Here is a 56,038-nt window from a genome sequence, read left to right on the forward strand (position 1 = left end):
ATGGGGATAGACCTCTTTGACTCAGCCAGCTACGCCCTCTACGCAAAGGACGACCGCTATCTAACACCCGAGGGGACGAAACGCCTGGAGGAGCTCGACTACTTCCCCTGTTCCTGTCCCGTTTGCAGCCGCTACACCCCGCAGGAACTCCATGAAATGCCGAAGGAGGAGCGGGCGAGGCTTTTAGCTCTCCACAACCTCTGGGTCATTCGCGAGGAGCTCAACCGTGTCAAGCAGGCGATAAAGGAGGGGACCCTCTGGGAGCTCGTCGATGAGAGGGCTCGCTCCCACCCGAAGATGTTCGCCGCCTACAAGAGGTTGCTGGAGTACAGGGAGTACCTTGAGAAGAACGAGCCCGTAACCAAGGCGAGCGCCTTCTTCAAGGTCAGCGAGGAAGCGATGAGCTGGCCGATCGTTCAGCGTGCTAAGGAGAGGGCCGAGCGCGTTAAGAGCAAGTTTTCCGAGACGGTAGAACACCCTATATTCGGCGAGATTCCGAAGTACCTCAGCCTGAGCTATCCATTCGCCCAGAGCGAAGGCGAGGAGGACTTCTCTATAACCAGGCCTGCCAGGAGGGAGGCGAGGAACTACATCATGGCCATAGCGGAGTACCAGTTCGGTGAAGGTGCGGGTGATGCCTTTAGAGACGCATTCGTCGAGCTCTCCAGGAAGACCGGCATGCCGCGGCAGATAAAGGCGAAGGGCAGGCACCTCGCGACCTTCAGGGCCGAAGACGGCCTCCTAACGCTCGGGATAGAGGGGGCAAAGAGGCTCCACAAGGTTCTGCCGTTCCCGAGGATGCGCGTGGTGGTCAACGAGGATGCCGAGCCCTTCGCGAAGCGCGGAAAGAACGTCTTTGCCAAGTTCGTGGTCGATGCCGACCCGGAGATAAGACCCTACGACGAGGTTCTGGTCGTGAACGAGAGGGACGAGCTGCTGGCTACCGGCCAGACCCTGCTCAACGGCGAGGAACTCAGGGTCTTCCAAAATGGCCTGGCCGTGAAGGTCAGGAGGGGCGTTGGGAAGTAGAAAATTTTATAACTCCCCTCCCTTCTCCTATTTCGGGCGGGCCCGTGGTCTAGATGGTTATGACGCCACCCTTACAAGGTGGAGGTCCGGGGTTCGAACCCCCGCGGGCCCACCATAAGAAACTTTGCCTTCGCAAAGTTTCATCAAAGTCCGTACGTGCTTTTCATGTGCTTTACTTCCGGTGGTTTCACACTCAAACTGACGTTTTTAGAGAGGGTTTTACTTTTAACAGCGCCCGGAGGGCGCAGGGAGAGAAACCCAGCAGATATCAGCCCCCTACCCCGGAAAGCCACTAAAAGCCTCCCCCATTACAAAGCACGTACGAACTGCTCCAAGGCGATTAAAGGGAGTCAGAACCATTTGGTCAAGCTTTGCGAAAGCAAAGGTTGCTGGGGGCTACCGCCCCCACACCCCCAGTAACTTTTGCTTGAGCGACGTTGGAGCTTTGCTCCAACGCACGGCCGGTAGTCCCGTTGAGTTTGATCGACTCTCCTTAACCAGCAAACTCATCAAGAACCACAAACTTTGATGGACTTTACACTGCAAAGCTTCCCGTACTCTCAAACCCCTTGGAGTGGCTCTTCCTTAACTCTGCCAGTGATGTTAAAAAGCCCGAAAACCTTTCATCTTTAGGTGGTGAGCATGAAGATACACTACGAGTGCTTTGCCTGTGCCGCCAACCAGTGTCAAAAAATCGTCGAGATGGGCACGGACGACTTAGGGCTTAGAAAGAGGGGCGTCATCGAGGCGGCAAAGTTCATGGCAAGGATAAACGAGGATTCAATCCCCGCTGTTTTCGGTAGCGAGGTTTTCCTAGGCGTTTACAGAGTCATAGGCAACGACGACCCGTTCAGGAAATACAAGGAGCTCTCAAACAGGCTCGCCGAAAAGATAGTCTCCGACCTTGTGGAGGAGGAGATAGACCTGAAGACTGCACTAAAGCTCGCCATAATCGGCAACGTGATAGACTTTGCCGTCGGATACTCCCCGGAGAGGATCGAGGAGGACGTTAAGGCGATGCTCGGCGAGGAGCTCTACGTTGACCACTCCGATGAGCTCTTCGATAGGCTGGGGAAAGCTAAGACCCTCCTCTACCTCACGGACAACTGCGGCGAGATTTACTTTGACAGGCTCTTCATAAGAAAGCTGAAAGATGCCTTCCCGCACATAGAAGTCTACGTTGCGGCTAAAGACGGCCCAATAATCAACGACGCAACGGTTAAAGACCTTGAGAGGGCTGGCTTCGGCGAATTCGCCAGAATAATCTCGACGGGGACAAGGATAGTCGGCGTTCCCCTCGATCGGGTCTCGGAGGAGTTTAAGGAAGTTTTCGAGAGGGTCGACGTGATAATAGCAAAGGGACAGGGCAACTTCGAGACTCTCAGTTTTCAGTTTAATGACATTCTAAAAAAGGAGATAAGATAACATTAACTATTCTGGGAGGATAACTTGGCAATGGCTATTGTGGATAATAGTATTCCAAAGAGTGTTAATACAAATGCTGTCCATGCTCCTAGTTTTAATGAAAGAGGGAATACTTGAGCAAATATCCCAATTGCTCCGGAACTTAATAATAAACCCACAGCAAACATTGTCAATAAAAGTTCTTCTCTATTGAACAATTTTGGTTGTAAATGCAAGAAGATATCATCTATATATGCCGTGACGATATTATCTCCCTTTATGATTATCTGAGCCAGATTGTATTTAGCACAAGTACGGATCTTAAGTAATATATTCTTTTCATCTGCAATGAGCCAGATTGGTATCTTGGATGGCATGATTATTATATTTGAAGTCGTGCTTTCTACTATTAGCTTACTGTCAGATTTTATGGTCGTGTTAGCATTCTCCCGTATATATATTTTCAGAATATACTCCTCTGAACAAGAAACTTTATACTCACTTTTGAGGGATATACGATCATGGATAGTAGGTTTGATGATTTGAGTCTCTTGGTTATGAGTAGATAATATCTCGAACCTATAGAATAAAACCTCTCTGAAATCGGGGTCATTGGAAAGTATGTCTACAAGCTGGTCCCATTGCTCTTCCAAGGGTTTCTCTTCAAGATTGGTACTAATAATATTTTGGACGACTTTGCTAAGAGACGTAAAATATGTTGCATAGCTTGAAAAAGATGACCTGAGATTACTTGTGAGATTGATCTGAGTGTTAATATCATAACCCACTAGCTTGTCAGACAATTGGAAATACACATGGACTACGCCATTTTTCTCGTAAATATCTACTATACTCCCTTTTCGTATGGGATAAAACTGCCAAGAGTTCCTATTGGATGATGGCATACTATTCCCGATAGTGATTATCAGAACGTCTTTTCCCCTCAATCCCTTTCTCTTGTCCTCATTTTCTAGGTCACTGAGTAGAGCTTTATCTACCCATTTAGTTCTGTACCTATAGTGCATAATGTGTCCTGATGGATAAGCAAGTATTCTCAAGTTATCCTGCATATATTCAGGGCGATAGTTCGAAGAGAATAGTACTATGTCCACATTCATGGATCTCACCAGTTTTTATTATCTCAGAAAACTTTATTAATTTTGTGTTGTTAGATAAAATGTAATGGCGGTAAATAATGAGAGTCCCTTAGATTTCCTTCCCGAAGCTATGGTTGATGATATGATTAGTCAATATAGCACTACAGTTTTTCCAGCAGTAGACTCGTATTTGAAACATCTTCAGAAATTAAAAGGAAAGATGAGGCACGCTCTTGAACAGAAAGAGTTACTAAAGAGCAGTGGGGACATTTTGGAGTATAGAGGAATTGATCCTACTGTATGTGGAGTTGACGGAGCATACGCTATTAGCCGGCAGATTGCTGTAGACGTTGTAGGCATTGCAGCAGTTGCTGTGGAAGGTCTTCCCCCATACGAAAAAAGATTATGGAAGCAACCACATCATATTTCAAAGATAGTTCCTGTGGAACACAAAGCAGACACTCCTACTATTGCGGGAGGATTGATGTTCTCTTATGAATTGGAACTCGCATCCAACGCTCCGCACAATGTTGTTTTAATTGATGGTTCACTTACTACACATCTAATTAAAATTGGCATGACATTCTCAAAACTCGATAGCGAGGAGGTTCCTATCTCGTTAAACGATGAATTCAAAAGACGAGCAGAACAAACTCTGAGAAATTATCTCAAAGTAATCACCTCTCCTAAGGGAGATCAAGTGTTTGCAGGAGTACCTAAATACAGTAGTCGTGACGAAATTATAACTTTCCTTTCCAGTGAACACGAAGAATTATTTAAAGACATCCAAGGAAAGTACAATGATAAAGCCCTTCTTTCAGTTATAATGAAGTCCGAAGAAATTGTTGGTCCTATCCCCCTTGTAAAACGACAGGAAGAGGGTAAATGGCACATTAGTGGGAAAGGGAAAATTAAAGAGATAGTTGGTGCAAATATTGCTGAAGAGTATTATCGCAAGATTATCTCGGCACTAGACAACTTGTATGTGGTATACTATAAACCCTCTTCTTCCCAACCTGCGCTTAGGGTTGAAATACCTAAATCCGTGGCTAGAAATCCTGCAAGATTAGCCATGGCAATCAAGGCATTACAAGATCAGGCAAAGTTTCCGGGAATTATAGAACCATACCCTCTCTACCTTGCAGATTTGTTTGTTAAACATTTGGGTGGAGCTTTATCTCAAGTGAAAGATATTGTTCTCTCTGATCTCGCAGTTATGGAAGATGTTGATCCGATAAGTGTCCTTCTCTCAATGCATGAATATCGGAGTGTGGGTGGTTATGACTGAGGGGATAAGAGTAAAAATTGAAGAGGGTATTGCTTCCTCTGAGCGAATTGGGATAGTAGTGTCTCCTTCCACCAATTTGACACTGAACGTGGAACTATTAGAGACTGCATATGATAAAGGAATTGTTGGGTATCCTTGTTTGGTATCCTTTCTTCAGGATAATCTGCAGACGTATGCCATAGGGCAGATAACCTCAATACAGCTTAGAAATCCCCACATAGAGAGACATCCAATTAAAAAGATTATAAGCGTAAGAGGTGAAGCTAATCCTCTAACAGCCAAACAGGATACAAGGCAAATAGAAATTGGGATAAGTGCTGTATATTCCATTAATGATGACGAGTTAGTAATTCCCAGTAGGATGGCTTCAGTCCCTCCTACTGGCACTCCAGTATATCTTCTAACTCAAACAGTATTGGACTCGCTTATGGAACCCCACAAGAGCGAGGTCTTCTATATCGGGAGGATATATAATACCAATATCCTGCTTCCAATGATTTTCAAGCACTTTGGGAAGAGTGAGGATGGTAGAGGATTAGGCGAGGCGTATCATATCGGGATCTTTGGTAAAACTGGTTCTGGAAAATCATATCTTGCCCGCATGGTGATTGTTGCATACGCTAGACATCCAGAAATGTCTATTGTAGTCCTTGACCCACAAGGAGAATTTTCGCGGGAAATATCCAATAACGGGATTCTAAAGAAAGTTCTTCAAGAGAAACTGGGAAGAAACATATACCTACATTCAATAACGGGGATCTCACTGACCAACTCAGAAACCCTTAAGAAAATGCTGGTTCTATCTGGATTTCTTGATAAAATGGGTGTAAGAGCTACAGAAAACCAAGAAATCGCTGCTGATCTAATTGTGAGTTTTCTGTTGAATCCTACAAAATGGAGGCATGGAAGATACCAAAGAACACTTCCAGAGTTCCGAGAAAGAAGGATCCCCTCGTTGGATGTTGCATATCTTAAAGACGTCTTTGATCAAGTCATGGAGTTTGTTCAGAGAGACGACATAATCCGTAGAATCTATGTCGGGGAGTCATATCAAGAGCGTGTTAGGACAGCCATTGAGACCAGATATGATGAACTATACCAAGAATGGAAAAAGATAGCATTACTATTTTCAAAAGAATCAGGTAGGGTTTCCATTGATGAATTGATACAAAAGACTCTCGAAGAAAAGGCAATTGTATTTATTGATCTTTCCGAACAAGGTGCAGAGGACATCTTTTGGAATGAGAAAGTCCAAGCTCTAATATTGAATGATATTATCTCTGAATTACAACACCAAGGTAATATGCAATTCAAGCAGGGCAAGCATATCAACACGTTGGTAGTTGTAGATGAGGCCCATAGATTTGCACCTAGGGAAAAGCAGGAAGATGAAGAAATGGAAGCATTAAGAATGAATTTTGTTGATGCAGTTAGAACAACAAGAAAATATGGTCTTGGATGGATGTTTATAAGTCAAACTATAGCAAGTTTGCACCCAGAACTCATAAATCAAATGAGAGTGTATTTCTTTGGATATGGGTTATCTTGGGGCTCTGAGTTAAGAACTCTCAAAGAGCTGGTTGGTGGAGGGATGGGCAATAATTACCTCGCATTATATCAGGCATTTAAAGATCCACAGAGCTCAGCGGTTTTAGGCGAAAGAGAGTACCCATTTATGGTCTTTGGCCCAGTATCTCCACTTTCGGTCTCAGGATCCCCACTTTTCATAACTGCTTTAGACTATACTAGGGAGTTCCTAGAAGTAAATAATTTAAACACACACACTTAGTACACAGAGCCATTATTGAACTGATGCGGAACTGGGATTTTGTTTTTAATACGGGGATTAGGTGATAAAATGAATACTGAAGACATCGAAGTCGTTAGACAACGGCTATTACAATACTTTCAAGACATAGGATTCTCAGTAAATCCCCATCTAAAACCCTCAAAAAGCTCAAAGGAATTCTTAAGAGCATTACATAGTAAAAGGCGATTAGAACAACTTCAAGCAAATAGAAAGTTCTTAGAACATAACTTTCCTCTAATTAGGGAGTATTATAAAGAAGTCGAGATCAGCATTGAGGATATTAAATTAGAACTGCGCTTTGTGGATGCAAGTAAGCAAGATGATAACTACATTTTGTTCAAGTGGTGGAATTTAGTGTGGTGGAGTCTTCCATATGAGAGATCTATTGGACGAAAGATTAGCTACTTAGTATTCGATAAATATCATAACTTGCCTTTTGGATTAGTTGTTCTACAAAGTCCAGTCATGTATTGTCGGGCTAGAGATGAGTATCTTGGGATAACAAAGGAAAAAAGGGATTACTGGATTAATCAATCACTATATGGTCAAAGAGTAGGTGCTCTACCCCCCTATAATCGAATATTCGGTGGGAAGCTAGTCTCAATGTCTCTTGTTTCGGCAGAGATACGAGAGGAATACCACAGAAAGTACCATGGGAGAAAAACATTAAAACAAAAACGTGTGCTGCCATCGAATCTTCTTTTCACATATACACTCAGTGCTTACGGCCGTAGTAAGATTTATGAGGACTTGTACTTCAAGGGGGAGCCTCTCAGCGTTTTTGCAGGGTATAGCAGGGGAGCTGGAACTTTTCATATTAGTGATAGTATGTACCAAGAATTACTTCGCTTACTGGGAGAAAACGTAAAAAAATCAGTTTTTGTTAGTCCCTCTCGTAAAATGAAGTTGCTGGCGAAGGCGTTTAGGATAATCGGATTACCCGGTTTTGAATATCATAACATCAAAAGAGGGGTCTATATCTTTCCTCATGTATATAACCTGAGGGAGATTATCTCCAGTAATGAAGCACCAAGATGGAAGTCTATTAAATTCAAGGAATTGTATCAGGAATGGATGGAGAATTACTTGTCACCCAAAATAAAGACCCATGTGATAAAAGACAATCTAAATGACATTCTCAAACGTGCAGATTATCCATTCATGTAACTGGTTACGTCGCCCTCTTCTCCCCCTCCGGGAACTTCCAGTTCTTCGTTATCTTAGTGACGTTCCTCACAAGGGCCTTTTCCTCAGGGTGCTTTGATACGAGCTCCTCAAGGAAGGAAATCAGTTCGTCGTAGGCGGGCTTGTCTATCGGGAAGGGAACCCTGTCTTTACCGCCGACGGCGTAGGTGAACTTGAAAGGGTCAGGCGAGTGCGTTACCGGGTCCCTCCAGCTCGGATGGACGTCGTAAACCAGCTCCAGGACGAGCGAGAGAGCACGCAGAGTGCTCGGCCCGAGGCCTTTAAGGAGCAGAAATTCCTCGTAGTTCGAAATGCTGAGCTCCTTCGCAAATTCCAGAGCTTTCCTGTTCAGCTCGAACCTCCCGAGGCTCTCGTAGCGCTTCAGCAGGTCCTTCTCCCAGGGCTCGCGGGGCCTGTAATAGACCAGCGGGCGGTAACCCCTCGCCATCGCCTTCAAACTCTCAAGCTCGCGCTCTATCTTCGCCGGCTTTTCCTGGACGATGTCGAGGAGCGTCTTCTGGTATTCTCTCGCGTCCTTCGAGACGGTGTTGAGGGCGAACTCCCTCCTCAGTCCTGCAATGGCCTTGTGGGGGTCGAGGGTAAAGGTTTCAGCATCAAACCAGTGGAAGCGCCTCGCCATCCTTTCCCTCTCGTTCATGCCCTGCTGTATTACCGCCCAGTTGCCCTCCTCATCAAGGAAAAAGACGTGGTGGTAGAGCTGGTAGCCGGTCTGGAGGGCAACGGTATCAACCTTGGCAACGAGCCGGGAGGTTCTGACGTATGGCTCAGGGTCGAGCTCGTAGAGCTCCGCTATGGTTTTCAGCTCCTCTGGAGTCATTCGGCTCTTCTTTCCTTTCCCACCGGCCGCTTTTACTCCGAGTTCCTCCCTCCAGAGGGCGTCCTTTATTATGCCAGCCGTCACCGTCGTCGAGCCGGAAGAGTCCCAGTCCATCCCGATGAGGTTGTTGAAGGCCTGAAACCAGACCGGGTCTGAGAGCCTTTCGAGGAGACCCTTTGTCCCATACTCCTCAACTGCCAGAATAAGCACTAACCGGGTGAGCTTCCTCATCCTCTGGGCGAGCCAGGGTGGGACGTGCCCACCGTGGAGGGGCAGATCAGCGACGTTCCTCATCATCGTCCACTTCATATTAAAACGATTTAACCTTTGCCACAAGCTTTTTATCCCCCGGCACGTTTACCCCATCGTAAACCCACGGGAGGTATGCTCATGGGAGTTGAAAAGGTTCCGAAGTATGACATTCCGACGGTTAAGGTCGACTACGTTTTTATCGAGCTCGACAAGATGAAGCCCCACGAGCAGCTCGTCCAGAAGGAGCTTGAGGCCTTCATCGAGAGCGTTACCGGTAGTGGAATCTTCTGGAAGCCCATGCTCCTCGCCAAGGTTCCCGGTGAGGACATGTACCTGATAGTTGACGGTCACCACCGCTGGGCGGGTTTACAGAAGCTCGGCGCGAAGAGAGCTCCATCGGTTATCCTTGACTACTTCAGCGACGATGTCAAGGTTTACACCTGGTACCCGGCCTTCAAGGGGAACCTTGAGGAGGTTCTTGAGAGGCTCAAAGCCGAGGGACTTGAGGTGATTGAAGACCCCGAGGCCGAGGAGAAGGCCGAGAGGGGCGAGATAGCCTTTGCCCTCGTCGGCGAGAAGAGCTTCTCCATCCCCGGAGGCCTTGAGGAGCAGAAGAAGGTCAGCAAGGTTCTGGACGAGATGAGCGTTGAAGGTAAAATCGAGCTCATCTACTACGGCCTCAAGGAAGATGCGAGGGAGGACATGGGCAAGGGCGAGATCGACTACGTCTTCATCAGGAAGGCACCGAGCAAGGAGGAGGTTATGGAGCTCGTCAAGCGCGGCGAGGTGTATTCGCCAAAGACCACCAGGCACGTCCTGCCCTTTAACCCGGACAAGATCGACGTCAAGCTTGAGGAGCTGTTCTGAAGGTTTTTAACTCCTTTTTCCTACTTTCTACGCCGATGACGAAGGATCAACCGGCTGAAGGGTGATGACCAGTCCAGGAGGCCGAGGCATGCTCAAAGGATTGATATTCGACGTCGACGAGACCCTGGTCTATTACGAGGGCTACGACCACAGGAAATGGTACGAGGGATGGGTTCTTCCGGAGCTGAAAAAGCACGGCATCGAGCTGGACTACGAGACCTACAGGAAGACGGTGAGGGGGGATCTGCCCCGGAGCTACGTCGAGCGCTTTGGGATAGACCACGTGGAGTTCTGGAAAATCGTCGACCGCGTGAATCTCCAGTACCGCCGGTGGATGGCCGAACGGGGAAGGATACGGCCCTTCCCTGACGTTGATGCCCTTGAAGAGCTGAAAGCGATGGGCTTGAAGCTCGCCGCGGTGAGCAACGCCTCTCAGGAGTGCACGGAGTTCGTTTTGAGCCTCTTTGATCTGGGGAAATACTTCGAGGTTGTCTATGGGAAGGACTACTCAAACCTCGACGGCGTCAAGCCAAGCCCATACCTCGTTGAAAAGGCCCTGAAGGCGCTCGGTCTTAAATCCCGGGAGGCCATGATGGTAGGCGACAGCCACCACGACGTGCTGGCAGGAAAGCGTGCGGGCATGAAGGTGGTCAACGTTACGCGCTTCGGGAAAATCGATGGTGCTGACTACTACGTGGATAACCTCTGGGAGCTTGTCGAACTGGTAAGAAAAATGCTGGAGAGATGATTACTCCCCGTAAAACTCATTCTCAAAGACATCTATGCCGACCTCAAGGCCCTCCAGCCAGTTTAGGAACCTGCCAACGTTTTCATCCCGGAATATTGCCCCGTGCTGTGGGGCTATGACCCTGGGACTCAGCCTCCGAACGGAGCGAACCCATGCCCTAAGTGCCTTCGTTGAGCTCATGTACCTCCTGTGGAAACCTTCCATATGTTTGACGTGCTCTTCAAAATCCTCAACGAAGAGGTACCATTCACCCTCGGGAAACGCCGCGGCACCTATGTCAGTGCTGAAGAGTATCCCGCTCTTCTCGTCGTAGAAGGAGAAGTTGCCCGGACTGTGGAGGTAGTGAGAGGGAATCGCCCTTATTGTTGAGCCCCCAAGCTGGAACTCCATTCCTCTGTCAGGTATTCCCACCGTCCTGCCAGCACTTAGAACCGCCATGTGGGGTATGAACCTGACCCAGAGCTCGGAGATAACGAGCTTTGCAAGCGGGGCGTATTCAAACCAGAGGTTTAAGCCCGCAACCACATCCGGATCCTGGTGGGAGTACATGAGGTATTTTATCTGCGTGGGGGAGATGACGGAGGAGACGTTCCTCAGAACCCTTGAAAACACAAAGAATCCCCCGGGTTCTATCAAAGCCGCCTCGTTTCTGTCTATGACGAGATACTGGTTTGTAAGAATACCCTTCTCGTCTTCGGCCTCCTCGATTCCGAGCCAGTAAACTTTGTGATCCCCGTCGTCATAGAGGGGGTATATGTTCATGTTTCTTATCATGTCAAACACCTCCAACCGGAACCCAGACATTGACCATGTAAGTGCCCTCAACTCTGGAAACAAGCTCCAGAGCTTCCTTCATCCTGGACTCAGTATCTGCCTTGACCGTCTTGGTTCCTTCAGAATCCCTGTACTCAACGGCAAGAAGCTGAGTTCTCCTGAGCAGAAGCTTGAAGGATTTTGTGCCGTCCTGTGTAATACCGGAGACGTAAAGCACTTCGTCCCTGATGTTTCCTCTGAGCTCCATCACGAGCTCCAAAAGTTTCCCTGCCCCTATTATGTGAAGACCGCTGTGCACCATCTTTGCCTTGGCCAGGAAACTTGCCACGCTCATTGGGTCAGAAAAGTCCACACTGAGGGCCGCTTCAACCGTTGGGACATCGACGGCCGGGGGATGCATGCTCTCCGCGAGATCCTTAAGGGCCTTTGAAATACCCTCTGCCAGTATCTCCAGCGTTTTGCCGAGGAGGAATTCCCCCCTTCCGCTGTAGGACAGCTCGATTTCAGCGCTAACGTTTTTCTGCCATTCCTTGAGACTCACAACCGCGGTGAGATGGCTCTTCCTTCCAACACCCTCGTATATGTGGCTGTTGTAGTCCTCATGGAATGTGAATCTGTAGGTGTCCCTGAACTTGAAGACGAACCTTGGGAGCATTATCTCCGCCTCAATGCCTTCCCGGGTGTTTACCTTCACAACATACGGCCAGTTTGTGATGAACTGGGCAGGATCGTTTAGGATCTCCTTTATGGTCCTGACGTCTGCGTTTATCTCCACCCGGGTGGATTTTCGCTTCATAATACTCCCTCCAGGATTTCGAGAATTTTTATGTAGGCTCCTTCGACCCCGTCCCCAACGTTTATCGGCAGGATGAACAGGACTTCATTCCCATCCCGGAACAAAAGTCTGGTGGGTTTTTCGTGGGCGACTGCACTAACCTCAAAATCAACGATTCCTCCTGATGAGAGCCTGAGATTACCTACCAGGTGGGGAACGGCATCCTCATTGTCAATCCTGGCCATATCTGGCCATATTTTATAGAGCGGTTCGAAGGGATTAACGGCCCAGGAAACGTAAAGGCCTGAACCGTTAGACGCGGCTCTTGTATTCATATCTATCACCCTTGTTAAATATCCAACATTCTGGATACCACTACCAATAGGCACATTTGAGTTTTAAACTTTCTGTTCTAATTTCGAAACCTGATTTGTTTTGGGAAGATATTCCACAGATTTTTGTCTCGAACATCAACATTCAGACTCTGAATTTCGAATGCGTCAGTCTTAAATACTAAGAGGACGCCTAAGTATAAGAGTGGTGTCTATGGAAGCCGGTTTTAAATGTGAACGATGTGGAGCCCCCCTTGAGGTTTCTCCCGAGACAATAGTCGCTATCTGTCCTTACTGCGGTTTTCCGAACCATGTAAGCGGCAACCTAAAGACGGAGAACATCTACATCGTCCCGACCATTGATAAAAACGCCATAGCCAAGGCTTTCTGGAACAGGGTAGAGAGGGACTTCGACCTCAAGCGCATGAAGGAGAGGATTGAGATAGTCGATATCGAAGGCCACTACGCCCCCTACTGGGTTGGCAGCGTTCACGTCGGGGGTGACGTCGAGTACATGGTGCGCGAGGAGGAGTGCCACACCGACTCGGAGGGCGAAACCCACTGCCACACCGTTGAGAGGCACTACCACGACTACGTTGACGAGGTTTTGAACCTCATCGGCTCCGCAAGGAGGCAGGTGAAAAGCTTCGGCGTCGATGACATCATACACCACTACTCTAAGGCCCGGCCGGAAGGAAAGAGGCTCCTTGACCTTGACGAGGACCAGTGGGGGAAGGTAAAGCTTGAGATACTCAACACGGAAATGGACGAGACACAGGCGAAGATGGTGATGCGCGAGGATGCTGTAGACGTGGTAAGGAGCCGCTACTCGGCCAAAGCAGACAGAATAGACCGCTTTGACGTGACGGCGGACGAGCCTCAAAACGTCGCCCTCGTCCTCCTCCCGATGTGGACGGTCTACTACAAGGTCGAGAACTCGATATTCCACACGGTCTTTGCCGGCTGGGACGGAAGGGACGTTGCTGCCACGGAACCCATGCCCATCTGGAGACGCGCCCAGTACATGGCCGGCGTTGTCCTCGGTCCGATAATAGGTGCAGCCGGTGCCGCCTACGGAGCCGTCAACGGTTCTCTACTTGTTTCACTGCTTGCGGTAATCCTTGGTGGCGGAATGAGCGGCTACTTCGGGGCGATGGTGCTGGAGGGCCAGAGGCTCGAGCGGAGCGGCTCATTCCTTGCTGCGTTGAGGAGGTGAGAGCATGGAAGTTCAGTGTCCCACCTGCTCGGCGAAGTTTAAAGTCCCCGATACGGTTAGTGTTGCCACCTGTCCCTACTGCGGGACGACCTTCCACGTTCACACCGGTGAGGAAGCCGGGGAAGAACACTACTTCTTCCCGTCGATGAGGAAAGATGCCGGCGGTGTTCTGCTCAAGTTCCTGTCAAGGCAGTACGGTGCCCCGGCGGACATAACAGGGGCAAAGGTTACCAAGAAGCAGCTCCACTGGGTTCCGGTGTACTTCTTCTATCTCCACGGCAGGAGCAAGAGGTGGTCCACCATAGAGGAGATACGCTTCGTCGGAATCCCAGCAGGATCCCCCTTCAGCGGGCTTCTTGAAGGCTACCCGTTCCCGATAAGGGGCAAACGCTTCTTCGATGAGGCCATAGTCGGGAAGGGGAAGTACTACGAGCCCGAGCTTTCGAAGGAGGAAGCGGAAGCGATGGCCAGGAGCATGATGGAGAGTGCCCTGAGGAGCGAGGCGATGGAGGAGGATAAGTCCCTCGGGGACTACGAGATTGAGGTCAAGTACCAGGGGCTCGTCCACTACCCGCTCTGGGAGGTCCACTACGAGTACGGAGGGGAGTCCTTCGAGGGATACGTTGACGGGACCGACGGAAGGGTCATCCAGGGCGAATACCCCCTGATGAGCAGCGCGAGGAAGAAAGCCACCGCCCTCGGAATTGGCGTCATCGTGGCAGGGCTCGTCTTTGGCATCATCGCCACCGGGGTCTACGGGAGCGCCTGGGGCCTCATAGGTGGGCTTATCCCTGCCGGTGCCGGAGCGTTCGGGATATTCCGGAAGGGCTCCGTTAAGAGGAGGAAGGTCAGCGAGGTTATGAGGGTCAACAAGGGTAACACGTACTTCAGACCGATGTGAGGTGTTGTTTATGGGGAAGGAAACTTCGATAGTTGAAAAGCTTGAGCTCGTGATTCCGGGCTTCCATGGCTACAAAAAGAAGGAACTCCTGAGGGAGGACGACAGACTCATCCGCGGAAAGGTCGCCGACACTCTCGCCCAGGCCAGGCGCGAGATGGAGAGGGCAATCCAGAGGTGTGCCATGGTGAGCTGCCAGCAGCTCATGGCCCTCGACACGATGAGGAAGAAGCTGATGGCCCTTGAGAGCAGGGTGAGACACGCTGAAGCAGGCTACCGCGGCTACTTCGACAGGGTGAAGTTCAAGGAGAAGGAGCTCAACAGGCTCATAGAGTACGATGCGAAGATGATAGAGCTGGCAGAGGAGATACTCAACGCCGTCAAGGCTATAAACGGCCAGATAGCGAACCCACAGGCCTTGGGCATGGCGGTTCTCGACCTCGACGACAAGCTCAACTCCTTCGAGGAGGTTTTGAAGGAAAGAATGAGCTTCGCGGCTGGTGAGTGAGATGGTGCAGGTAATCGAGTGGGTGAACCCGGGTGAAGACGAGATAATCTGGAGGTACCCGAACGAGGTCATAAAGTGGGGTGCCCAGCTCATAGTGCATGAGTATGAAGTTGCCGTCTTCATGCGCGACGGCAAAATCTACGACGTCCTGGGACCGGGGAGGCACACGTTAACAACGCAGAACCTTCCCCTCCTCTACAAGCTCGTTGGCGGAAGCAACAGCCCCTTCAAGGCAACGGTGATCTTCGTCAGCATGAAGCAGTTCCAGGGGCGCTACGGGGGAGAGACGCAGACGAGGGAACTGGCCCCTGTTAAGTACTACGGTGTCTACTGGTTCAAGGTTGCCGACCCTGTGCTCTTCATCACTGAGGTGGTCGGAGGCCAGAGCCTCTACGATACCAGCGACGTCACCAAGTTCATTCGCGCCTACTTCAACGAGGGCATGATGAAGCACCTATCCGCTTACTCAATCGTCGACCTCTTCCAGAACCTCGACATGGTGAGCACTCAGGTGAAGGTCAAGCTGATGGAGGACTTCAGGCGGCTCGGCCTTGAGCTGGTGGACGTGAAAATCGAGGGCGTAAACACGACCGACGAGTGGCGCCAGAGGCTCTTCTGGATAATGCAGACCGGCAACGCTCAGGCCGTGATGCAGATGGACACGGCAAAGCAGGTGGCGGCTGAACTTGGAAAGAGTGAAGGAGCGGCCGTTGGAACTGGAATGGTGATAATGCCCCAGCTCCTCCAGCAGCCTGCTCAACCGACACAGCCGGCGCAGCCGTACTCTGGTGGCGGCGTTCCACCTGCGGGCTACCCGAACCCACAGCAGCCAGCCCAACCGGCCGCTCCGGCGGCACAGCAGGAAATCTGTCCCTACTGCGGCAAGCCGATTCCGCCCGGAGCCAGGTTCTGCCCCTACTGCGGTCACGAGATAAAACGCTGTCCCAACGGCCACATAGTTCCCGAAGGGGCGAAGTTCTGCCCGGTGTGCGGGGCAAAGATAGAGTGATTACCCCCCTTCTATATTTTTGAGACTCTCCCTAGCCAGCTCTAGAAGCTTTTCGGGAGTTAGAACTTCGACTCCTTGGGGTGTTTTTTCGAGAACATCCTCGGACGGTACAACCAAAACCCTCCTGCAGTCGAATTTTCCGAGCTTGTCCTCTATCTTTCTGACCTCTTCCCTTCTAACGCGGTTCTTCCACTTGACCTCCCCAACGAGCTCCAGCCTCTTAAAGCCCTGGAGGGCGATATCGAGCTCAAGTTTGGGCATTTCTATCCTGATCTGCCTCAGCCCGTAAACTTTCGAGAGCAGGGACTCAACGAAACCCTCTACGGCCTTTGGAACCTTCTCGCTAACGGCCCGCTCTATGAACTCCTTCGGCGTTTCGAGCTCGGTGTAGGCGTACTTCGCCTCGAGATAGAAGTGCAGGTCAAGGAGAGGAGATAGATGCATGTAGGAGAACTTCTTTCTCCTCTTACCCGTCACCGGGAGCTTCCTGAGTATTCCCATGTCCGTCAGGATCGAGAGGTACCTCTGGAGAACGCCCGGGTTGTCCTTTTCTATGAGGCCCCTTGAGTAGAGGAGCGATGAAAGCTCTGTGCTCGTCCTCTTACCACTTGCAATCCCTTTCATAACGGCCTCATAGACCGCCGTTAGCTCTTTTTCCTCCTCAGTAAAGGCCTCACCTATCAGCTCCTTTATCATCGGGGCCGCGGAGAATAGGTAGTCGGTTAAGAACTCCCGCAGGGGAGGCCTGTAGGGCTGGACTAGCAGTGGCTCGCGAAGGTAGGTAGACGCCTCAACCAGTTCCTTCCCTTCAAGTTCCCTAGAAAGCTCCACTAAGATTTCTCTCTCGTCTATCAGGCCGATCTTAGCTGGTGTAACAATCCCAAGCAGGGGACTCCCCTTTCCGAGCAGGGTTCTCTTTGCGAGCCACAGGGTCGAGGTTATGAGGGTAACCTCCCCGCTCCCGGAGTACGCGTGCAGGAGGTCAAGGAAGTTGCTTGGGAGGCGGTGGAACTCATCAACCACGATTCTCCCGTCCTTCAAGAGTCTGGGAAACAGGTTGATGAACTCGGCACTGGTCATCGTTCCCGCGTTTATCCTGTCGTAAACCACGCCGTCCCTCCCCACAAAGAAAAACTCGTCATAATCGAGGAATTTCTGAACGAGGAAGGTTTTTCCGGTCTTTCTCCTGCCGTAGAGCATCTTCCAGCCAGACCCGTCTAGGGCCTTCAGCTCGATTTTCCTACGAATTATTCTCATGGAAATAATTTTCACGAGAATATATTTAAGGTTTGCGTGGTGGATGAAGCTAAGGCTAATTGGGTCACACCCTATCTTTTTCCCATCCGTAGTAAAGCTTATATAATGCCGCGAGATACATATCTCCAGGTGTTCTAATCAGCCATTGGGTGTTGAAATGCCTGGTGCAAACAACGTCCCGGGTGTCCATGTATGAAAAGGCTCTTCCTCACTCTGCTCCTCGCCTTCCTCTTAGTGATGCCCTCAGTATGGGCTGTTAATCCAGGAGTCTCCGTCATCGAGTTCCAGGGCGTCCAGAATCCCGAGGCGGTTATTCGCCAGATCGCCAATGGTCAGTACGACATCGGACTCTTCTCACTGCCGATGGAGGACTATCTGCGTCTCAGCGACGACGTTCTCAAAAGCCTCGATCTGTACAGCCGGACAGTTTCATACAACGAGCTGACCTTCAACACCTACCATGACCCGGACAAGGACGCTCCGTTGGTTACCGTCGACGACAGGGTCTACTTCAACCCCTTCGCGGTTCGGGAAGTCCGCTTCGCGCTGAACTACCTTGTGGACAGGGAGTACATCGCCCGGGAGATATACAAAGGCGGCGCCACCCCGATGTTTGGGTGTATCGGGCCCAGCCACCCGGCCAACAAGTACTTCGGGCCGGTCTATAACACCCTCAACCTCACGGATTCCGGAAACCTCAGCTTGGCGATGCGGCTTTTCAGTGAGGGCATGGAGAAGGCCGCCCAGAAAGTCGCGGTGTACAACCACAGCCTCGAAAGGGTAAACGGCACGTGGTACTTCGACGGCGAGCCGGTTACCGTTAAGTTCGTCATCCGCATCGAGGACGAGAGGAGGCAAATCGGCCGCTACGTTGCAGATTTGATCGAGGAGTACTTTGGGTTTAAGGTCGAGCGCCTTGAGTGGGACAGGCAGAAGGCCGGCCAAGTCGTCTTCGCCACCCCACCAAGCGAATACGAGTGGAACATCTACACCGGCGGCTGGAAAGTCGAGAACGATGTTCCAAGCCTCTGGATCGACGACTACACCGCCTGGTTCTATGCAGCATGGTACGGCTACCTGCCGGGCAAGGACGAACCCAAGCACAGGAACACTGTCACGGTTGGGGAGTTCCTTATGTACTTGGGCAACGGCGACGCCGATGCGGGGCTTCAGGCAATAGGGGCGGAGTACTACAAAAGCGCCTCCGAGCTTGGAGGGATTCTCAGCTGGACGGAGGAGGAGCTGACGAAACTGCTCGTCCACTCCAGCCTTGAGGCTGATAGCGAGAACTACACCATCGGAAGCGCCGAGCAGTACTGGGACCTCCAGAAGATATCGATGGGCATCGGGATAATGGAGAGCGCGAGGGTTTTCCTCACGAAGGTCTGGGAGTTCTCCCCGGTCAACAGAGAGAGGGTTTCTGGAATAAAGGCGGACCCAAGCCTTGGCCTCTTCAACAGGTGGAGCCTCCTGAGCGCGGAAACACCCGACGGCGTCCTGAGGGTGGCCTACTTTGTCCCGACCTGCGGTGGCTTCTGCCTTCCGTTCAACCCTGTGGTGGAGTCTAGATACCCTCTTTTTCCAGTCAACCTCTGGGATCTCCTCCACGATCCTGCAGGATACACCAATCAAAGCGGCCTGTACACGCCCTACCGGTGCAGGTGGAGCGTTGAACGGGGGAACTTTACTGTTCCAGGTGATGCCGTCATCTACAACCAGACCCGGGGCTGGATAAACCCCCACGCCGGCGAGAAGGCTGCCATCAGGGTCAGGGTAAGCTGCAACCTCGGCGAGTGGCAGAATGGCGTTAGGATGAGAGAGACAGACATCAAGTACTACATAGCCTTCCTCTACACCTGGGCCTACAAGGACGGCGCTGACGACCCGTACTACGAGGACGACCTCTCAGGGGTTGCGGGCTTGCTCGGAAACGTCCTGGGCTTCGAGTTTACAGACGACGGTTACGTTGTCTACGGTAGCTATGCCCACCCAATCGCCGACGACCTGACAGCAAAGGACTACCTCTTCTACCCGAAGTCCCCGTGGGAGCTCTACTACGCGATGGGCGAGCTCGTGGCGAATGGGAGTGCCTACGGAATCTATCAGAACTACTCCCTTGGCGAGGCCGAAGGAAAGATCGAGTGCCTCAACCTCCTGACCAAGGAACACGTTGCCGACCTGAGGAAGGTACTGGTACATCTAATGGAGAAGAAAGCGGTACCATCTGCGATAGCAGACGACGTGAGCGATCCGGAGGAGGGCTACGCAAGGCTCATCGAGTGGATAGACACCTTCGGTAACGCCGTCATAAGCGACGGCCCCTTCTACATCGAGAAGAACGTCCCGGAGAATTTGTTCATGGAGCTGAAGGCCTTCAACGGCTCAAGCCCCATCGCTCCCCCAATCTCTACCACTCCCTCTCCGACTCCGACATCCTGGGCCGATTCCCCGACCCACTCGGAATTGGTGGTAGTAGCCAGATTTTCCCATGCTTGGCTCCCCTACGCCCTCGGCCTTGGCGCCCTGCTGATACTGGCGCTAGTGTTCCTTAAGGTCAAAAAGAAGTAATTTCCGGGCAGTACTCTTCAACCTTCCAGTTTTCATTTTTGCTCCACAAAAATGGAAAAAGCTCAAACCCCGAACTTCTCCTCGATGTATGCCTTTATCAGCTCTTTCGTCGCTAAGAGGCCTTTGACGTGCGTCCTCTCCATGCCGTGGCTCGCGTGGACACCGGGGCCTATCAATGCAACTCTAACGTCCCAGCCTGCCCTTAATGCGGCGCTCCCGTCGGAGCCGTAGTAGGGGAAGACGTCCACGACGTGGGGAATCTCGTGCTTCTCGGCAAGTTCGATGAGTTTCGTCGTCATCTCGTAGTCGTACGGACCGCTTGAGTCCTTCGCCGCTATCGAAACCGCCGTCTCCTTTCCGGCGACGCCGTCCCCAACGACGCCCATGTCGACGACCAGGAGTTCCTTCATGCCCGTCGGATAGCCGGCCGAGCCGCCGTGCCCCACCTCCTCGTAGGGCGAGAAGAAGAACGCCACAGGGAGACTCTCCAGGTTCTCGGCCCCCAAGTCGAGTAGCAAGTCGATCATAACTGCAACACTCGCCTTGTCGTCAAGGAAGTGCGCCTTGACGAACCCATTCACATATTCAAACTTTGGGTCGAAGGCTATGAAGTCGCCCGGCTTTATCCCGAGCTTCTCGGTATCTTCCTTCTTCTCGACTTCGGCATCAAGCCTTATGTACATGTTTTCCTCCTTTCTTTCCTTCTTCCCGGCCTCCTTGTTGACGTGGACGCTGGGGTTCTTGAGGAGGAGCGTGCCCCTAAACCTCTTCCCCGACCGGGTTATTATCGTGCAGTACTCTCCCTCGAACGTCGGGAGGAGAAGGCCTCCGATACGGGTGAAGCTTAAATGTCCGTCCGGCAGGATCCCTTTGACCATGGCCCCGAGTGTGTCCACGTGACCGGCTATTACGAGTTCCGGCTGAGGATGGTTCCCTGCTATGAGTGCCCCCTTGTTGGTGTAGTAGGTCTTTATTCCGGCATTGTTGAGCCTCTTCTCGATGTGTGTGAGAACTTCCTTTGTGTAGCCTGTTGGCGAAGGTATCTCAAGAACTTCGCGGAGAATCTCAACAACACGCTCCATGTTATCACCGTTTAAAAAATGTTCGAAGGGTTAAAAAGGGCATCGCTTTGAGGGTTGAGGGCAAATTTCCGTTACTCCCCACCCAGGCTGAAGGTGTGCTCTCCCTCAAGCTCGGAGACAGGGACAACTATGTAGGCGAAGCCGTTCTCCCACGAGATCCCGATTTCTAGGGTGTCCTCCTCCGGCTGAACGATCTTAACGTCCAAGATTGGCTCCGGGAACGTAATCGTTCCGACGTAGTGGTACGCACTGTCCCTGCCGAGTTCGTAGACCTCGACCCTATTTTCTTGGGCAAGTGCAAGGTAAAACCAGCTTGCTGAGGCTGATGAGGGCTTTTCGTCCACCTCCAGGGGCTCGCTAACGTAAACAACCCCGTCGTTCCAGTCGTAGTAGGCAGTAACCACCTCGTCGGAGTCGCTTGAGTAGATAACGACGCTTCCCACTTCATCCTGGTCATTTGAGATTATTTCCCAGACCCCTTCAAGGCCCGAGTCATAAACGTTTAAGTTCTGATCGACATAGTAGAACCCGCAGGTGGTCCCCATATAGAAACCGGCCACACTTCCGTCTCCAAAGGCCGGGTGCATTGAGAGAATGGAGCAGTCGAAGGTGTACTCCTCACTTTCGGCTTCGCCGTTCACAAAGGTCGTGACGGTGAGGTTTTTCATAAGGGACGTCACTATCGCGGGTTTGCCGTCTATGGTCGTCATCGCGTAGGCCAGAACTCCTTTTTTCTCTCTGTACTTGTTGAGGGAGCGCGTGTAAACACGAACGGCCCCGTTCTCCCAGCCGAGGTATTTGTCGTCGTCAAGTCTCAGAAAGTCGAAGAGGTCTCCGATTACTTTTCCGCTCTCCATATAGACGGTGCTGTCTCTGATCTCGAAGTAGTAGACGTTCTTTCCGACTTGGAAGACGACGTTATTAGCAGAAATCTCGTGGGAGGAAGGTTCCCAGTTGGCGCTCGTTTTGGCGAAGTCGGCGGGCCCGTCTATTACTACAGCCCAAACCTCAGCGTTCACGCCAGACAGCGAGCCAGTCTGAAAGGAATAACCGAGTCCTTCCGTTGGTTTAATGTCCAGGTCGTGGTACGCCCAGGGTTCGGCATTTGAAACTATCACCCCCAGACAGTGCTCAACATGGAGTTTGGGTGTTTCCTCCAAGTCAGAAAAGAAAAGACCGGAGGTCATTCAAACTGGTAGCCGTAGCCCGAAACGGTAAAGGCGTAAACCTCGCAGTAGTACTCGTTGCAGGCCTTCACAGTCACGTGGTATGTGGTTTTTTCCCTCCTCGCTTCCATTTCTGCCTCGTTGGCGTACTGGACGGCCTTTTCAGTAACGTAGTCGAAGGTCTTGTCAACAAGCTGTTCCTTCACCCAGTCGAGAAGGCCCTCCTTGAAGGCCTCCTTGTCAAAGCGCAGGGAATCCGGAACCTCAACCCCCTCCGTCTTAGGTGCATTCTCTTCCTCAGGAATAAAGGCCTCGACGCCACCAACTACCGTCTTCACGCCTTTAGCTAACGCCACCATCCCGTAGGTTATCTTTGCTCCAACGCTCCTAGCCTCCACCATCTTGGCGGTTAGAACCCCTATGTCCTTTCCAGTCTTGAGGACTTCAACGCTATCCTCATATCTGGTGTAGATAACGCCGACATCATTCTCTCCGGGCAGTTCGTAGCGCTTCGGGACGAGTCTTGCATAGAAGTACTTCAGCGGTCTCGTCGAGCCGAAGTCAATGGTTCTCTTGGGTTTTCCGTTGATTAAAGCTCCCGGCGCGCTTATCGTGACGTTCTTACAGTGGTGGCACTCGAAGTAGAGAAGCCCCACATCGGTGCTGTTGAGCCATTGGGAACTCACGAGCTTGACCTCGGGTTTTGCTTTATACTTCGCCTCGATGTTGAACTCGTAGGTATAAGCTTTCTCGTCATCCCCGCTGGAGAAGCGAAGCTCCACCATGAATGAGACGAAGTCAGAGCCTATCTTTGTAACATTGGGAAGGTTCAGCGTGTATGCCGTATCGCTCATTTTTTCCAGCCTGTCCTTGTCGTCTCCCCATACTGACACCCGCGTAAGCTCGTACTCCGTTTCATTTCCGTTCGGGAGGGTTATAACTAGAGGGTCGACCTTTATCTCAAAGCTGGCCGAGTCACTATCAACGACCACGGTGATGAAGGCATCGGGTTCAATCTTCTTTCCATCAAGGAGGAACTCGATGTGCCTGTGGACCTTTGGTCTTGGAGTTTCTTTGATTGCTGTGTCCACCTTTTTATACTCGGGCTTCTCCACCGATGGCGGTGCCGGAGGCTTGGAGTTAGGCTTGTTGGGGTCGCTTCCCGCTTTGACCTCCTCAAAATCCGTAAAGCCGTCTCCGTCGGTGTCCTGCACGAGGGGGTTCGTGCTGTACCAGAACTGTTCTTCCCAGTCGGTAAGGCCATCTCCATCTGTGTCGGGATTGGCAGGGTCGGTCTTCGAAAGATTTTCCGTTCTATCTGTAACGCCATCTTTGTCGCAGTCTAAAGCAAAGGCGCAGGCATTGTCCTCTATCAGGCCGTCTCCGTCAAAGTCGTAATGGGCCGGAACGGGATCGATTCCGTCTCTCAGACCGTCGCCATCCGTGTCGGGATTGGTCGGGTCGAGGATTATTGGGTTTCCCTCAACGATGGAAGTGGAGTTGTCGTTTCTGTTGTAGGTGGTGTAAACGTACTCGAAGTGAAGCTCATCGTAGTCACTCAGCCCGTCACCATCGGTATCGGGATTTGTCGGGTCCGTGCTGGGGAGAAGGAAACAGGTTTCTCCCTCGTGCTCAAAGGTCTTTCCCCTGAAAACGTCCACAGGAAGGCCGTGCTGGACGGTTAGGCTTTTCTCATCTAATGAGCAGAGGAGGTATTTCCACTCAGCCGAGTTAACGAGGTAGTATTCAATGTACCTCGACAGGCTTATCTCAGCTTCACTTGCTCCGTCCCAAACATCCACTTCGTCGGGATTCTGTGGGAGCCAGGATGGAACCTGACCTGTTAGCTTCATATTCACCAGCTGGGGCATAACCTCCCCCAGGTCGCTCAGCCCATCGCCGTCGGTATCTTCGTTGAAGGGGTCTGTGCCGAGCTTGACCTCCCAGCCGTCCCAGAGGCCGTCTCCGTCGGTGTCCTTCTTGTAAACGATGGTTCCAAGTTTCAGTTCTTCCCTATCGCTTAAGCTATCACCGTCGCAGTCTTCGCTGAGGAAGCAGAGGTAGTATGCTGTATTGAAGAGCAGACTCGGTGGGGGAGACATCACGGCGTTGTAGAAGGGGGCATCTACTGGATACCTACCGTCGAAGAGGTAAAGCTCCTCTCCGTCGGGAATTCCATCCCCGTCCCAGTCAGGGTTGGTGTAGAACGGCTTATCCTTGCCGTAGAGATACGTGAGGACGCGGGCTTCGTAGTAGTCATCCAATCCGTCTCCGTCGGTGTCGGGCGTAGTCGGGTTGCTGGGAACCCCTTTCTCAACGCCCGGAACCAGATACCTTCCCCTCAGCTCATCGTAGTCGGAAAGGCCGTCTCCATCCGTGTCATGGTTTGTGGGACTCGTTCCATACTTGAGAACCTCTTCACCGTCCGTTAAGCGGTCAACATCGCTGTCCGGCCTCATCGGGTCGCTTCCATAGAGGAACTCAAGCTTATCGCTCAAACCGTCGCCGTCGCTGTCCGGGTTGTTGGGCAAACTCCCGTGGGAGAGTTCGAAGGCGTCACTTAAACCGTCGCCGTCGGAGTCGAGGTTCTCCGGGTCAGTTCCGCCGCTGTTTGAGTAGGCCATGGGTGCCGAGATTATTGAGAGCACTAAAAGTCCCATGAGCAGAAGTGGAGCGAGCCTCATCCTTCTGCCTCCGTCCAGATTATTCCGCAGTTGTCCCCCGAGAGGAACGTGACGTAGTTTCTTTCAATGTCCTTTTGCTGACCGTCCTTGGCGATAACGGCTGAGTAGTGGTACTTGCACGCCACGAGCTTCGTGCTCACCGGGAAGCATTCTACGTTCTCAACCTTCAGGTCCCCGAAGTCAACCGCCTCGTAGAGCACCTCATGGAGTTCAGTTAAGGAGTCCTCGTCAACGACAGAGAGGTCAAAGAAGCCGGAAACGTTTTCCTCTTTTTTGACAGCACTGTAATAGCCTTCAATGATTGCCGGCGCCTTATCGGAGCATTCCCATACAGAATCCGGGACGAGTGAGGCGTTTATCGCGACCGTTCGGTTGAGCAATTTGTGCGTCTGGACTCCCGTTGGATGTCTGGCAGTGGTTGGAGTCTCACCCGTCCCTGTGGAAGTCGTCTCTATTCCCGAGGAATGAGAACTCTCAATTGCTGAACCTGAGTGTGTTGAAGTCCCCGTGTTCGGGCTGGTGCATCCGCTGGCCAGAACGAGGAGGGCTATTAACCCAGTGAGAAAAAGCCTTCCCCACCTCAAGATTACTGCCCCCAGGGTAGATTAAGTCACCCTAAACCGGCGGAGGAAGTCCCCATGCTTTTCAATCAGCTTTTCATACTGAGCCTCACTCATGTGGATCCAGACCTCATGTTTGGGTTCCAGCTTCTTCCTCTGGCTTTCATAGACAGGATTCGACACCTCTTCTTCCTCATCCTCGTACTCTTCGACTTCCTCCAGATACCATATCTCAACTATCTCCTTGCCCCTTTCATTGGTCCTGTAAACGCTCTCAAGCTCGTAGCGTTCAGACTTCTCCTTGAAGCTGATGTATACACTCCCAACGGAGTGGAGTTTTCCCCAGTTCTCGGCAAGTTCTCCTGCACTCATTCTAAAATGGACGGTCTTTAGGTGTTTGGCGGCAGAACTTAATCCGGACTTTAACTTCCCAAAAAGTCCCATATAGCTCACCCCTACTTTTGAATGGAACGTGGGGTTCTGTGTGTTCCAGATATTTAAATGGGGGTCTCCCATATCCCAACACCCTAGGGAGACGTAATAACAAGGTTTTTCTGGAATAGCTTATTACTTTTTCCCTCCAATAATTTGACGTTTTTCAATAATTACTTCAAGACTGCTGCCAAAATGACAAAGAGTACAAGCACTAGCAGGGTCAGAACGACCGTCACCCCGATTCCCTCCTCCGCCTTCAGACGGTAGTGAGCCAGAATCACGTTCGCCATTATCGCCGGAGGCATAGAGGCCTCTACAAGGACGGCGTAATAGGTATCGCCCGCCCCCCTGAGCGTCAGGAAGACGAAGATGAAGGGGATGACGCTCCTGAAGAGGCCCACCTCAACGAGGTGCCTCACCCTGAACTCGCGGAGGTTTATTATCGAACCGAAGTATATGAGGAGGAGGGGTATGCTCCACCACCCTATGGACTTGGCCGGTTCGAGGAGCCACGCCGGGAGCTTAATCCCGGCCAGAACCAGCGCCAGGGCGAGTAAATTGGCCGCCGTTGGAGGGAATTTCAGCGCCTTAACGAGGCTGTTTTTCACCGAGGCCTTTCCGCTGGAGTAGTGGGCGGCTATGAATGTCGCAAGGGGCAGGACGATGAGGCTGTTGGTCGTCGAGTAGAGTATCGCCGGGGTTATGTCGTCGAGAAAGAGGCTCGCTATCGGAAAGCCCATCGCTGCGGTGTTCGGATAGGTAGAGAGAATCATGAGCGCCCCTGCCCAGTTCTCGTCCCCAACAAAGCGGCGGGCATAGAGATAGGAGAGACCGAGGCTCAGGGCTATTACGAGGAGCACGTAAAGGAAGACGAGTTTTATGCTCAGGAGGTAATTCAAATCCTTACTCGCCACGTTGCCGAACACGAACAGCGTGAGAAGAACTCGGGTTGAAAAGAGGTTAAGCCATTTGAAGAGTCTGTCATCTTTGATCAGCCTTTTGAGGATGTAGCCGACCGCTATGAGCGCGAGCATCTGGTAGACGTCCATGCTAAAAGCTTGGACTTAGCGTTTAAAAGTATGTCGAATTCTGCTTGGTGTCCCTGCGCCCCCACCGATAAACTTATATATACCTACAGTGCCAGTTAGGTACAGAAAAGTGTACTACAAAAATATGTACCTGGTGGTAGCATGGAGGATCTCAGAGTTCAGCTCGAAGAGCTGAAGAAAAGGCTGGAGGTGCTGGAGGAGAGCATCGACCCGGTGGATGAGGTAATGCTCTCCATCAAGATGCGCCTCCGGCGAAAGCTTGAGGGGGGAGCCCTGCCGGAGATTGATGAGGAGAAGGCCGCGAAGACTCTCAAGGCCCTCGCCAATCCCGACAGGATACGGATACTCAAGATGCTCTCCGAGAAGCCCATGGGCTTCAAGGAGATAAAGGATGCCCTCGGGGTTGAGAGCCCCACAGTTTCCCACCACCTGAAACTCCTCGTGAGAACTCGGATGGTGAGACGGGCGGACAAGTATGAGATCTCGCCTGACGGACGTCTCTTTTTGCGCTTGCTTGAGATAATAACTGCCCTTGAGGAGGTGGAAGAATGAGTTTTGGATGGAAGTACAGGGCCGTCTCGCACGAAGGCCCGAGATTTAGGGTGGCCGAGTACCTCAAGGCCCTCACGGCGATACTGCTCATTGCATGGCTGTTCAAAGGGCCGCTGAGACTTGATGCGTACAACGACCAGCTGGTATACGCCATAGTGGCTCTCCTGTTCGCCTTCGAGCTGCTCTCGGTCGGCAAGTGGTTCGGCGTGACGATAAGCGGAGTGGTCTTTGCCCTGGCCAAGGGCTTCTTCTGGACGAGTGTTTTCCTGTTCTTCGGTCAGTGGCTGGGAATGTCTGAGACGCTCCACAACTACGCGGGAACGGCCTTTGCATACGCGGTGGTTCTGGTGATAGCTGGAGTGCTCCTGGCGAAGTTTGACGAAAGGAGGCTCGACATCAAGGTGGAGGGCAAGGCCTACGAGTTCGGCGGCGCGGATTTTGGAGAGGTGAAGCTGGAAGGAAGCGGCAAGGCCTATCCCGTGAAGTTTGGACGGAGGAAAGTCGGGTGGGTCATAGACGGTGAGGTCACGGTAAAGGCGGAGACACCGCTTGGAAAGATAACGAAGAAACTCCTGAGCCCTGTGATAGTATGGACCGAGGAGAATATAGCCGGACGAAAAGTTCCCGCCGATCCAGGCTTCGTGAAGAACGTGGAAACTCTCGTGAATCCCGAGAGGCTCTACCGGAAGGGCAAGAGGGATAGCGTGGTTGATCTGGGCTTCGTCAAAGTTTACGAGGGGGAGGGCTTCGAGTACGTCAAGCTGCCCTTCATCGAGGTCATAGAGACGCCGGGCGGTGAGGAGGTCAAGATAGGCCCAATGAGGTTCCGCGAGGGAAATCCGGAGATGCCCCCGGCGGACATGCTGACCATCAGAGAGCTCCGCAACGGCTTCCAGCTGACCAGAGTTGGGGACAGGCTGAAGATTCAGACGGACGAGTACTCCATCGAAGTTGACGGTGAGAGGGTGACCTACAGGAGCGGAAACGAGAGCCTCAGCCTCGGTGAGACCGTATCCCTGCGCTCGGGCGATGTCTCTGTCAGCGTTGGCAGGGGAAGGGCCAAGATACGCATCGAGGACGTCGTCATCTCCGCCAGAGAAGGTAGGGTCAGGATAAGGGCTGGCGGGAGAGCCTACACCGTGGAGGACCCCGCGGCGTACAGACTCGTCATGAGGAAGGCGAAGGATATAGTCGAAGAGCAGAGCGCCGAGCTGATAGAGGGCCTCGGCATAGACAGAACCCTGCTCAACAGGCGCGTGAAGGAGCTCCTCGACCAGCTGATGGGATACTTAGGGTGAGCGAGATGGAAGCCACCGCCGTTCAGAGGCCCTCGCAGGAAGATTCAGTGAATGGAAACGGGAATGAAGGGCTCAAAAGAGCATCGGGGCACGAAAGGCCCCTTTTTGATTTCCTCCCGGAGGGATGGGTGTGAGGTTTGAAGGCATCGAGGAGGTCTGGATGAAGCTCGTGGACGTTGACCTCAAAATAGCGGCCTGGGACAGGGACTATGTGGAGCTGAACCCCCGCTCGGAGAATGGGATCAAAATCCACGTCAAAGAAGGCAGGCTTTCTGTTGACTACAAGGCCCTATGGAAGCTCGGGAAGACCATAAAGAGGGACAGAAGCCTGGAACCCCTTGAACTCCGCGTCCCTTTCGGTGTTCCGGTTTCGGTGGGAATTAAGAGGGGAGAGGTCAAGGCAGAGGGCGTGCGCTTTGAGAGCCTTTCGGTCGACGAGTGCAAGACCTCGCTAAAAGGATGCATCATTGGAGACCTAATCTCTGTCGTCTCCACCCTCAGCGGCTCAGTTATGGTGAGAGAGAAGGCCTCCGTAATGGCAATAGCCGGTACAGTCGCCCTAAAGGTTGAGGAACTCGATGGAGACATCAGAGCTGTCAGCAACATGGGGATACTAAAGCTGGCCATCCCAATCGACTCCGATGCCTCGATAAAGGTCGAGGAGAACGGAGGGGTCGTCAAGCTGGAAGGCATCAAACCGAAAGACTCCGTCCTTGGTGATGGAAGGAACACGGTAACGCTCAGGGCGGATATTGGAGGAATACTGAAGTTGTCCATCTGGGAAGGTGATGAGGATGATGTTTGAAAACGTCCGGGAAGTTGAACTGAACACCGTTGGTGCTCAGGTGAAGATTGAGGGGTGGGAAAACGAGCACGTGGAGGTGAACTACGTCCTCCACGGCGAGGTCAACGTGAGCATTGAGCAGAGGGGAAGCAGGCTCATCATAAAGGAGGAGCAGAAAAAGAAGTTCTTCAACCTTCTCAGGGATTCGGGATGGGCCGAAATAGAGGTCAAAGTTCCAAGGGGCACCGTGGTAAAGGTCAGAAACGTGAATGGTGAACTAACCGCCCGTGATGTGAAGCTGACAGAGGCCACGACCGTCAACGGGACGATCGAGCTCAAAGAATGCGAGGCAGGACTACTGAAGTCCGTAAACGGTGGGATAAATGCCCACCTGGTGGTGGCCGGCCCGCTCAAGGCCTCAACGGTTAACGGGAAAATATCCCTGACCATCGAGGAGCTTGAGGATGACGTCGAGGTCAGCACTGTCAACGGGGACGTGGTGGTTCGGCTCTCGGACTTCTGCGATGCGAGGATAGTGGCCAGCAGGGTCAACGGAGAAGTGAGGCTCGTTGGGATTGATCCGGAGGATCCGGTCATCGGCGCCGGGACCTACAAGGTAAAGGCGAGCACCGTAAACGGTGGGGTGAGAGTCGAGCTCCTTTGATTTAATTCTTTGATTATTCAATTCTGCAACCAAATAACGGGGTCTGAATGTGGAAGCTAGGGGGTTAGATGATATGTTCGATAATTTCCGGGGAATGGGCCGGAGCTTCTGGCTCTATACCACAGGCAGGTGGATATCCCAGGCTGGCTGGGTTATCCAAGATGTCGCCGTTCCACTTTACGTACTCGATAAGACCGGCAGCGGAGCGATGATGAGCCTCTTCGTGATGGCGGAGCTGATTCCAAGGCTGCTCGTGAATCCCATAGCCGGGGTGATAGGCGACCGCTACGACAGGAAGAAGCTCATGTATGGCCTTGACATAGCGAGGGGAGTCCTGCTCTTTGGTGTTATAGCCTTCAACCTCCTCGGGATATACCAGCTCCTGGCCGTTCAGATGGCGATGAGCATCATCGGGGCGTTCTTCTCGGCCGGGATAGTGGGAATGTTTCCGGATCTGGTGGAGAAGGAGCAACTGGCAAGGGCGAACTCAATACTCCAGAGCGGGGGGCAGGTACTCAGGATACTCGGTCCAATCCTCGGGGGTTTAATCTATGCGCTTGGGGGTTTGAGGCTCGCCATCCTCATAAACGCTGTCAGCTTCTTCGGCTCGGGACTGTTTGAAATCCTGATCGAATATCACCGGGAAACACGCGAGCTTTCAGGTCTTGCGGAGATATGGGAAGACATGGTTGAGGGCTTCCGCTTCATGAGGAGCTCCCGGAGCGTTTTGATCCTCGTCAGCTTCGGAATACTGCTGAACACCCTCCTCAACCCCATATTTGCCGTCGTCCTTCCGTACCTCACGAGGATTGAGCTCGGCCTCTCCGCGATCCAGTTTGGAAGCATCGGGACGGCGGCAACGTTGGGGGCCCTGGCCGGAAACCTTCTCATAGCACTCAAGCTTGGGGAGAGGTCGGAGGACTTTCTGTTCCGGGCGATCTTTGTGCAGCTCTTCAGCATCATGTGCTTGGCTTTCGTGACGCACCCCGCACTTGGTGGATTTGCCTATCCCTTCCTGCTGGCGGTAATGGTCGTGGGGGGCTTTTTTAACACCCTGGTAAACGTGCCCCTCTTCACAAAGCTTCAGAAAGCGGTTCCGGACGAGGTCCGTTCCAGATTCTTCACGGCAATGGAGACCATAATGCTCGCCACCACGCCCCTCGGCATGGCCCTCGTCGGGCCACTCCTGGACGCCCTCGGGACGTCGGTTATAGTCCTGGCCCTCACGATCCCAAGCACCCTGATAACGCTGTACTACTACCTCCGCTTTAGGGAGGCGGTTATAGCCGTTGGGTCTGAGCTCGTGGGGGTGGTGCCGTGAGCCTCAGCAGGAACTTCTGGCTCTTCGCGGTCGGGCGCTTTATCAGCCAGCTCGGATGGGCGGTGCAGGAGGTTGCGCTGCCCCTCTACGTCCTCGACAAGACGCACAGCGGTTCCATGATGACGCTCTTCGTCCTGGCGGACATAATCCCTTCCCTCATAATCATGCCCTTTGCAGGGGTTATTGGCGACCGCTACAACAGGAAGAGGCTGATGGTCTGGTTCGACATCCTCAGGGGCGTTCTGCTCTTCGGCGTGATAGCTTTTAATTTCCTCGGGATCTACCAGCTCCTCGTTGTTCAGGTCATAATGGCGGTTATGGGGACGTTTTTCGGCGCGGCCACGAGCGCGATGTTTCCCGACCTCGTTGAACCTGAGGAGCTGGAGAGGGCAAACTCCACCGTCAGCTCGTTCTCCATAATAGCCCGGCTTGTAGGTCCGGCCCTTGGCGGCGTCATCTACGCCCTCGGTGGGATAAGGCTGGCAATCCTTATCAACGCGGTCAGCTTCTTCGGTTCAGGCCTCTTTGAGGCGCTGATTAGATACGAATGGAAGACCCGCGAGATAGAGAACATTGGAGATGTGATAACAGATATCCGGGAGGGGCTCGCGTTTCTGAGGTCGAGCAGATACCTCATGGTTCTCATGGGCTTTGCGCTCTTTATGAACGCTGTTGGACAGCCGTTTGGAGCGGTAATAATGCCGTACGCCTTCAGGGAGGTTTTGAAGTTCACGAGTCAGCAGTTTGGACTTCTTGAGAGCTTCTTCATGGGGGGAATGCTCCTCGGAAACGTCATAATAGCCGTAAAGCTGGGCAAAAAGGCCGGACGGTTCTTCTTTAAGGCGCTGGCGTTCAACGGGATAATGGTACTCGCCTTTGTCTGGGTGGTTTCCCCCTTTGCAGGTCTGTCGAGGGACTCGGCCTTCCTGACCCTGGCCGCCGTTGGAGTACTCTGGGGCATCAGCAACGCGATAATAAACGTCCCGCTCAACGCCAAAATCCAGCGCGCCATTCCGACGGAGCTGCGGGGCAGGGTCTTCTCGGCTCTTGCCCTCCTTGTGAACATCTCAGCACCCCTCGGTCTCGTTGCAGTTGGGCCGCTGATTGATCGCTACGCCGCCTGGTCGGTGGCCTTTGCGATATGGGTGGTGCAGGCCGCGGTTGTGGTCCATTACTGGCTCAGGTACAGGGAAATTTTGCTCGGTGATGTAGGGGAGGGAATAAACGGGGAGGCTACCTGACCTCCCTCAGTTTGCCCTCCCTCTTCTCTATTGCCCTTGCCATTATGAATAGCAGGTCGCTGAGCCTGTTGAGGTATACCAGCACGTTATCTCCGAATCCATAGTCGAGGACGAGCTTTGCGACCTTTCTCTCGGCCCTCCTTGCTATTGTCCTGCAGATGTCCAGCTTGGCGCTGGCGATGGTGGAGCCCGGAAGGACGAAAACCTTCAGCTGAACTTCGTTTTCATACTTATGAATAAGGCCTTCGAGCCACTCGACATCATCCTCACCGACCTTTGAGTACTTCCCCTTGCTGGCGAGCTCGGCCATGAGGTCGTAGAGCTGAACCTGGATTTTTTCGAGAATCTCCACCATCTCCCCGGGGACGTAGTGCTTGGCCTCGCCAAGGAAGCTGTCCAGCTCGTCTATCGTGCCGTTGGCATCCATTATGGGCGAATACTTTGCCACACGGTCGCCCGTAAAGAGACCGGTCAAACCCTTATCGCCCGTTTTTGTTGTTATCGACATGGCATCACCGGAAACGTTTCGAGGCCCGAGGTTTTATTCTTTTTGGGCAATATGATACACTATCAGTGATAAATGGCCGAGATAAAACACGGGGAAACTTATTTATACATCGGAAGCCTTCTTTTTTGGGTGGTGCCTATGAGGAAATCAGCGCTGATAATAGCCTTTATTTTGGTTTTGAGTTTGACACCTGCATGGACTCTAAAGCCAGCGGCGGCGGCAACTTATATCCCGCTGGTCGAACTCAACCAGAACTTCGACAGTTACGCATACGCGGGTGACGTTCCAACCACGGGAGTGGTGACCTATATAGACAGCAATGGCTTTATGATCCAGAACGGAAGCGGCGCGTACACCGGAATCTACGTGTATACCGGATACAAATCATACCCCTCCGTCCAGAAGGGGGATGTGGTGGAGGTCTACGGATATCCCAAATACTACAACGGTCTCCGAGAGCTCTCGGTAAATCCCCAGTACGGCGAATACTATTCAGTCATTGGAAGTGCCCCCCTGCCCGAGCCGGTCCTAATACCCACCGCCGACTACAGCAAGCCCGAATATCAGAGCGTCCTCGTCAAGTTCGTGGATGCAAAGATAACTGACAGGTACGACAGCTGGTACACCAAGCTGTGGATAGACGACGGAAGCGGTGAAGCGTACATATTCTCCAGTTCAAGCCTTCCCGGCACACTGGAACCTGGAGCAAAGTTCAAGTACTTCGTCGGGGTTGTTTATGTCTATAGGTACTCCTATGAGGTCCTTCCCGTGGAGTACCAGCTCTACAACCCCGCAGTCAAGGTAACGGACGTTGAATACTACGCATTCATGGAGGAGGTTCCCACAAGGGTTCGTGCGACCGTGTTCAACAGCGGCAACACTACCAGTAACGTAAGTTTTTCCGCCACCTTTGATGGAGTTACTGTGTACTCCACGGACTTCACCCTGTCCCCCGGAGAGAGCAAAGTTGTTGAGTTCTACGTAATCCCCCGCTCCACCGGAAGCCACACGCTGACAGTCATCGCTGAGGAGAGTGAAAAAATAGTTCCGGTCAATGTCATTCCCAACCCGTACCAGCTCTCCTACGGCCTCACACCCTACTACGAGAGACTCTACAACAAGGAGATGGCCAACATAACACCGCTTTACGACAATATGACCTGGCTCGTCGGCGAGCTCACATCCTGTGGGGTCAGCCTCGGAGACCTCGAGTCCAGAATCAAGTGGATCAACGGCACCATGGAAGAGATACAGAGGGAGTATTCCCTTTACAACACGCTCAAGGGACTCCTCATCCAGCAGAACCCCTACAGGAACGCCTACTATTACCCTGTCATGGTTCACATAAGAAAGGCGGCAATGATGGGCAGAGACGTCATGAAGGAGCTTGAGTTCGTGCTTCCGATACTCCACAGCACGTATGAGCAGGTGAAGCCGATATGCCACCCGCCCGCACCGGCACCGGGCAACGAGACCATGCCCGGAAATGAGACCCCCGCGAACCAGACCAACGTCACCCCCTCGACCAACGTGACGATCAAGATAATCAAGGTTCTCATCGATGCGTCCCACGGCCAGTACTACAACCCGACCAAGACCGACCAGAACGGCATGGCAACCCTCATAGAGAACATCAAGAATGAGCTCGGCTGGATAGTCGATATAAACACGGAGCCGATAACCTATGAGAAGCTCAAGGACTATGACGTGCTCATAATCACCAACCCGAGTCAGGACATAACCGACGAAGAGGCGCAGGCAATACAGGAGTTCATGGAGAACGGAGGCGGCCTTTTCATACTCGGTGAGAGCTACTACGGGCACGTCTATTACAAGAGCCTCAACAAGGTCGTTAGTAAATACGGAATAGAGTTCAACAACGACGAACTCATGGACGACGAGATGAACACCGGTAGGAAGTGGTTCCCGCTCGTTGGGATCTACAACCTGGACCATCCTGCCATGAAGTTCCTCACAGCCGACCACCAGATGTACTACAACGGTGACACCCTTACCGTGAGCGGAAGCGTAACCTGGCTTGTGAGGGGCTATGAGACAGCGTATTCCGAGGACAGGGACGGCAACGTAATCTACGAGAAGGGCTCCAGGCCAGTTATAGCCGCCGCCGTGGAGGTTGGCCAGGGCAGGATAGTTGCCTACGGTTCGAGCAAGGCCATAAGTGACGCCTACTACGGCAACTACATCAACACCAACTGGCCGTTCGTCAAGGGAGTCCTCCTATGGCTTGCCCACCAGGATTGAGGCCCTTCTTTTCCCCTTTTTCGGTTTGTATTGTCGGCTAGATCTCTTTTGGAGGTACAAGGATTCCGAACTCGGTTATGACCCCCCTGACGTACCGCCAAGGGGTGATATCAAAGAGGAAATTTCTGACCCGGTAGCCCTGCCTCGCATAGGGCCTCTCGACTATCTCAACCTCCTCCGAGCTCAGCTCCGGGTGGAGCTTGAAGCTCTCCGCGGCAACATAGAAGGGAACGCGGTTATCGTGGCAGGCGAGGGCAAGGAGGTACGTCCCGGCCTTGTTGACCACCGCCCCGTCCCTCGTCACGTTGTCGGCACCGACCAAAGCGAGGGTGGCCTTCTCCGCAAAGAGGCCCATCTGGGCATCGGTTATGATCTCAAAGGGGACACCGAGGGAATCGAGCTCCCTCGCGAGGGCTATGCCCTCAAAGTCCGGCGCGCTCTCCGCCAGTATGACCCGGAAGTGCTTGCCCTTCCGTTTGGCTGCCCTGAAGATTTCAAGAACCGCCGAGGAAAAGGAGTGCGTGATTACAACCTCATTTTCGTCTATCAGCTCGCTTCCGATGTTGCCTATCTCGCGCTTCGCCTCCTCCCCGAGCCGGATGAACTCCTCAGCCTTCGACCTCACCAGGTCAGGGTTGCCTGTTATGGGTACGAACCTCGCGAGGTTGTAGAGGGACGCCATCGTCCTGTTGACGGCCGGGATCTCTCTCCTCATGTCCTCAAGAGCCCTCTTGAGTTCTTCTCCCTCAAGCAGTTCGGAGAGGAGTATGTACGCCTCGGCACCCCTCCTGGCGAGCCAGCTTGCACCCCTGATCCTCTCCGCCCTCATCTCCTCGATGACCGACCGAACCTCCTCCGGGAGCATTGGGGACACCACTCAGCCGGTTAACATCCAACGCCGTTAATTCGGCCCTTCCCTTATCAGCGTTTCGCTACCAGCCCTCCTCGAAGCGAATTCCCCTCCCCTCAAGGAAGGCCTTCGCGCGCTCTATTTCCTCCTCGCTCTCTCCGAAGATGATTATCCCGATGTACTTCCCGAAGCCCTTGGGGGAGGAGTGTATCCTCACGTTGAACCTTTCCAGGGCCTCAATTAGAAGGGGCGCCAGCTTGCTCTCGTCGGTTATCTCGGCCAGCAGCTTCTTCTGAATGAACTCCCTCTCACAGAGTCTCGGGAGGACCTCCCTCTCAAGCATGGCCTTCATCTCACGCGGCATTCCCGGGAGGACGAAGATTTTAACGCCTTCGTGCTCGATGTAGGCTCCAGGAGCCGCCCCTTCGGTGTTCTCCAGCGGTTCCGCCCCCTCCGGCAGGTATGCCATCTTCTTCCGCCCCTCGTTGAGCTCGGGGTCGTCTATGTAGCCCTCCTCGTAGAGCCTCCGGTAGAAATCCCTTATCCTTTCCAGGCACGGCTCGCAGAGGACGAACCTTCTTCCCAGGGCCTCGGCAACGGCCAGCATCGTGACGTCGTCGTGGGTAGGCCCGAGACCGCCGGAGATGACCAGAACCTCCGGTCCCCTCTTGAGAATTTCTCTGACTGCGCTCTTGATTTCCTCAACGTCATCTCCAACCGTTGTCTTCCTTCTCACCCAGTAGCCCTTCTCGGTGAGCTTCTGCGCAATAAACGCGGAGTTGCTGTCGATGGTGTTGCCGGTGAGCAGTTCATCGCCGATCGTCAGTATCTCTGCGAACATTCCAACCACCGGTAAACTTTCCGGCGGAATGGCTTATAATCCCAGCGGAAACCCTTTGCACGAAGATGTAAAAATCCTGTGACTTGGGGGGCAGTTTTCACCACGAGTGAAAACAACGCTTAAGTATTTCACGGCTGTAAAATTCTCCGGTGGTAGTATGAAGGTGAGGGTTGGAGTTAACGGTTACGGGACGATAGGAAAGCGCGTCGCCCACGCGGTCACGAAGCAGGACGATATGGAGCTCATCGGCGTCACCAAAACGAAGCCGGATTTTGAGGCTTACCGCGCTAAAAAGCTCGGGATTCCAGTTTACGCCGCGAGCGATGAGTTCCTGCCGAGGTTCGAGAAGGCGGGCTTTGAGGTTGCCGGGACGCTCGGAGATTTGCTCGAAAAGGTCGACGTCATAATCGACGCCACCCCGGGAGGGATGGGGGCGAGGAACAGGGTTCTCTACGAGAAGGCCGGCGTTAAGGCGATTTTCCAGGGCGGCGAGAAGGCTAGTGTGGCGGAGGTCTCCTTCGTGGCCCAGGCCGACTACGAGAAAGCTTTGGGAAAAGACTACGTCCGCGTCGTTTCGTGCAACACCACCGGCCTGACCAGAACGCTCAGCGCCATTCAGGAGTACATCGACTATGTTTACGCCGTCATGATACGCCGCGCGGCAGACCCGAACGACACCAGGCGCGGTCCGGTGAACGCCATAAAGCCTAGCGTTACGGTTCCCTCCCACCACGGACCGGACGTCCAGACGGTCATCCCGATAAACATCGAAACATCAGCTTTTGTCGTCCCGACGACGCTCATGCACGTCCACAGCGTGATGGTTGAACTCAAAAAGCCGCTGACGGAGAAGGATGTAATTGATATCTTTGAGAACACCACCCGCGTTCTCCTTTTCGAGAAGGAGAAGGGCTTTGAGAGCACCGCCCAGCTCATAGAGTTCGCCAGGGATCTGCACCGCGAGTGGAACAACCTCTACGAGATAGCGGTCTGGAAGGAGAGCATCAGCGTCCGCGGAGACAGGCTCTTCTACATCCAGGCGGTGCACCAGGAGAGCGACGTAGTTCCGGAGAACATAGACGCGATAAGGGCGATGTTCGAGATAGCCGAAAAGTGGGAGAGCATAAGGAAGACGAACGAGAGCCTTGGGATTCTGAAATGACCCTCTTAGTTTTATCATTGTGGCTCAAAGTCTTTCTTTTTAAAACTGGTATAAGAGAACAGTATCATTAATGCCGACAAAACAAGAGTCCCTGTATACCCTGACAACACGGGGACGGAAAGTTTCCCTGAATCAACTGTCGCACCAATAGGTGCCAGGAAATATGCAAGTAAGCTGATAGCAGTGCTCGGAGAGTACGGCTTTGTAAAAAGCACAAAAAGTGCCATTGGAACTGCAGATGTCAATATGTAGAAGGATATTATGCCCCCTATGAAGTCCATCCAGACCATCAGAGCCATCATTATCGCAAGATATGTGGGCAGTTTAACAAGGACAGAGAGTGCCAATCTTGAGTACCCCTGGATATATGTGATAGATGCAACGCTGAAAATACCAACGGCCAGTCCAAGAAATGCCGAAGTTAGACGCCCAAGAAAAACTCCATCGGGTCCATTGAAGAGGGTGAGCTCAAATAGGGTCACTCTTGAACCCCTGAAAATATGAGATGCTATCAGAATGCCGTAAATTGGGAGAAACACAGCCTCCACTATGACCATAAACTCGTAAAACCCAAGGTTCCGGACGTCCGTCAGAGAATACCAAGTGCTGAGTACCATCATCCCAAGCAGTATCTCCGTTGCCGGATGGGGAAATAGATTTTTGGTGTACCATTTAACTGCTTTTTGCGTAAACATAGCGCAATCCCGCCCTCTTAAACCCTGCTATTACTCCATTTATCACCATATCTATCAGTTCATGGCTGGTAGCCTTCACGATGAGAGTTGCTCCAAAGCGGTAAATAGGTTCAAAGGGCAGTTGAGTCCCAGTTTCAATCAAAGTTACCTCATAAACGTCATTGGAGAAGAGTTCCGCCCTTCCACCATGCCATACCAGTTGACCCTCCTTTAGAATTAGAAAGTAATCGGCCACGGCCTCTCCCTCTTCAACATCATGGGTGGCTATTATTACACCCTTTCTTTTGGATATCAGCTCGTCCACAATGCCTGCCCTGTAGGAATCAAGGTGCGCAGTTGGTTCATCCAGAATAACGACTTCTGAGTCACAGGAAAGTGCCACCAGTAGGTTACATAGCTGTGCCTGTCCGCTGGAGAGGGAGTCTATCCTCTTGTCCAAGAACGAGGCTATCCCTAAAACCTCAACAAGCTCGTCTATTTTTGAACACATGGGATTTACTCTGAGTGTCTCCACCAAGTCACGCACCTTAACTGGGATTCTAAACTGGGGTTTCTCAAAGGAGTACCTTATGGCAACCCACTTGTCTTTCCTCTTATATGGTTCCCACCCGTTTATTCTGGCACTTCCTGTCGTTGGATGTTTAATTCCGACGAGAACGGAAAGAAGTGTCGTCTTCCCGCTCCCGTTATGTCCGATAAGGGCCAGCCTATCAGCCTTCGCTTTGAAGGTCAAGTTCTTTATCCCCCATGTTTTTCCGTAATTGACTCCGAGGTTTTTGGCCTCAACAATCATTGGCCAGCCCTCCCCGCAAGTATCAGGAGAACTATTCCCATAAGGATTAGGACGTAGTCAACGGGGCCGCTGTACTGTGTGAAGCTGTACTTTACTCCCCCGAGCCAGTTCTGATGAGTCGGCTGAACGTTGGTTCTAAGTAGACCCAGAAGCGTAATTGTTGGGTATGAGCTCTCAATGTATCTCCACGTGGTATTTGAAACTATATTATCCGGCACCAATTTCTGAAGGTCAATTTGTTCGGGTATAACGCCAATTGGCACGTGTGTGGGCATTCCGTCCACAATTGAATTGTACTGAAGGGAAACGTTTGGACCCACTACAATCAATGTTCTGGCAAAGTACCTGTCTTCAGCCCGGTAGTACGCAACCTCATCACTGTACTTTGCGAGGGACTCCGGTAGGTCAGGAGCGTAGATATATGGAAATCCGAGTGAATAGGGCGAGAAATCAAACGAAAAAGGTATTTTCCTGATTGCTAGCTTTGATGTTTTGGAATAGTTCAGGGCGTGAATCGTTATGTTGCTCTCCGGAAAGAGGGTTTTTATGAGTGGGTCGTTCGCGCTCAGGATTACTGTTTTTTCGGATATGCGCTTGGGGTTTCCAGTGATTTTTCCGGGATTGTTAATGCTTGTGAAGTAGATTATAGTCGTGTGGTTCTGACCGGTTACATTGTAAAGGTCAAACTTGACCTGAAACTTGTTATTCCCAACGTATGTGACGTTGTAAACCAGGAGGAGGTTGGAATCTCCGGTAGGGAAGTACCCCGCGTAAACGAAGTTGCTCCCGGGCTTTAAAACGGCATGGGGACTTTTGAGGTAGGCTGAAGCGCAGTATCCAATTACAGGATATGACGCGATGACAACCCCAAGCAGGATTAAAATGAACCCTGATACTGTGTAGGTTTTTCTCCTTTTCATTTCGAACTCCTCCCTAGCTGTTAGATACTAGATACTAAAAACAAAGTAGAAAGACAAAATTACTCAATATCAACTGGTATCTCGATTGAAACTCCAACGTTTTCAGTTAGGTATCTGCTGATAGATACACCCCCATGACTATCAACGTAAGCTATAATCCTCAGCTTAAGCTGTGTGCTCCCAACAGATTCAATAGGGAGCTTTTCTTGAGGCAAGATGTTTTTGGCTGTTGGCGTTATTCCCGATGGTTCAAGGTATATCTGGAGTTCACTCGACCCATCATAAGATGCCCTTGTTAGTCCATAATGAGTAAGAGCATCGAGGTGCCATGTTCCGTGTGCTTGTATAGTAGCTGGTGCGGTGTACGAATCCGTTGTGTACCAGTATGCATTTGATCCTGTTCCGCTAGATGAACCAAAGTGAACTCTAGTACTAGGACCTAACTGAAATTGCCTATTTTGCACAGCATACTGGGCTGCAATGTACACTTTAGCAGTTGAGAAACTGCCATGTAGAATTGTGTCAAGAGTTATAACTCCACTGTTCGTGGCAATTGCCGGTGTTGCTATTGCTGCAATCACTAAAACGACAACTCCGAAGATTGTTCCTGCCAACTTCTTCTTGTTCATATGCCCCCCCCCATTTAGTGGTGGGCAGTTAAACGTTGAACGATAGTATTTTTTATAGGTTTTGGTTCAATTGTTTAAATACTTTAAATCATAACCCACCAAAGTCCCAGCCTCTTCTTTACATCTTCCGCGCTGAGTCCCTTCACGAACAGGTCTTTTTCCCTGCCCGTTTCCCCCCTCAGGATGCTGACCTCCACACCGAGTAGCTTGGAGAGGAACTTGACCACCTCCCTGTTCGCCTTTCCCTCAACGGGTGGGGCCTTTACCTTGACCTTCAATCGGCCACGCCATTCGTCTATCCCCTCGATCGCGTTCTTCTTCGCCTTCGGCTGGACGTAGATGAGAAGGAGCGTCCCTTCCTTCGTCTCCTTAAGGAACTTCGCCATCTCAATCCCTCCACTCGTACTCCCACACGATTTTCGGAGGAAACTCCCCGCGCTTAAGCCTTTCGAGTATTTCCCCGGCTATGGAGTAGGCAAAGTCGAAGGTTTCTTTGTCAATCAACCCGTAGTTCAGGGCCATCTCAAGCTCGTCCTCGTCGATTAGGAAGGTATCCCCGTGCGGAAAGACAAAGATATCCAGGAAGAGGTCGAGCATCTCAAGCGTGTCCCCTTCCCTCTTCGTGTAGGCCAGAACGTCGATGTAGAGCCCCTTGAAGTTCCCTTCCCTGTCGTAAACCTTTAGGACGTCGTAGTTTTTACCAACAAAAGCGAAGTAGAGCATGTTGTAGCCGTTGTCTACCACCTTCACGCCGTTCACCTTGAGCGGGGCGAGCATGCCGGAGAAGGTTGACTTAGCGACGATGACGTCGCCCAAATCCGCAACTACCTCGTCATCTCGCTCCAGAACGCGGTTGGGAATGCGGCGGTAGATGAGGTGGATTCTGGCTGGCATTGGAGCTCCCTTTTTGAGTAGGCTGTGGAGGTTAAAAAGCTGGCTGATTGAATTGTGAAACGTAGCGTTCAAGATAATTGATTTTGTCCCCCCGGCTTCGTCTTACGTTTCCGCAGTATATTACCCTTCGGGAGAAGGGAAATACATAAATACCCGGAGGGAGAAGGGAAATGGGGGAGATATGCGTTAAGCCAGTCAAATACAACTTGACCGATCTCGCTTGGTTCCTTGGCGCTAGTATTTTTGGCTCAATTGTTGTGGCATCTATCTATGGTTCAGAGATCCAAGACATCTATGGTTTTAAAAATCTCTTTCTTGTGGGCTTTCTGATAGCATTTGGTGCGTTAATAAGTGTTTTTGTTGTATTACAAGATTTAGACGAGTTTGTGACGGGGATGGATCCTAACAAGATACTATCTGAGTGTAAAGGACGTGTAAGGGGAGATCTCGAAAAGGCCTATTCTCTAGCTACCGAAAGGGCCTACACTCTTTTCGTCAACTTCTTCGTGTCTTGGATACTCCTCGGCGCCGTCAACGGGGTGCTCATTTACTACGGGCCTCCTCACTGGTTGACAACGCTCTCAATAGGCCTGTTCTCCCTCTTTGGATTCATCAGCTTTATACTCTGGATAATCTCCTACCTGAGGTACAGGGACTACAGCAAGAAGCTGCTGGTGATTCAGCTGAAGAAAAACGAGAAAGCTGAGATATCAATAAAGATTTAACTCTTCTTGCAGTTTTCTCTCCTTTGATCCCCCTGTCGAGTTGCCGAAAGCTTTTATATTTCCGTGCCGATTTTTGAGTGATGACAAAGAAGCTTGAGGAAATCGAAGCCATTCTCCGGAAGCACAAGGGAGAGCTCAGGGAACGCTTCGGGGTTAGCTCAATAGCCATATTCGGCTCCTACGCCCGGGGCGAAGAGACCGAGCTGAGCGACGTGGACATACTCGTCGAGTTTGAAAGGCCCATAGGGTGGGAGATAGTTGACCTCAGGGACTACTTGGAGGAACTCCTCGGCCTGCCTGTAGATTTAATTACAAAAAACGCCGCCATGAGCAGAAGAGAACTGTGGGAACACATTAAGGAGGACTTGGTCTATGTCTAAACGGGACCCCTGCCTTTTCATGAATGATATCTTGGAGGCTATAGGTCGGATAGAAGAGTACACCAGCGGCTACACCTTTGAAACCTTCATTAACGACAAGAAAACGGTCGATGCCGTCCTGAGAAACCTCGAAATCATTGGAGAGGCTGCGAGAAATATTCCAGACGAGGTGAGGGAGAGATATCCCTCGGTTCCTTGGAGGAGAATCGTCGGCCTTAGAAACGTTGTCATTCATCACTACTTCGGCGTTGACCTCTCAGTAGTATGGGTTATCGTGAGTTCCCAGCTTGAGGAATTAAAAGAAGAAATCGAGAAAATCGTTGAGGGGGAGTGTTAACTCCCGAAGATCAGCTCCCTCAGCTTCCCGGGCAGCTCCTCGATCTTCACCCTCACCTGCTCCCTCGTGTCGCGGTCGCGGATTGTCACAGTGCCGTCCTCCGGCGTCTGGTTGTCGATAGTTACGCAGTAGGGCGTTCCTATTTCATCGTACCTCAGATAGCGCCTCCCTATCGTGTCCTTCTCGTCGTATACCGCTATGAAGCCAGCCTTCTGGAGGGTTCTGAAGACGTCGTAGGCTATGCCTTTGAGCGGTTCCTTGGCGACGAGGGGCAGAACTGCGACCTCTATCGGGGCCATGTCCTTCTTGAGTTTGAGGTAAGTCCTGTCCTCCTCGATAACCAGAGAGTTCTCAAGGAGCAGGTAAAAGGGCCTGTCAATACCGAAACTGGGTTCAAGGACGTGAGGCACTATCTTCTCGCCGGTTATCTTCTCCTCGACCTCTTTGATGATGAAGTCGTCCTTCTCAAGCTCGTAGCCCTCGATGGTTATCCTGCCGTCCCTCTCCAGCACATCCACCAGGTTCCTGAGCTTCTCCTCGTCCCAGCTCTGGATAAGCTCGTTTATCCTCTTGGCGTCCTTCTTGAGCTTCGGCCCGACGCGCTTCATGTTGAGTCCCACTTTGAGGCGCTTGACTATCTTCGGCTCGTCGTAGTGGATGAGGACGGTCAGGTCAGCCCCGCTCATCTTCATGTGCTTGCTGAGGTCGTAGTCTCCGCGGTAGGCTATGCCAACGCACTCCACCCAGCCGAAGCGCTCGCTGTGTATCTCCACGTCCCACGTGTCGCTCGAGTAATGCGCCCTTTCCTCTGGCAGCTGCTGGCGGAAGCGTATCGCCTTCTCGGGGATGCCTATGTCGAGGAGAACGCGCTTGACCATGACCATGTAGTATGCGAAGAAGGTGTTCAGGACGTAGCCCTTCTTCACGGCCTCCTCGGCGGTCATCTCCACCATTCCAAGGTTCTTGAGCTGGTGCTCTATCGGATATAGCCTGAGAACCTCGGCCTTGACCTCGTCGAAGTGGGGATGTTCCGTCTCCTTCGGGTTGAAGAATATCTCCGCTTCCGCCTGCGTGAACTCCCTTAACCTCAACATCCCCTGCCTTGGTGAAATCTCGTTGCGATAGGCCTTTCCAATCTGGAAGACGCCGAAGGGGAGCTTGTTCCTCGCGAAGGCGTTGAGGCGCCTGAAGTTCACGAAGATGCCCTGCGCCGTCTCCGGCCTCAGGTAGCCCTTCTGGTCGCCGTAGGGGCCGATTTTGGTCTCGAACATGAGGTTGAAGTACCAGACCTCCGAAAGCTCGCCGCCGCACTCGGGGCATTTTATGCCGTGTTCCTTTATCATCTCGGTGAGGTGCTCGGCGCTCATTCCCTCCGTGTCAATGTTGAGGGCCTCCTCGACGAGATGGTCTGCCCTGAACCTTGACCCGCACTTCTTACACTCGACCAGCGGGTCAACAAACTTGTCAACGTGACCGCTCGCAATGAAAACCTTCTCGGGCGTTATATCGGGGGTCTCCAGCTCAAAGAAGCCCTCCCTCTGGAAGGCCTCGCGAATTTTCTGCTCGATTTTTCTCTTTATCGTCGCTCCAAGAGGACCGTAATCGTAAAAACCCCTCGCACCACCGTAGATTTCAAAACTGCCCCAGGCAAAGCCTCTCCTCCTCATCAAGTCCTGAAGAACTTCGTACTTATCGGGCTTCTCTCCCATCACTCACCACCTGAAACTGGAGTGAGGCATTTTCATAAAAACCTTTTGGGGAGGATTTAGTCAGTACGTCAAAATGAAAATGAAACGGACGGGATGCTCAGCCCCTTTCCAGGACGAGGACACTTATTGGGGGCACTTTAATGGTGCCGGAAAGCACCTTGCCCCGCTCGCTTGAAGGCCAGAGAACCCTCCAATCTCCCGGCGGAAGCTGGAGCTCGACAACCTTACTCCAGCTGTTGGAGACGACTAGAACCTCGTCGTCATGCCCCCTGAAGAACGCCATCATGCCCCCCTCGGCCGTATAGAACCTTATGACGCTGCTCCTCAGCGCGGGGGTGTTCCTCCTCAGTTCTGCCAGCGCCCGGTAGTGGTTCAGCACGTCCCCGTTTACCTGATCCCACTGTATCGGGTAGCGCTGTTCGTCGTAATTGTTCTTGTCGCCCAGCAGGCCCCTTTCGTCTCCCTGGAACGTCACCGGCGTTCCGGGAAGAGTGTAGAGGAGCGTTGAGAGAAGTTTGAGCCTCTCTATGGACTCGCTGCTTGGGGTGTCTCCGAGTGAACCGCCGCCGAGGTCGGTGAGGACTCTCGACGTGTCGTGGGAGTCAACGAGATTGAAGCCCATTGCAACTACGTTCTCGCCGTAGCTCGCGTAGTACCTGCCCATCATCCTCATCGCGGCCTCACCGCTCAGGTAGCCCCTCGCGTAGTTCAGGAGGATGTCCCTACCGAGGGCGTAGTTCATAAGCGAGTCGAAGCGGTCTCCTTTAACCCACTCGGGCGAGAGAGTCCAAATCTCCCCGACGAGGTATGCGTCGGGATGCTTCTCTTTCACCCTTTCCCTCAGCTCGGAAAAGAAGGTTGCCGGGTCAAGAACCTCGTTGGGGACGTCGACCCTTATCCCGTCGAAGCCGAAGTCAAGCCAGTGAAGAGCGGCACCAATGAGGTACTCCCTGACCTCGGGGTTCGTCGTGTTGAGCTTTGGCAGGCTCCCGAAGCCCCACCAGCCGAGGTAAGCTTTTCCGTCGCCCAGCTTGAACGGCCACCGCTTGATGAAGAACCAGTCCCAGTAGGGGCTCTGCTTTCCGTTCTTCCAGACGTCGAGGAACGCTGGGTTGCCGATCCCGCAGTGGTTGGGCACGAAGTCGAAGATCACCCGTATTCCCCGCTTGTGAGCTTCATCGAGGAACTCTCTAAGGTCCTCCTCGGTTCCAAACTTTGGGTCGAGCCTGTAGTAGTCGTAGGTGTCATAGCCATGGGCGCTCCCGGAGAGGGTGATCGGGTTGAGGTAGATTATCGTGACACCGAGGCTCTTCAGGTAGTCGAGCTCCTCGGTTATCCCCTTTATGTCCCCGCCGAAGTACTGGTGGCAGCAGTGGAGGGGTGTTATCGGGTCGCTCCAGTTGGAGAGTACCGGCTTTCCTGGATTGACCTGGTTGAGGAGCAGCTCGTCGTGGTCAAGGGCGAGGACATCGTTGCTTTCGTTCCCGTCCTTGAACCTGTCCGGGAATATCTGGTAGGCTATGCCGTTGCTCACCCACTCCAGCTGGGGGAAGCGGTCAACACCATCGAAGCTGTAGAACGGGTTCTCGCTCGTGTTAAGGACGGCGAACCTCCCTCCGTCGGCCGAGTTTACAACGAGGTAGTAGCGCATAGGTTCAACGAACGGCACCTCGGCGCGCCACATCTCGCCGGAGTCCCACCAGACCTGGAGCTTCATCGTGTAGTTCCCTCTGTCGGTCACAAGGACGGCCGAGCCCACGGTGTCCCGCTTCGCCTCAAACCTCACCACAGTCCTGTTGTCTGCGACGCTTAGATAAGCCGGGTCTCCAGGATTAAACTCTACATAAAATCCCACATCTCCCTCAACGACCCTGACCGCGTTCTTTCCGCCGTAGCCGTCCGGAGCGTAACCGTCAGCCTCGGGGTCGTAGGGCCTTCCGGTGCCGTCGTCAGACATGTCCTTGACCCACTGGCCGTCGATGAAGTACTTGTACTCGTATCTCCCGGGCCTGAGACAGACCGTCGTGCTCCAGGTCCCGTTCTCTTCCTTCATGGGCCACTCGGCCCAGTCGTTGAAGCTCCCGCGCAGGCTGACGGAGGTTACAGTCCCCTTTCCGGGGTTATAGGTGAAGGTAACGGGAGTCCTCCCGGACGGGCAGCTCTTGCCGGTTCCCGTGTAAATCGCCGTGTAGTTGCCGGCCGGCAGTTTGAGTTCCGCCACCTCGGGCTCTGAATATGTAGACGTCGGGGTGAGCGCTGGTGATGTGGTCGTTGGGGACGGTGGTTGTGGGGTCGTGTCCGCTGGTGCCTGCTGGCTCTGGGAGATGCAGCCGCTGGCTATTGAAATCAGGAGCAGGAGAACAATCAGCAAGCCGGTCTTTCTCATAGTCCCACCATAGTCACCGTTGGTGATATAGGGTTATATGGTTTTCCCAGGAAGGTGTCTCCAGAACCTCTGGCAAAAAGCACGGGGAAAGAGTTATAAACCGTTTCCCTCGTTATCGTTACGAGCTTTGATTATTTGGAGGTGCGTGAAAATGGCGGAAAGACCACTTGATGTTATTCACAGGTCGCTCGACAAGGACGTGCTCGTGCTCCTGAAGAGGGGTTCCGAGTTCAGGGGTAGGCTCATCGGTTACGACATCCACCTGAACGTCGTCCTCGCCGATGCTGCCCTCATTCAGGACGGCGAGGTCGTGAAGAAGTACGGTAAAATCGTTATCAGGGGAGACAACGTTCTGGCCATTTCCCCTGTCGAGATTGAGTGAAGTGAGACTTTAGTGGGGTGATAGCATGGGAAGCGGGACTGCACCGAAGGGCAGGAGGAACCACACTCCAACTCACATCAAGTGCAGGCGCTGTGGAAGGCGCGCCTACAACGTCAAGAAGGGCTACTGCGCCTCGTGCGGCTTCGGCAGGAGCAGGCGCATGAGGAAGTACAGCTGGTCCCACAAGTGGAGGAAGAAGAGGAACCTCCTCTGAACCTTTTCTTTTCCTTTGCTTCCGGACTCTTCTCACACCACAATCCTTATTAACTTCCATGTTAGCTTTACCGTTTAGAGGGACGTCTTAATGCTCCACCTCAACGAAGATCAGCGCCGCCTCTGGAAGCTCGCCTGGCCCGCGATAATGGGGAACATATCCCAGACACTCCTCAACCTAGTGGACATGATGATGGTCGGCCAGTTGGGTGCTCTGGCTCTGGCGGCCGTTGGTCTCGGTGGCCAGGTCAGCTGGTTCATGATGCCCATCATGGCGGCGGTCGCAACGGGGACCCTTGCCCTCGTTGCGAGGTTCGTTGGGGCGAAGGACGACGCCAACGCCACTCTCACGCTGGAGCAGAGCCTCTACCTGGCGTTCCTCCTCGGAATCCCCGTCATGCTCTTCGGCTGGTTTCTGGGCGACGACATACTCAGGATAATGGGGGCAAAACCGGACGTGGTGGCCCTCGGCTATGAGTATATCAGGGTTCTCTTTGCATTCTACCCAATACGCTTCGCGGGCTTCACCGCGTTCTCAGCACTTAGAGGCGCGGGGGACACCAAAACTCCGATGAAGCTCGGCATACTTATGAACATCGTTAACGCGGTTCTGGACTACCTCCTCATATTCGGGGAGCTCGGCTTTCCCCGGCTCGGTCCGGTCGGCGCCGCCTGGGCCTCCGGAATAGGCATAACGACCTCGTTCCTAATCGGTCTCTACCTCCTCTGGAGCGGAAAACTCGTGCTCCGCTTCAGGCCCAGCTGGAGCTTCCACCCCGACATGGCGGGGAGGATCCTCCGCGTTGGAATACCGACGATGATCGAACGCGGAATATTCAGCTTCTACAACTTCCTTTACATGAGCATAGTTACCCGCTTCGGCACGGTAGCCCTGGCCGCACATCAGGTCGGGCTTAGAGTTGAGAGTATAGCCTACATGCCCGCCTTCGGCTTCAACGTGGCCACCTCAGCCCTTGTCGGCCAGAGCCTCGGAGAAGGAAAGCCCGAGAAGGCAGAAAAGACCGTTTACGAGGCACTCAAGATGGTGGGCCTCTTCATGAGCGTCATGGCGGCCATTCTGATAATATTCCCGCGCTACCTGGTCATGCCCTTCATAAATCCGGGCGACCCCAACTACGGCGAGGTCATGAGGCTGGCAAGCATATACCTCATAATAGTCGGAATAAGTGAAATTCCCCTTGGCTGGCTCTTCGTCCTCGGCGGTGCACTTAGGGGGGCAGGGGACACCAAGACGCCGATGTACATCACCGCCGTCAGCAAGCTTCTCTTCCGCATAGTGCCGGCGTACCTCCTCGGCTTTGGATTCACGATTCCAGCGTTTGAGATAATCGGCATGACCTTCCCGGGCTTTACCTTCGAGGGGCTCGGGATTATAGCGGCATGGATAGCCATGAGCCTCGAAACCTTCACGACAGCGGCGCTCTTCTGGTGGGCGTTCAAGCGTGGAAAGTGGAAATACGTGAAGGTATGACAGCAACGTTTATATCTTTGTAATGCGTTTTTGTAAACGGTGGTTGCATGGCTGTGATAAGCGTTCGCGTTCCGGACGAGCTAAAGGAGAAGATGAAGGAGTACGACATTAACTGGGGCGAGGAGATAAGACGTTTTATAGAGCAGAAGATCCGGGAGGAAGAAAAGACCAAGCTGCTCGACGAGATTGACTCCTTCCTCAAAAACGTCCCCGAGCTTGGGAAGGGAAAAGCCACAAAACTGGTGAGGGATTCCCGTGATAGTAATTGATACATCCTCCCTTATAAAGTATCTTCTAAAAGAGGAGGGATGGGAGAATGTTTCGGAATTCCTCAGAAATAGCGAAGACTTGGTCTCGCTTGAAATGGCACTGATTGAGGGCGCCAATGCCGTGTGGAAGAGATACAATCTGTACAGGGATATATCCATCGAAACTACCCGGAGGATACTTGACTATCTCCATGCCACCAAGGGGATAATACTGTACGAAAATCCGCTCCAATATCTCTCAGAGGGGGAGAAAATAGCCTTAGAACACAAAATCACGGTTTATGACGCCCTCTACATTGCCCAGGCAATCAAATACGAAAAGCTCGCCACGAGCGATGACAAGCAGGGAGAAATAGCAAAAAAACTCGGCGTTGAGGTGTTCTACCTCTAAAGCGCCGAGACGTTGAAGAGCGCCTCCATGAGCCGGCCGAAAAGGTAGCTGAGGAAAGCTGCACCCAGGCCTGTGGCAACCATTTCCGCGACCTTCTTCCTGATGGAGATTCCCGAGAGAAGGGAGATCAGCGTGGCCACTATCGCGAGGGCCGAACCGGCCAGCAGTATCGAAAAGGGAAGTGCCATCAGGGAGCTGGAAGCAAGGAAGTAGGGCGTGACCGGGAACGCGACCCCCAGCAGGTAAGAAAGCCCCGTGTAGAGCGCTGCCCTTATCTCGTTCTCCTCCGCCTCCGGCAGGAGAAGCCCCATTATGGCCTCGCTGTTGTCGGCGAGTTCCTTTGCGACGTCCCTGGCAACTTCCTCTGGCATTCCCCCCTCAACAAGCTTCTCGATCAGTTCCTCCGCAGCCCTCTCCGGCGAAACCCGGAAAAGAACCTCCATCCTGTCCCGGATGGACTCCTTCACCTGCCTCTGGGAGCGAACCGAAACGAAGGTCCCTATCGCCATGGAAAGCGCCCCTGCAACACCGACTATCAGACCGCTGATTCCCACGAGCTGGGGGCTGTTGGGATATACCGCCGAAAGACCCGTAACTGCTCCGAGGATCTCGACCAGCCCGTCGTTCATCCCGAGAACCAGATCCCTCGTGTTTTCAACGTGGAAGCGCTCCTTGCTCTCGTAGAAGAACTTCTCGTGCTCAAGCTCGTCGAGTATGACCTCCTTTATGTCACCCATTTCTTCCTCAGAGAAGCGGTCGGCGTATGTGGTTAGATACTTGAAGTACTTCTGTATCGCACTGTTTTCGCCCATCTCAAGAAGCGAAGCGACCGAGCCCGGTCCAAGGAGTCTCCTGAGGAGCTTGACGCTGAATATCGTGAGCCTCTTCACGGAGGGCTTCGGGACCTCCCCGCCGTGCCGCTTTATGAAGTCGTGCCAGAACTTGGCGTGCTTTGACTCTATATTTGAAAGCCTCAGAAATTCCTTCTTTATCTCCTCATCCTTCTCTATCCTGGCCAGCTGGGCGTAGAGAACCGAGTCGGCGTACTCGTCTTTATAAAAGTCCCTGGCGAGCCTTATCATCTCGTCCATTCACTCACCCCCTAAGAATCACACGGAGATAAGTTAAATACATATCGAAAAGTTCGAAGCTAAAACTCATTGAAGGGACTTCAGAACCTCAAGAACCTCCTCAAACGGGGCATCGGTTTTAACGGCCATCGGGGAGAAGTGCGTTCTCGTGGCACGGTAGCCCCTTTCACGGAGCGCCTCGATAATCCCCGCGAGCTTTCCGACCTGAAGGTTGTTCCTCCTCGCGAGGGCGTGGGTGTCGTAGTGGAAGGGGATGTCCAGCTCTCCCGCGAGTGTCTCCAAGAATGGGAGCGTCTTTCTGTGGGAGAGGGGATGAGCACCGGCCAGGTTCAGCATCTCGTCAACGAATTCCTGGGTCTTGAGGGGGCCGAGCCACAGTGGGCCGTAGGCCGAAGGCTTTTCCGGAAGAAATGTCGTTTCATACTCAAAACGGCCGTTGGCGTCCTGCCGGAGGTAGCCGAGGTTTGAGAGGCTCTCATCGGCCTTTCTCGCACCGCTTTTTAGCCTGAGAAAGGCGCGGAAGTAGTGGTCGCGGTAGTAGGCGAGGAGAACCTCGACGCCGAGGTCGTACTTGGCGGCGTACCTGACAACGGTCGCGATGAGGATCCTCAACCCGGCCTCGTGGCAGAGCTCGCCCCTTATCGGCTCGGCGAGGTACTTCCTGCGGCAGGCGTGCCTGTAGGCGCCGCAGAGAACCCCCGTGTCGGTGGCGGTGACCGCCAAAACGCCCCTCCTCTTCACGCTCCTCAAAGCCGTGTCCAGGAACTCAACAGGAGAACCAAAGGGGTCGAGGTCAAGGAAGTCGAAGTGGCGGAACTTCTCGGCCATGAGCCTGTTGGCGTCGTCTAGGTTGGCCACGACCCTCTTCTCACCCTCGAAGGCCACACGCTTCTCGCCGAGAGGCTTACCCTCAAGACCGAGGTTCAGCCGGACGTTCTTCAGGATCAGGTTGAAGGCGTCGGGGTTTATGTCGTTGAGCCAGACCTCCTCGGCCGGAGTTTCGAGGGCGTAGCGGATGCCCCTGATTCCTGTGGCAGAGAGGGCGTCAAGAACAGTCCCCGGTTTGAGCACTCCGAGGGCTAAGACGCTTATGTCCCTGTTTAAGGCCATTATGGGGTTGTAGAAGACGGGGGCGTCGTATATTCTCTCCGCCTTCGGAACAAGGATTTTTGAAAGCCCCTCGCGCACCTCCACGAACTCCATTCTCTCACCGGAGAAAGAAAAGGTTGGGAGGTTTAAAGGGTTGCGCTCAGAGAATCTCGACGTAGTCACCAAGCGCCTGGCCGGGCAGGCCGGGTTTGAAGTAGGCCTTCACCTCACCCCTATTGCCGTGCGTCCTGAGGATTTTGCCGTACATCTTCCTGCCTGTCGGGGTCGTCCAGACGACCTTCCTGCCTATGAGCCTTGAAGCTGCGTTCCTGTCGTCGATGCCGAGGGGCTTCAGAATCATGTGATGGTTGTCCTGGTGTTCGTGAGTCCCGGCGTAGGCAAGGACGAGAGCCTTTCCCCTGGCCATCGTCCTCACCTCCACCGATTCCGGGGTTGTGTGGGAGACTTTTAAGGTTTATCCTCAAAGCTCGCCAGCCCGTCGTCTATGCTTAGGATCTCTCTTATGTTTTTGATCTTGATGAAGTTTTCCCTATCAAACAGCAGGGCAACATCGCTCTTGTACGGGGAAAACTTCTGGACAAAGAGTGTGTTCTCGTCCAGAACATACGTGAATCTGCTGGGACTGTCGTCGACCCATACAAACGGCTCCTCAGGATAAAGCTCCCGCAGTGTCTCAAACTTTTTGAGCATATCTCTCGTGCCCTTAAAGGTTATCACCTCGTCAAACTCGTCATACCAGTTCGTCTTTTTCATGAAGATGACCTTCCCCCCGGGATACGTATGCTCTCCAGAAAAGCTTATCACACGTCGTCCCCGCCTTCTGAGCTCCCTGATGACCTTTCTGGCGAAGGGAAAGTCTTTGATGTACCGGGGCATGAGCTTGTAGTACTCGTGTATCGTGCCCTGGGCAACGAGCTCGTGGATGACTCCAAGGTACTGGTAGGTGAGCTTGCCCTTGATGAAGAGGAAAAGCGCCTTGTAATAGTCCTCGTACAGATCGCTCTCTATCACCGCGGGGATTGTCTTCTCGATCGCGATTCTGAGGGCCTTCTCGACCGCCCCCGTACTGTCCACGAGGGTGCCGTCAAAATCGAACAGGTACACGGTCACTTTGTATCCCCACAGGAATTTCTTCGGGGGGTTTATATCCCTTCCGAGCCGGTGCTGAGAACACCGTTCCCGAAAGGGTTTTATTGGAGGTGGGATTACAGAGAGCGGGTGGTTGCCAGATGAGGATTAAAAGGCTCCAGGAATTCATCGCGGAAAAGGAACTTGATGCGGCTCTGATAACCGGAAGGGAAAACCTCTTCTACTTCACCGGAAGCTCTCCCGTTCTCGGAGGTTACCTCGTTGTTACCGCTGATGATGCCCTGTTCATAGTCCCTGAACTCGAATACGAGGAGGCTAGGGAGACATCGAAGGTTCCCGTGGACAAATTCAAGACTGGTAGTGAACTCTACGAAAAGCTCAAGGGGTTCAATCCCGCAAGGCTTGGCATCGAAGGCAAGACCAGCTTCTCCACCGTCCAGAATCTCCGGGAAAAGGTAGGGGTGGAGGACTTCTTCGTGGTTGACGACGTCATCAAAGAACTCAGGATCATCAAGACGCCCGAAGAGATTGACGTGATAAAGGCCGCCTGCGAGATAGCGGACATGGCCATGATGGCGGCGCTTGAGGAGATAAGTGAGGGTAAGCGTGAGAGGGAGATAGCGGCCCAGATGGAGTACATCATGAAGATGAACGGCGCCGAGAAGCCGGCTTTCGATACGATAATAGCGAGCGGATGGCGCTCTGCCTTGCCCCATGGGGTTGCCAGCGATAAGAGGATAGAGAAGGGCGATCTAGTCGTCATCGACGAGGGGGCGCTTTACAGACACTACCACTCTGACACCACCAGGACTATAGTCGTGGGCAGCCCCAACGAGAAGCAGAAGGACATCTACTACGCAGTCCTTGAGGCCCAGAGAAAGGGGGTCGAGGCCGCCAGACCTGGCGTGACGGCAAAGGAGCTCGACACCATAGTCAGGGACGTCATTAAGGAATACGGCTACGGCGACCACTTCATACACTCCACCGGGCACGGCGTCGGCCTGCAGATACACGAGTGGCCCCGCGTGAGCCAGCAGGACGATACGGAGCTCAAGCCCGGAATGGTGATAACCATCGAGCCAGGCATCTACATCCCCAAATTCGGCGGGGTGAGGATAGAGGACACCGTCCTCATCACAGAGAACGGTGCAGTGAGGCTCACAAAGACCGAGAGGGAGCTCATTTAATCCCCTCTAACAACATTTTAAAGGCCATCGGCTAACTTTTCTCGGGGGTGGGAGAGTGCAGATAATTCACCAGGACGTCAAGGAGGGCAAGATAAAGGTCAAGGCAGAGACGCTCGACGACCTGTGGCACCTGTATCACATCATAGACCCGGGGGATACCGTCTATGCAAAGACCCTCAGAAAGCAGAGCCAGAGGAGCGATTCCCTGAGGGCAGAGAAGGTCGAGGTCATTCCCGTTTTCCTCGGAGTCAGGGCGGAGAAGATAAACTTCCACAAATTTGCCAACCAGGTACGCGTTACCGGGCCGATAGTCTACGCCAGCAGGGACGACGTCCCCCTTGGCAAGTACCATACCATAGCGATAGAGGAGGGCACGGTGGTCACCATCCAGAAGCCCCGCTGGAAGGAGCACCACATTGAAAGGTTAAAGGAGGCCGTCGAAGCCTCCAAGAGGGCGCGCGTGATGATAGTCGTCATAGACGACGGCGAGGCGGACATGGCGATAATCAGGGAGTACGGCGTCGAGATTCTGAAGGGCATACGCTACAACCTCGGCGGGAAGAGGTACAGCACCAACCGCGAGAGCGAGGAGAAGAAGTTCTTCCACGATGTGGCGAAGAGCATGGAGGAGATAATCAGTCGTGAGGGCATAGAGAGGGCAATAGTGGCCGGCCCCGGCTTCGTCAAGGAGGACTTCTACAAGTTCCTGCGCGAGAACTACCCGGAGCTGGCCAAAAAGGTGGTCATCGAGGACACGAGTGTGACCGGAAGAACCGGCATCTACGAGGTCATCAAGCGCGGAACGGTTGACAAGGTCTACCACGAGAACCGCGTCGCCAAGGAGGTTCAGCTCGTCGAGAAGGTGCTTGAAAACGTTGCCAGGAACAACGGCCTGGCCGCTTACGGTCTCAGAGAGGTCGAAGAGGCCGTCAATTACGGTGCGGTTGAGACGCTCCTAGTTCTTGACGAGCTCCTGAAGGGAGAGCACAGGGAGAAAATCGAGGAGCTCATGGACGCGGTTCGCTACTCCCG

At 52.8% G+C, this 56,038-nt stretch carries 57 protein-coding genes and 1 tRNA gene (1 of these 58 cut by a window edge); 31 read left to right on the top strand and 27 right to left on the bottom strand.

What is annotated here, in order from left to right; translation table 11 throughout:
- The 3 genes from F7C11_RS02510 to F7C11_RS02520 all read left to right on the top strand — a co-directional run.
- The coding region (locus F7C11_RS02510) for a tRNA-guanine transglycosylase (RefSeq protein ID WP_297090639.1) at positions 1-1,029 on the top strand (1,029 nt) is incomplete at its 5' end.
- 38 nt (positions 1,030-1,067) lie between these two features.
- Positions 1,068-1,144, top strand: a tRNA-Val gene (locus F7C11_RS02515).
- A gap of 527 nt (positions 1,145-1,671) precedes the next feature.
- A complete protein-coding gene (locus F7C11_RS02520) occupies positions 1,672-2,454 on the top strand; it encodes an ARMT1-like domain-containing protein (protein WP_297090762.1) in 783 nt (260 codons plus the stop codon).
- Between the two features lie 2 nt (positions 2,455-2,456).
- Here F7C11_RS02520 and F7C11_RS02525 read toward each other — a convergent pair whose 3' ends face one another.
- Positions 2,457-3,560: a hypothetical protein gene (locus F7C11_RS02525; protein ID WP_297090640.1), complete on the bottom strand. Its 1,104-nt coding sequence runs from the start codon at positions 3,558-3,560 to the stop codon at positions 2,457-2,459.
- A gap of 55 nt (positions 3,561-3,615) precedes the next feature.
- On the opposite strand from F7C11_RS02525, the gene F7C11_RS02530 reads away from it, so the two are divergent.
- From F7C11_RS02530 to F7C11_RS02540, 3 genes are all read left to right on the top strand, one after another.
- Positions 3,616-4,818, top strand: a complete 1,203-nt coding sequence (locus F7C11_RS02530; protein WP_297090642.1) for a DNA double-strand break repair nuclease NurA — start codon at positions 3,616-3,618, stop codon at positions 4,816-4,818.
- Positions 4,811-6,607, top strand: a complete 1,797-nt coding sequence (locus tag F7C11_RS02535; protein ID WP_297090763.1) for an ATP-binding protein — start codon at positions 4,811-4,813, stop codon at positions 6,605-6,607. The genes F7C11_RS02530 and F7C11_RS02535 overlap by 8 nt, the downstream gene beginning before the upstream one ends.
- A 69-nt stretch (positions 6,608-6,676) precedes the next feature.
- Positions 6,677-7,795 carry a Druantia anti-phage system protein DruA gene (locus F7C11_RS02540; protein WP_297090644.1) on the top strand — a complete coding sequence of 373 codons (1,119 nt, stop codon included), beginning with the start codon at positions 6,677-6,679 and terminating at the stop codon, positions 7,793-7,795.
- 4 nt (positions 7,796-7,799) lie between these two features.
- Here F7C11_RS02540 and F7C11_RS02545 read toward each other — a convergent pair whose 3' ends face one another.
- On the bottom strand, positions 7,800-8,945 hold the full coding sequence (locus F7C11_RS02545; RefSeq protein WP_297090646.1) for a DUF763 domain-containing protein: 1,146 nt from the start codon (positions 8,943-8,945) through the stop codon (positions 7,800-7,802).
- A gap of 96 nt (positions 8,946-9,041) precedes the next feature.
- On the opposite strand from F7C11_RS02545, the gene serK reads away from it, so the two are divergent.
- Complete coding sequence (gene serK / locus F7C11_RS02550; protein WP_297090648.1) at positions 9,042-9,770, top strand: L-serine kinase SerK; 729 nt, start codon at positions 9,042-9,044, stop codon at positions 9,768-9,770.
- An 88-nt stretch (positions 9,771-9,858) separates the two neighbouring features.
- A complete protein-coding gene (locus F7C11_RS02555; RefSeq protein WP_297090765.1) occupies positions 9,859-10,518 on the top strand; it encodes an HAD family hydrolase in 660 nt (219 codons plus the stop codon).
- Here F7C11_RS02555 and F7C11_RS02560 read toward each other — a convergent pair whose 3' ends face one another.
- The 3 genes from F7C11_RS02560 to F7C11_RS02570 are packed head-to-tail and all read right to left on the bottom strand — an operon-like array spanning position 10,519 to position 12,456.
- Positions 10,519-11,292, bottom strand: coding sequence for an MBL fold metallo-hydrolase (locus tag F7C11_RS02560; RefSeq protein ID WP_297090650.1), 774 nt, complete (start codon positions 11,290-11,292; stop codon positions 10,519-10,521).
- Position 11,293: 1 nt separating this feature from the next.
- Positions 11,294-12,088: a hypothetical protein gene (locus F7C11_RS02565; protein WP_297090651.1), complete on the bottom strand. Its 795-nt coding sequence runs from the start codon at positions 12,086-12,088 to the stop codon at positions 11,294-11,296.
- Positions 12,085-12,456, bottom strand: a complete 372-nt coding sequence (locus F7C11_RS02570; RefSeq protein WP_297090653.1) for a hypothetical protein — start codon at positions 12,454-12,456, stop codon at positions 12,085-12,087. Before F7C11_RS02570 ends, F7C11_RS02565 begins: the two co-directional genes overlap by 4 nt.
- Positions 12,457-12,613: 157 nt before the next feature.
- Here F7C11_RS02570 and F7C11_RS02575 point away from each other — a divergent pair, with 157 nt between their 5' ends.
- The 4 genes from F7C11_RS02575 to F7C11_RS02590 are packed head-to-tail and all read left to right on the top strand — an operon-like array spanning position 12,614 to position 16,030.
- Positions 12,614-13,615, top strand: a complete 1,002-nt coding sequence (locus F7C11_RS02575; RefSeq protein ID WP_297090767.1) for a hypothetical protein — start codon at positions 12,614-12,616, stop codon at positions 13,613-13,615.
- A 4-nt stretch (positions 13,616-13,619) separates the two neighbouring features.
- Positions 13,620-14,516 (top strand): hypothetical protein, encoded by an 897-nt coding sequence (locus F7C11_RS02580; protein WP_297090655.1) that lies wholly within the window; start codon positions 13,620-13,622, stop codon positions 14,514-14,516.
- 10 nt (positions 14,517-14,526) lie between these two features.
- On the top strand, positions 14,527-15,021 hold the full coding sequence (locus F7C11_RS02585; protein ID WP_297090657.1) for a hypothetical protein: 495 nt from the start codon (positions 14,527-14,529) through the stop codon (positions 15,019-15,021).
- A 1-nt stretch (position 15,022) separates the two neighbouring features.
- Complete coding sequence (locus tag F7C11_RS02590; RefSeq protein WP_297090769.1) at positions 15,023-16,030, top strand: SPFH domain-containing protein; 1,008 nt, start codon at positions 15,023-15,025, stop codon at positions 16,028-16,030.
- Here the strand turns inward: F7C11_RS02590 and F7C11_RS02595 are convergent, their stop codons facing one another.
- Entirely contained in the window at positions 16,031-17,287 is a 1,257-nt protein-coding gene (locus F7C11_RS02595) for an ATPase (RefSeq protein WP_297090659.1), read from the bottom strand.
- Positions 17,288-17,479: 192 nt separating this feature from the next.
- Here F7C11_RS02595 and F7C11_RS02600 point away from each other — a divergent pair, with 192 nt between their 5' ends.
- Positions 17,480-19,855 (top strand): ABC transporter substrate-binding protein, encoded by a 2,376-nt coding sequence (locus F7C11_RS02600; RefSeq protein ID WP_297090661.1) that lies wholly within the window; start codon positions 17,480-17,482, stop codon positions 19,853-19,855.
- A gap of 62 nt (positions 19,856-19,917) precedes the next feature.
- Here F7C11_RS02600 and F7C11_RS02605 read toward each other — a convergent pair whose 3' ends face one another.
- From F7C11_RS02605 to F7C11_RS02630, 6 genes are all read right to left on the bottom strand, one after another.
- On the bottom strand, positions 19,918-20,937 hold the full coding sequence (locus F7C11_RS02605) for a M42 family metallopeptidase (RefSeq protein ID WP_297090663.1): 1,020 nt from the start codon (positions 20,935-20,937) through the stop codon (positions 19,918-19,920).
- 71 nt (positions 20,938-21,008) lie between these two features.
- Positions 21,009-22,055 carry a hypothetical protein gene (locus tag F7C11_RS02610; protein ID WP_297090665.1) on the bottom strand — a complete coding sequence of 349 codons (1,047 nt, stop codon included), beginning with the start codon at positions 22,053-22,055 and terminating at the stop codon, positions 21,009-21,011.
- 65 nt (positions 22,056-22,120) lie between these two features.
- A complete protein-coding gene (locus F7C11_RS02615) occupies positions 22,121-24,787 on the bottom strand; it encodes a calcium-binding protein (RefSeq protein ID WP_297090667.1) in 2,667 nt (888 codons plus the stop codon).
- Positions 24,784-25,371 carry a hypothetical protein gene (locus F7C11_RS02620; protein WP_297090668.1) on the bottom strand — a complete coding sequence of 196 codons (588 nt, stop codon included), beginning with the start codon at positions 25,369-25,371 and terminating at the stop codon, positions 24,784-24,786. The genes F7C11_RS02615 and F7C11_RS02620 overlap by 4 nt, the downstream gene beginning before the upstream one ends.
- Before the next feature lie 21 nt (positions 25,372-25,392).
- Positions 25,393-25,863: a hypothetical protein gene (locus tag F7C11_RS02625; RefSeq protein ID WP_297090670.1), complete on the bottom strand. Its 471-nt coding sequence runs from the start codon at positions 25,861-25,863 to the stop codon at positions 25,393-25,395.
- Between the two features lie 89 nt (positions 25,864-25,952).
- Positions 25,953-26,831, bottom strand: coding sequence for an AEC family transporter (locus F7C11_RS02630; protein WP_297090672.1), 879 nt, complete (start codon positions 26,829-26,831; stop codon positions 25,953-25,955).
- A 141-nt stretch (positions 26,832-26,972) separates the two neighbouring features.
- Here F7C11_RS02630 and F7C11_RS02635 point away from each other — a divergent pair, with 141 nt between their 5' ends.
- The 6 genes from F7C11_RS02635 to F7C11_RS02660 all read left to right on the top strand — a co-directional run bounded on the left by F7C11_RS02635 (position 26,973) and on the right by F7C11_RS02660 (position 32,691).
- Complete coding sequence (locus F7C11_RS02635) at positions 26,973-27,383, top strand: helix-turn-helix transcriptional regulator (RefSeq protein WP_297090674.1); 411 nt, start codon at positions 26,973-26,975, stop codon at positions 27,381-27,383.
- Positions 27,380-28,681 carry a hypothetical protein gene (locus F7C11_RS02640; protein ID WP_297090676.1) on the top strand — a complete coding sequence of 434 codons (1,302 nt, stop codon included), beginning with the start codon at positions 27,380-27,382 and terminating at the stop codon, positions 28,679-28,681. Before F7C11_RS02635 ends, F7C11_RS02640 begins: the two co-directional genes overlap by 4 nt.
- Positions 28,682-28,811: 130 nt before the next feature.
- Positions 28,812-29,486 (top strand): hypothetical protein, encoded by a 675-nt coding sequence (locus F7C11_RS02645; protein WP_297090677.1) that lies wholly within the window; start codon positions 28,812-28,814, stop codon positions 29,484-29,486.
- Complete coding sequence (locus F7C11_RS02650; RefSeq protein ID WP_366927980.1) at positions 29,470-30,129, top strand: DUF4097 family beta strand repeat-containing protein; 660 nt, start codon at positions 29,470-29,472, stop codon at positions 30,127-30,129. The genes F7C11_RS02645 and F7C11_RS02650 overlap by 17 nt, the downstream gene beginning before the upstream one ends.
- A 73-nt stretch (positions 30,130-30,202) precedes the next feature.
- The gene (locus F7C11_RS02655; protein ID WP_297090679.1) at positions 30,203-31,450 is read left to right on the top strand and encodes an MFS transporter; all 1,248 of its coding nucleotides are present in this window, start codon (positions 30,203-30,205) and stop codon (positions 31,448-31,450) included.
- Positions 31,447-32,691, top strand: coding sequence for an MFS transporter (locus F7C11_RS02660; protein ID WP_297090681.1), 1,245 nt, complete (start codon positions 31,447-31,449; stop codon positions 32,689-32,691). The genes F7C11_RS02655 and F7C11_RS02660 overlap by 4 nt, the downstream gene beginning before the upstream one ends.
- On the opposite strand, the gene F7C11_RS02665 is transcribed toward F7C11_RS02660, so the two are convergent.
- Positions 32,684-33,199, bottom strand: a complete 516-nt coding sequence (locus tag F7C11_RS02665) for a cob(I)yrinic acid a,c-diamide adenosyltransferase (protein WP_297090683.1) — start codon at positions 33,197-33,199, stop codon at positions 32,684-32,686. The genes F7C11_RS02660 and F7C11_RS02665 overlap by 8 nt on opposite strands.
- Positions 33,200-33,337: 138 nt before the next feature.
- Here F7C11_RS02665 and F7C11_RS02670 point away from each other — a divergent pair, with 138 nt between their 5' ends.
- On the top strand, positions 33,338-35,461 hold the full coding sequence (locus tag F7C11_RS02670) for a DUF4350 domain-containing protein (protein ID WP_297090685.1): 2,124 nt from the start codon (positions 33,338-33,340) through the stop codon (positions 35,459-35,461).
- Between the two features lie 37 nt (positions 35,462-35,498).
- Here F7C11_RS02670 and F7C11_RS02675 read toward each other — a convergent pair whose 3' ends face one another.
- Complete coding sequence (locus F7C11_RS02675) at positions 35,499-36,326, bottom strand: translation initiation factor IF-2B subunit alpha (RefSeq protein ID WP_297090687.1); 828 nt, start codon at positions 36,324-36,326, stop codon at positions 35,499-35,501.
- A 67-nt stretch (positions 36,327-36,393) separates the two neighbouring features.
- On the bottom strand, positions 36,394-37,152 hold the full coding sequence (locus F7C11_RS02680) for a molybdopterin-binding protein (RefSeq protein ID WP_297090772.1): 759 nt from the start codon (positions 37,150-37,152) through the stop codon (positions 36,394-36,396).
- A 157-nt stretch (positions 37,153-37,309) separates the two neighbouring features.
- On the opposite strand from F7C11_RS02680, the gene F7C11_RS02685 reads away from it, so the two are divergent.
- On the top strand, positions 37,310-38,314 hold the full coding sequence (locus tag F7C11_RS02685; protein ID WP_297090689.1) for a phosphorylating glyceraldehyde-3-phosphate dehydrogenase: 1,005 nt from the start codon (positions 37,310-37,312) through the stop codon (positions 38,312-38,314).
- A gap of 14 nt (positions 38,315-38,328) precedes the next feature.
- Here F7C11_RS02685 and F7C11_RS02690 read toward each other — a convergent pair whose 3' ends face one another.
- The 6 genes from F7C11_RS02690 to F7C11_RS02715 all read right to left on the bottom strand — a co-directional run bounded on the left by F7C11_RS02690 (position 38,329) and on the right by F7C11_RS02715 (position 42,245).
- Positions 38,329-38,934: a hypothetical protein gene (locus tag F7C11_RS02690; RefSeq protein ID WP_297090691.1), complete on the bottom strand. Its 606-nt coding sequence runs from the start codon at positions 38,932-38,934 to the stop codon at positions 38,329-38,331.
- 52 nt (positions 38,935-38,986) lie between these two features.
- The gene (locus F7C11_RS02695) at positions 38,987-39,802 is read right to left on the bottom strand and encodes an ATP-binding cassette domain-containing protein (protein ID WP_297090693.1); all 816 of its coding nucleotides are present in this window, start codon (positions 39,800-39,802) and stop codon (positions 38,987-38,989) included.
- Positions 39,799-40,722 (bottom strand): hypothetical protein, encoded by a 924-nt coding sequence (locus F7C11_RS02700; RefSeq protein ID WP_297090695.1) that lies wholly within the window; start codon positions 40,720-40,722, stop codon positions 39,799-39,801. The genes F7C11_RS02695 and F7C11_RS02700 overlap by 4 nt, the downstream gene beginning before the upstream one ends.
- 59 nt (positions 40,723-40,781) lie before the next feature.
- Entirely contained in the window at positions 40,782-41,351 is a 570-nt protein-coding gene (locus F7C11_RS02705; protein ID WP_297090697.1) for a hypothetical protein, read from the bottom strand.
- An 83-nt stretch (positions 41,352-41,434) separates the two neighbouring features.
- Positions 41,435-41,737 (bottom strand): DUF167 domain-containing protein, encoded by a 303-nt coding sequence (locus tag F7C11_RS02710; protein ID WP_297090699.1) that lies wholly within the window; start codon positions 41,735-41,737, stop codon positions 41,435-41,437.
- A 1-nt stretch (position 41,738) separates the two neighbouring features.
- On the bottom strand, positions 41,739-42,245 hold the full coding sequence (locus tag F7C11_RS02715; protein ID WP_297090700.1) for a DUF402 domain-containing protein: 507 nt from the start codon (positions 42,243-42,245) through the stop codon (positions 41,739-41,741).
- A 395-nt stretch (positions 42,246-42,640) separates the two neighbouring features.
- Here F7C11_RS02715 and F7C11_RS02720 point away from each other — a divergent pair, with 395 nt between their 5' ends.
- From F7C11_RS02720 to F7C11_RS02730, 3 genes are all read left to right on the top strand, one after another.
- A complete protein-coding gene (locus F7C11_RS02720) occupies positions 42,641-42,970 on the top strand; it encodes a hypothetical protein (protein ID WP_297090702.1) in 330 nt (109 codons plus the stop codon).
- A gap of 80 nt (positions 42,971-43,050) precedes the next feature.
- On the top strand, positions 43,051-43,350 hold the full coding sequence (locus F7C11_RS02725; protein ID WP_297090704.1) for a nucleotidyltransferase family protein: 300 nt from the start codon (positions 43,051-43,053) through the stop codon (positions 43,348-43,350).
- Positions 43,351-43,381: 31 nt separating this feature from the next.
- Entirely contained in the window at positions 43,382-43,687 is a 306-nt protein-coding gene (locus tag F7C11_RS02730; protein WP_297090706.1) for a DUF86 domain-containing protein, read from the top strand.
- Here the strand turns inward: F7C11_RS02730 and glyS are convergent.
- Together glyS and F7C11_RS02740 are read right to left on the bottom strand one after the other, a co-directional pair.
- Complete coding sequence (gene glyS, locus F7C11_RS02735) at positions 43,684-45,396, bottom strand: glycine--tRNA ligase (protein ID WP_297090708.1); 1,713 nt, start codon at positions 45,394-45,396, stop codon at positions 43,684-43,686. The genes F7C11_RS02730 and glyS overlap by 4 nt on opposite strands.
- Before the next feature lie 97 nt (positions 45,397-45,493).
- Complete coding sequence (locus tag F7C11_RS02740; protein WP_297090710.1) at positions 45,494-47,782, bottom strand: alpha-amylase family glycosyl hydrolase; 2,289 nt, start codon at positions 47,780-47,782, stop codon at positions 45,494-45,496.
- A gap of 151 nt (positions 47,783-47,933) precedes the next feature.
- Between F7C11_RS02740 and F7C11_RS02745 the strand changes: the two genes are divergently transcribed.
- The 5 genes from F7C11_RS02745 (at position 47,934) to F7C11_RS02765 (ending at position 50,529) form a co-directional block, all read left to right on the top strand.
- Positions 47,934-48,164, top strand: coding sequence for an LSm family protein (locus F7C11_RS02745; protein WP_055428824.1), 231 nt, complete (start codon positions 47,934-47,936; stop codon positions 48,162-48,164).
- Positions 48,165-48,189: 25 nt separating this feature from the next.
- Entirely contained in the window at positions 48,190-48,378 is a 189-nt protein-coding gene (locus F7C11_RS02750) for a 50S ribosomal protein L37e (protein WP_297090714.1), read from the top strand.
- Positions 48,379-48,468: 90 nt separating this feature from the next.
- Positions 48,469-49,869, top strand: a complete 1,401-nt coding sequence (locus F7C11_RS02755; protein WP_297090716.1) for an MATE family efflux transporter — start codon at positions 48,469-48,471, stop codon at positions 49,867-49,869.
- A 47-nt stretch (positions 49,870-49,916) separates the two neighbouring features.
- On the top strand, positions 49,917-50,138 hold the full coding sequence (locus F7C11_RS02760) for a hypothetical protein (RefSeq protein WP_297090718.1): 222 nt from the start codon (positions 49,917-49,919) through the stop codon (positions 50,136-50,138).
- The gene (locus F7C11_RS02765; RefSeq protein ID WP_297090720.1) at positions 50,125-50,529 is read left to right on the top strand and encodes a type II toxin-antitoxin system VapC family toxin; all 405 of its coding nucleotides are present in this window, start codon (positions 50,125-50,127) and stop codon (positions 50,527-50,529) included. The genes F7C11_RS02760 and F7C11_RS02765 overlap by 14 nt, the downstream gene beginning before the upstream one ends.
- Here F7C11_RS02765 and F7C11_RS02770 read toward each other — a convergent pair.
- From F7C11_RS02770 to F7C11_RS02785, 4 genes are all read right to left on the bottom strand, one after another.
- Positions 50,526-51,620, bottom strand: a complete 1,095-nt coding sequence (locus F7C11_RS02770; RefSeq protein WP_297090722.1) for a VIT1/CCC1 transporter family protein — start codon at positions 51,618-51,620, stop codon at positions 50,526-50,528. The two genes, F7C11_RS02765 and F7C11_RS02770, sit on opposite strands and share 4 nt — an antisense overlap.
- A gap of 66 nt (positions 51,621-51,686) precedes the next feature.
- The gene (locus F7C11_RS02775) at positions 51,687-52,823 is read right to left on the bottom strand and encodes a tRNA (guanine(10)-N(2))-dimethyltransferase (RefSeq protein ID WP_297090724.1); all 1,137 of its coding nucleotides are present in this window, start codon (positions 52,821-52,823) and stop codon (positions 51,687-51,689) included.
- A gap of 46 nt (positions 52,824-52,869) precedes the next feature.
- Positions 52,870-53,136 carry a 50S ribosomal protein L35ae gene (locus F7C11_RS02780; RefSeq protein ID WP_297090775.1) on the bottom strand — a complete coding sequence of 89 codons (267 nt, stop codon included), beginning with the start codon at positions 53,134-53,136 and terminating at the stop codon, positions 52,870-52,872.
- A gap of 41 nt (positions 53,137-53,177) precedes the next feature.
- A complete protein-coding gene (locus F7C11_RS02785) occupies positions 53,178-53,840 on the bottom strand; it encodes an HAD family hydrolase (RefSeq protein ID WP_297090726.1) in 663 nt (220 codons plus the stop codon).
- Between the two features lie 119 nt (positions 53,841-53,959).
- Here F7C11_RS02785 and pepQ point away from each other — a divergent pair, with 119 nt between their 5' ends.
- Entirely contained in the window at positions 53,960-55,006 is a 1,047-nt protein-coding gene (gene pepQ, locus F7C11_RS02790) for a Xaa-Pro dipeptidase PepQ (RefSeq protein WP_297090728.1), read from the top strand.
- Between the two features lie 55 nt (positions 55,007-55,061).
- Positions 55,062-56,038: the 5' portion of an mRNA surveillance protein pelota gene (locus F7C11_RS02795; protein ID WP_297090730.1), read on the top strand. 97 nt of this gene lie beyond the right edge of the window; only the first 977 of its 1,074 coding nucleotides appear in the window; the start codon lies at positions 55,062-55,064; its stop codon lies off the right edge, out of view.

Origin of the sequence: Thermococcus sp., assembly GCF_015521605.1 — an archaeon.
Taxonomy (GTDB): domain Archaea; phylum Methanobacteriota_B; class Thermococci; order Thermococcales; family Thermococcaceae; genus Thermococcus.

Coding starts and splice junctions, on each gene's coding strand:
- F7C11_RS02520 (WP_297090762.1), top strand. CDS start 1,672: ATGAAGATACACTACGAGTGCTTTGCCTGTGCCGCCAACCAGTGTCAA.
- F7C11_RS02530 (WP_297090642.1), top strand. CDS start 3,616: ATGGCGGTAAATAATGAGAGTCCCTTAGATTTCCTTCCCGAAGCTATG.
- F7C11_RS02535 (WP_297090763.1), top strand. CDS start 4,811: ATGACTGAGGGGATAAGAGTAAAAATTGAAGAGGGTATTGCTTCCTCT.
- F7C11_RS02540 (WP_297090644.1), top strand. CDS start 6,677: ATGAATACTGAAGACATCGAAGTCGTTAGACAACGGCTATTACAATAC.
- F7C11_RS02545 (WP_297090646.1), bottom strand. CDS start 8,945: ATGAGGAACGTCGCTGATCTGCCCCTCCACGGTGGGCACGTCCCACCC.
- serK (WP_297090648.1), top strand. CDS start 9,042: ATGGGAGTTGAAAAGGTTCCGAAGTATGACATTCCGACGGTTAAGGTC.
- F7C11_RS02555 (WP_297090765.1), top strand. CDS start 9,859: ATGCTCAAAGGATTGATATTCGACGTCGACGAGACCCTGGTCTATTAC.
- F7C11_RS02560 (WP_297090650.1), bottom strand. CDS start 11,292: ATGATAAGAAACATGAACATATACCCCCTCTATGACGACGGGGATCAC.
- F7C11_RS02565 (WP_297090651.1), bottom strand. CDS start 12,088: ATGAAGCGAAAATCCACCCGGGTGGAGATAAACGCAGACGTCAGGACC.
- F7C11_RS02575 (WP_297090767.1), top strand. CDS start 12,614: ATGGAAGCCGGTTTTAAATGTGAACGATGTGGAGCCCCCCTTGAGGTT.
- F7C11_RS02580 (WP_297090655.1), top strand. CDS start 13,620: ATGGAAGTTCAGTGTCCCACCTGCTCGGCGAAGTTTAAAGTCCCCGAT.
- F7C11_RS02585 (WP_297090657.1), top strand. CDS start 14,527: ATGGGGAAGGAAACTTCGATAGTTGAAAAGCTTGAGCTCGTGATTCCG.
- F7C11_RS02590 (WP_297090769.1), top strand. CDS start 15,023: ATGGTGCAGGTAATCGAGTGGGTGAACCCGGGTGAAGACGAGATAATC.
- F7C11_RS02595 (WP_297090659.1), bottom strand. CDS start 17,287: ATGAGAATAATTCGTAGGAAAATCGAGCTGAAGGCCCTAGACGGGTCT.
- F7C11_RS02600 (WP_297090661.1), top strand. CDS start 17,480: ATGAAAAGGCTCTTCCTCACTCTGCTCCTCGCCTTCCTCTTAGTGATG.
- F7C11_RS02605 (WP_297090663.1), bottom strand. CDS start 20,937: ATGGAGCGTGTTGTTGAGATTCTCCGCGAAGTTCTTGAGATACCTTCG.
- F7C11_RS02615 (WP_297090667.1), bottom strand. CDS start 24,787: ATGAGGCTCGCTCCACTTCTGCTCATGGGACTTTTAGTGCTCTCAATA.
- F7C11_RS02625 (WP_297090670.1), bottom strand. CDS start 25,863: ATGGGAGACCCCCATTTAAATATCTGGAACACACAGAACCCCACGTTC.
- F7C11_RS02630 (WP_297090672.1), bottom strand. CDS start 26,831: ATGGACGTCTACCAGATGCTCGCGCTCATAGCGGTCGGCTACATCCTC.
- F7C11_RS02635 (WP_297090674.1), top strand. CDS start 26,973: ATGGAGGATCTCAGAGTTCAGCTCGAAGAGCTGAAGAAAAGGCTGGAG.
- F7C11_RS02640 (WP_297090676.1), top strand. CDS start 27,380: ATGAGTTTTGGATGGAAGTACAGGGCCGTCTCGCACGAAGGCCCGAGA.
- F7C11_RS02650 (WP_366927980.1), top strand. CDS start 29,470: ATGAGGATGATGTTTGAAAACGTCCGGGAAGTTGAACTGAACACCGTT.
- F7C11_RS02655 (WP_297090679.1), top strand. CDS start 30,203: ATGTTCGATAATTTCCGGGGAATGGGCCGGAGCTTCTGGCTCTATACC.
- F7C11_RS02665 (WP_297090683.1), bottom strand. CDS start 33,199: ATGTCGATAACAACAAAAACGGGCGATAAGGGTTTGACCGGTCTCTTT.
- F7C11_RS02670 (WP_297090685.1), top strand. CDS start 33,338: ATGAGGAAATCAGCGCTGATAATAGCCTTTATTTTGGTTTTGAGTTTG.
- F7C11_RS02675 (WP_297090687.1), bottom strand. CDS start 36,326: ATGCTCCCGGAGGAGGTTCGGTCGGTCATCGAGGAGATGAGGGCGGAG.
- F7C11_RS02680 (WP_297090772.1), bottom strand. CDS start 37,152: ATGTTCGCAGAGATACTGACGATCGGCGATGAACTGCTCACCGGCAAC.
- F7C11_RS02685 (WP_297090689.1), top strand. CDS start 37,310: ATGAAGGTGAGGGTTGGAGTTAACGGTTACGGGACGATAGGAAAGCGC.
- F7C11_RS02690 (WP_297090691.1), bottom strand. CDS start 38,934: ATGATGGTACTCAGCACTTGGTATTCTCTGACGGACGTCCGGAACCTT.
- F7C11_RS02695 (WP_297090693.1), bottom strand. CDS start 39,802: ATGATTGTTGAGGCCAAAAACCTCGGAGTCAATTACGGAAAAACATGG.
- F7C11_RS02700 (WP_297090695.1), bottom strand. CDS start 40,722: ATGAAAAGGAGAAAAACCTACACAGTATCAGGGTTCATTTTAATCCTG.
- F7C11_RS02705 (WP_297090697.1), bottom strand. CDS start 41,351: ATGAACAAGAAGAAGTTGGCAGGAACAATCTTCGGAGTTGTCGTTTTA.
- F7C11_RS02710 (WP_297090699.1), bottom strand. CDS start 41,737: ATGGCGAAGTTCCTTAAGGAGACGAAGGAAGGGACGCTCCTTCTCATC.
- F7C11_RS02715 (WP_297090700.1), bottom strand. CDS start 42,245: ATGCCAGCCAGAATCCACCTCATCTACCGCCGCATTCCCAACCGCGTT.
- F7C11_RS02720 (WP_297090702.1), top strand. CDS start 42,641: ATGGATCCTAACAAGATACTATCTGAGTGTAAAGGACGTGTAAGGGGA.
- F7C11_RS02725 (WP_297090704.1), top strand. CDS start 43,051: ATGACAAAGAAGCTTGAGGAAATCGAAGCCATTCTCCGGAAGCACAAG.
- glyS (WP_297090708.1), bottom strand. CDS start 45,396: ATGGGAGAGAAGCCCGATAAGTACGAAGTTCTTCAGGACTTGATGAGG.
- F7C11_RS02740 (WP_297090710.1), bottom strand. CDS start 47,782: ATGAGAAAGACCGGCTTGCTGATTGTTCTCCTGCTCCTGATTTCAATA.
- F7C11_RS02745 (WP_055428824.1), top strand. CDS start 47,934: ATGGCGGAAAGACCACTTGATGTTATTCACAGGTCGCTCGACAAGGAC.
- F7C11_RS02750 (WP_297090714.1), top strand. CDS start 48,190: ATGGGAAGCGGGACTGCACCGAAGGGCAGGAGGAACCACACTCCAACT.
- F7C11_RS02755 (WP_297090716.1), top strand. CDS start 48,469: ATGCTCCACCTCAACGAAGATCAGCGCCGCCTCTGGAAGCTCGCCTGG.
- F7C11_RS02760 (WP_297090718.1), top strand. CDS start 49,917: ATGGCTGTGATAAGCGTTCGCGTTCCGGACGAGCTAAAGGAGAAGATG.
- F7C11_RS02770 (WP_297090722.1), bottom strand. CDS start 51,620: ATGGACGAGATGATAAGGCTCGCCAGGGACTTTTATAAAGACGAGTAC.
- F7C11_RS02775 (WP_297090724.1), bottom strand. CDS start 52,823: ATGGAGTTCGTGGAGGTGCGCGAGGGGCTTTCAAAAATCCTTGTTCCG.
- F7C11_RS02780 (WP_297090775.1), bottom strand. CDS start 53,136: ATGGCCAGGGGAAAGGCTCTCGTCCTTGCCTACGCCGGGACTCACGAA.
- pepQ (WP_297090728.1), top strand. CDS start 53,960: ATGAGGATTAAAAGGCTCCAGGAATTCATCGCGGAAAAGGAACTTGAT.